Source organism: Chitinophaga sp. GbtcB8 (assembly GCF_019091455.1).
In the GTDB taxonomy this organism is placed as follows: domain Bacteria; phylum Bacteroidota; class Bacteroidia; order Chitinophagales; family Chitinophagaceae; genus Chitinophaga.
This window is the reverse complement of sequence record NZ_JAGXJN010000021.1, coordinates 1-57,671: the sequence shown is the minus strand read 5'-3', so window position 1 is coordinate 57,671 and position 57,671 is coordinate 1. Positions and strand designations below refer to the sequence as shown.

Here is a 57,671-nt window from a genome sequence, read left to right as displayed (position 1 = left end):
CCATTATTCTTTTTAGTCTGGTCGCCGGAGAGGTTGTTATAACAGGTTACAAATACTGCTTCGGGATTATTCACTTCTGAAAACCACATATTCTGGAAAGAAGAATTAAGACCATAACCGTTGGAAGAAAGCAGGTCTTTTGCAGCTTTGGCTGCAGTGTAAGCAGCCTGCCACCTGTCTGCCAGGTCAGAAGGATTAAATTCAGGGCTGGCCCAGTATAACAGCGCTCTTGCTTTCAATGCAGCAGCTGCGCCACTGGTAATGCGGCCCCAGTCATTTGTGTTGGCCCATCTGGCGGGCAGGGCAGCTATGGCTGCATCCAGGTCTTTTACAATTTGTGCAATACATTCGGAAGTTTTGTTGCGGGGTACATAGTCTTCCTGTTTAGCTTCATCGCCCACTGCACTTTGCGGTTCCAGGATAATGGGTACGCCACCGTATAATTTCACGAGCTCAAAATAACGCCAGGCGCGGAAAAATAATGCCTGGCTTTTTAAAGTTGTTTTCCAGGTAGTGGTTAAGGAACCGCCATCCACCTGTTGTATAAACAGGTTAATAGCACGGATCTTACCAAAGGCATTATTAGCATCCAGCTTGGTGCCAAAATCATTTACATCATTTGGCTGCAGGGTACCTTCAAAATATTTGCTTTCGCCATAAGATTCATCAGACAGGTTGCCGCTGGTGCCCCAGGTGCCGCCCCAGCCGGGCAGGTTCTGGTCATAGATATAATCAAGATAGGTACGTGCCAGCACGGAATCATTAAACACCAGGTCGGCCTGCAATGAGCCCAGGTCCCTTTTATCCAGCACCTTACTACAGCTTGCCATAGATAACAGCAAAACTGAAAATATAAATATGTGAATTCGTGTACGCATTGTCGTTGTTTTTTTCTTACTAATTACAGACCTACATTAATTCCAAACGCAAATGTTCTCAGGTTGGGATACACATCATATGATCCCAGTGCATTATCCCTGTAATCAAACGGATTGTAGAAGTTAAAGGGATTGGTAGCGCTGATATAAAGTTTCAGACCTTCCATGCCCATCTTCCTTGTCATAGACCTTGAGAAAGTATAGGAAAGGTTCAGTGTGCGCATCCGGAAATTAAAGGCGCTCTTGCTCCAGAAAGATGAAGCCAGGTCGTAGGTAGTATTATAATAAGGATCCGGATAAGCCGCATTGGTATTTTCCGGTGTCCAGTGGTCGGCCCAGAAAGCCGGGCGGGAAGAGGTAGCAGTAGCTAGTTTACGTGCGCCGCTTTCTATCTGTGCAACGCCGCCGAAGGAGCCTGCCATTACCATATCCAGCCGGAACCCTTTATAACCCGCGCCTATATTTATACCGAAGCTGTAGTGATTGTCGGCTTTATTGGTAATAAAGGTCTGGTCATTTTCATCGATCTTACCATCTGGTCCGGCATACTGATTAGTGAGCGGATCTTTTGCACCACGGATATCTTTATAGTATAACATACCGGGTGCAGGTTTTTTACCCATAATGGTATAGTCAGGATTCTTTGCCAGGAAATTATCTACATCGGCCTGTGTTCTGAACATACCTTCGTATTCATATCCTTTCAAACCCATATCCAGGGAGTGGCCATTAGGATCTTCCCAGGTACCGATGATACCGCGGTCCACATCTACTTTCACTGCTTTGGCATCACTCCAGGCCAGGAAGCCGCCTACATTAAAATCGATGTTCTTACCAATGCGGTCGTTCCATCCCAGTGACAGCTCATAACCGTATGCATTGATGGTATTATAGTTCTCCGCAGAAATAGCAGAACCTACTGTAAGCGGTACGGCTGCTGTTAAAGAGGTGAGCATGTTATAACGGTGATCATAAAATCCGTCCAGGGTAACTGATAAACGATTGTTTAATGCTTTGGCATCAATACCGGCATTAAATTTCAGGTCATCATCCCAACGGGCGGCCGGGTTAGGCATAGATTCCGGTTTGGTACCTACGTTCTTGGCACTGTTGCCGCCAAATACGGCGCCGCCGGTTTGGCTGGGCGTATAACGCTGTAAATAACCCCAGGCTTTGGTAGCATCGCCACCCAGGTGGCCGGCTGATGCACGCAGCTTCAGGAAATCAATTGCGTTCACATTCTGGCGGAAAAAGTTCTCTTCTGATATTACCCAACCTGCAGACACAGAGGGGAAAAAGCCCCAGCGGTAAGCCGGTGCAAAGTTGGTAGAGGCATCATAACGGAAAGCAAATTCCAGCAGGTACTTATCTGCATAACTATAATTCAAACGGCCTATGTAAGACAGGTTACCGGTTTCATTGGCTGTTTCATATACATTCATGGCGCCGAATGCAAAACGGGAAATATCCGGGGCGCTTTCAGTAGGATCTTCTGTATAAGCCTGCACATCGTCATAGCTGTATTCAGACTGTTCTGCTACTGCCAGTACTGAGATCTCATGCTTACCAAATTTGCGGTTATAGCTCAGGTAACCATCCAGCTGGTAACGGTCGCCATAGGAAGGTTTGAAGAATACCCGGGCGCCGTTCTTCATGCGGGTAGGCCCTACCACATCACCGCCTATAATATGCTTGTGCTCACCCAGGCCGGTAAAAGAGTACAGGTTGTAGTAAGTACCAAACTGTTTGGGAAATACATTGTCCATTATTTTAGCGTACTGCACTTTGGCGGTTAAGCCTTTAATAAAGGTGGGCTGGTATTCCAGGTTGGCTACTACATTCAGGCTGTTGGAACGGGTTTGGCTATAGTTGTCCAATGCCTGTACTGCAAAAAAGTGGAAGGCATCAATATTGTTGGCAGTGCTAAGCAGCACGGGCAAACCATCTACATAAGGCGGATTAAACTGCGGAGTATAGATCAGCCCTTTCAGGTCATTCTCTGCATTTTCTCCACCCTGTTTCAGCAGGAACATTTTAGTGTTAGACAGGTCGCCACTTACGGAAAGGGATGTTTTTAAACCGGTGGCCAGCTTTACATCTGTGCTGGCGCGGAATGTCCAGCGGTCGTTCTTGATCTTGTCCAGGTTACCATTCTGGTGAAAGTAGGTAGCGCCTGCAAAGAATGTGGCTCTTTCCGTACCACCGCTTATATTAAAGGTATGGCGGGTAGTAAGGGAAGTTTGCCAGGCCTGGCGCAGCCAGTCGTAATTATGATCTTTGAAATAAGCCAATTCATCAGGTGTATAAATAACCGGATCAGTGGCAGGCTTACCTGCGGTGGTATTCACATCGTTCAGGTAAGTGGCCAGGTCATAACCTGTCATCATGGTAGGCAGCCTGGTAGCCTGGCTAAAACCAACGGATGAATTGTAGTTGATAGCCAGCCTACCGGCTTTGCCTCTTTTGGTTTTTACGACAATGGCGCCCTGTGAGGAACGTGCCCCATACACCGCTGCCGCAGCATCTTTTAACACGGAAATACTTTCTACTTCCGTAGGATCCAGCAGGTTAAAATCATCCGGGGTACGGATCACATCATCAATAATATACAACGGCTGCAGGGTGCCGCCATCTTTAGCATAAATAACAGGATTGCGGATGGTAATGGTACCGGGAGTTCCGGGGCGGGCAGTGCCGCCACCTACGCTTACTCCCGGCAGCTTACCGGCGAGTGTTGCAGACAGGTTGCCCAAAGGCAGATCCTCAATTTCTTTTACGTTCACTGTGGCAACGGCGCCTGTTAAATGAATTTTTTTCTGGGAACCGTAACCTACTATTACTGTTTCAGAAAGGTCCGTAACCCCTCTTTTCATAGTTACATTTAGTGCAGAACGGTCATTTACCGCCTGTTCCAGCGGGGCCTGGCCGGTGTAGGTAAAAACCAGTACAGCTTTTCCATCCGGTACCTGTATGCTGTAGTTACCATCAATATCTGTTACGGTACCTTTTGATTGTCCTTTTAAACGGACGGTTACGCCGGGAACTTCGGAACCATCTTCAGATAATACCTTTCCTCTAACCGTGATAGGCGCCTGTTTTCCGGCAACGGTAACAGGCGTGTTGTTGTTTTGTGCATACGTGGTTGTGGTGTTGGCACATAAGTATAGTAGTATCAGCAATACAGTTCCCCCTGTGGTAAGTCGCTTACCAGAAAGTAAATGATTAATCATTGTTTTAATGATTTAAGAATAGGACTAAATAAGTTGATAGAATAGGACTAAGTAGTTTGGTGTCGGCTAGACAATTAAAATATAGCCCATAAAAAAAGAAGTATACTTTTCATAACTAATGGAATTTTAAGATGACGATCTTCCCCATAACAATCAAGGCTGCTGTTCCCCCCTGATAACTCCCTTCAGTAAGAGAGGTAATAATCTCAGGGGTCAAGCTACAGAAATAATTAGTTAAAAAAGGAGCACAGCGGCTTTTTTTTTACGCAATCGTTACCGGCAACGATGGCGTGCCCGCTTTAGCTAAAAAAGACTACCATAGTATAGTATAGATAAGGGAAATATGCTACCTTTAGAATTACGAATTATTTAATCACCCTGGTCTTTTTCAATCTCAATCCTGGCTGCTGTTCCGCGTTCTATTATAAAACCAGGTTATGAAGCATGTTATGTTCCTGTGCCGGCTTGGGGCCCTTGCCCTTTTGCTGGTAGTTTTTTCCTTTTCTGTTTCCTTTGCACAAAAAAATATTCTTTATAAACCTGACTGGAGCTCCCTTCAGCAACACACGGAAGTACCGGAATGGATCCGCGACGCCAAATTCGGTATCTACTGCCATTGGGGTGTATATACCGTGCCTGCCTATAATAATGAACATTATTACTCTCATATGCATGCGGACTCCGGGTACTCCAAACTGGGCACCTACCAGCGGCATGTGGCCCTGTACGGCCCTCTTAGCAAGTTCGGGTACCATGATTTTATACCGATGTTCAAAGGTGAACATTTTAATGCCGATACCTGGGCCGACCTGTTTGTAAAAAGCGGGGCGCGTTTTGCCGGACCGGTAGCTGAGCACCATGATGGTTTTGCCATGTGGGACAGCCAGCTGACACCTTTTAATGCCAAACAAATGGGGCCGCACCGCGATGTAGTGGGCGAGCTGGAAAAAGCCATCCGCAAAAGAGGACTGAAATTCTTTGTATCCCTGCACCATGAGCTGAATTACGGGTATGTAAAGCCCAAACCCGGATGGGCAGCGGCCAATCCCAAATACGCCAAATTATACGGCACGCCCATGCCGCACGAAGCCTGGCTGAAAATGTGGGAAGGCAAGTGCGAAGAAATAGTAGACAAATACCATCCTGATATTATATACCACGATTCCTGGCTGGAAAATATTCCCCCCACCTACATACAACATTATCTGGCGCATTACTTTAATGTGGCTGAACAACGCCACCAGGACGTAACCATGACCTACAAAGGCAATGATATACCGGATGGTATTGGTATGCTGGACCATGAGAACAGCAACCCCGATCATATTGTAGAAAAACCCTGGCTTTGCGATTATTCCATTGGTACCGGCTATGCCCTTTCCTGGGGGTATACGGACGGTATGGAGATACGTACCCCTAAAGAAATTATACATAAGATCATAGAAGTGGTGAGCAAGAACGGACAGCTGCTGCTGAACCTTTCTCCCCGCTCTGACGGCACTATCCCGGATAATCAGCAGGAAGTAATGTTCCGTGTGGGTAAATGGATGTGGGCTAATGGTGAATCAATTTACGGTACCCGCCCTTTCAGCGTGTTTGGTGAAACCACACCGGAAGGCCAGCGCGTACACTATACCCGCAAGGGTGATACACTCTATGCTATTTTCCTGGACTGGCCGGGAGATTCCTCCACCGTGCACCTGAAAGCGCTGAATAATAACAGCCTGGGAGGCAGCATTCAATCGCTGCAGATGCTGGGTTTAAAATCGCTGGAAACCATGCCGTTTAAGATGGATGAGCAGGGGCTGGCGCTTACTATCCCAAAGAAAACAAGGATCCCTTCAGACCTTGCTTATGTATTCAGGATCGTAGTTCAACATTCCATTCATAACGTGAACGAGAAGGGGAACCCTGCCACACCCCTGTTTGAGATCCTGGGCGGGCCGGATGCCCCGGTGATACAGGAAGGTATGCCCGGTACAAGCGGCATACAGGGCGGGTTTGAAGGCGGTACCTGTGTAAAGGTGAATGGTACTTACCACCTGTTCCCCACAGAGAGAGCAGGGGAAAAAGGTGTGGCAGCATATTACGACCAGGTAAAAACCCGCATTGGGCACTGGACCAGCACAGATGCCATTCACTGGAAACGGGAAAATACTTTATATGCATCCAGCGGGCAATATGCAGTGGCTGCAGATGATAACCCGGTGAATGACCGGCGCGCGGCCATCTGGTCTTTTATGCCGGTGTTTAACAACGCGCATAACCGCTGGTATGGTTATTACCTGGCTTATACCGTAGACAAAAATATTGCGCCCAATCATTCCTTTGGGCGCATCTGGCGGGCGGAATCTGTAAAGGAAGGGCCGGAAGGCATTGGCGGCCCTTATGAGGATAAGGGCATTGTAATGGAGCCGGGTGTAGATTCCCAGCTGTGGGAAGGCCGGCAGGGCGTGGCGTTCTTTTATCCTTACCCGGTAGGCAATGAATGGCTGGCCTTTTACGGCGGCGCATATCCTTACGCAAAATGGGCCGACTATCCAACCAAATCCGGCAAAGGCTGGTATGTTGGGTTAGCCAGGTCCGCCTCCATGGAAGGCCCCTGGACACGGATGGATACTACCGTGAACCCCGTGACCTCCATACATCCCTGGTTTGTGGAAAACCCTATTGTAAGCCGGTTGCCAAATGGTTTATATATTGCCGTATTTGATGGCGGACCGGAAGGATTTGGATTACATTTGCCTAACATGATGGGGTACACGCTTTCAAGGGACGGCGTGCACTGGACTGCCGCTCAGTACTTTCCCATTCATACCAAAGTGAAAAAGTGGTGGGATATTATGCGTACCCCGCTTTGCCTGATACCGGAGGGGGATGACCGTTATACCATCCTGTATGCGGCTATTAATAATACCCAGCGCTTCCACCCCATTGGAATGGTGCAGGTAAAGCTGAACCGGCAGGTGATGGACCAGGTAATGGATGAGCTGAAGTAAGATAATTGAAATTGATTTTTTTAATATTGGGGGATTGCGATTGAATGTTTGATTGATGTACGTTATGAAAATGGATGTATGAAGCGATTGTTTTGTATTTTATTGGTGAGCTGTTGCTGGCATTTCTGTTTTGCAGCAGGTGATAAAAATATAACGCTGGTAACAGCAGCACATGCCAATGCACGGGTACAATATGGAGCAGAGCACCTGCGCAAAGCCTTACAGGCTGCGGGTTACCAGGTAAAGCTGCTTACACAGGCCAATGCACCAGCAGGTGCAGCTATCGTGATAGGCCTCCTGGATGATGCGCTTACCCAAAAGGCTATACGTACTTATAAGTTATCTATTTCACAAACACCAGGCAAAGAAGGTTTTACTATTGCAGCAGCAAACAGCCATACCGTTATTGGCGGTACGGATGCCAGCGGCACTTTGTATGGCTGCCTGGAACTGGCTGCCCGCGTACGCGCGGCAGGCGCTTTACCCACACAGCTCTCCTTTACCGACCAGCCGGAAATGGTGCTGCGCGGCACCTGTGTAGGCATTCAGAAACCTACTTACCTGCCGGGCAGAATGGTGTATGAATATCCTTATACCCCGGAAGTATTTCCCTGGCTGTATGATAAGGCTTTATGGATCCGCTACCTGGATATGCTGGCGGAAAACCGTATGAACTCCCTGTACCTGTGGAACGGGCATCCCTTTGCATCGCTGGTGCGGTTAAAGGAATATCCTTACGCGGTGGAGGTGGACAGCGCAACTTTTAAAAAGAATGAGGATATGTACCGCTTCCTCACCAAAGAGGCAGACCGCCGCGGCATTTGGGTGATACAGATGTTCTACAACATTATTCTTTCCAAACCTTTTGCAGAAAAACACGGACTGGTAACCCAGGACCGCAAACGGCCCATTACCCCGCTGATAGCGGATTATACCCGTAAATCCATTGCCGCTTTTGTAGCCAAATATCCCAATGTAGGCCTGCTGGTAACGTTGGGAGAAGCTATGGAAGGCGATGACATGGATGTGAAATGGTTTACTGAAACTATTATTCCCGGGGTTAAGGACGGGCTGCAAACATTGGGAAAGAAAACACTGCCCCCTATTGTGCTACGCGGGCATGACAGCAATCCGCAGCTGTTGTTGAAAGCCGCCCTCCCACTCTATTCAAACCTGTATGTAGAAAATAAATATAACGGGGAAGCGCTTACCACCTATACCCCGCGCGGCCCCTGGGCCGCCATGCACCGCGAGATCAGCCGGCTGGCTGCTGCCGACATTGATAACGTGCATATACTGGCCAACCTGGAACCCTTCCGTTACGGCGCTACCAATTTTATTCAAAAATGCGTGCAGGCTATGCACACAGCCCATGGCGCCAATGGTTTACACCTATACCCACAGGCCTCATACTGGGACTGGCCTTATACCGCGGATAAAACCACACCCCGCCTGCTGCAAACAAACCGTGACTGGATCTGGTACCAGGCCTGGGCACGTTATGCCTGGAACTGCCACCGGGACCGGGCAGCTGAAGACCTCTACTGGAGCGGCCTTTTAGATAAAAAATACAGCACACAAACCGGTAAAGATATACTGGAAGCCTATGAACAAACCGGCGAAATAGCGCCCAAGCTGTTACGGCGTTTTGGTATTACTAACGGTAACCGGCAAACGCTTACGCTGGGCATGTTCATGAACCAGCTGATCAATCCTAAAAAATGGCGGGTATGGCCTGACCTGTATGATTCCGACGGGCCGGAAGGAGAAACCCTGCTGCAGTATGCAGATAAGGAATGGCAGCATGCGCCGCATACCGGCGAAACACCTGTGCAGGTAATTAAAGAAGTAGTACAACATGGAGAGCTGGCAGCAGCCGCCATTGACAAAGCTGCGGCCAGTGTACAGCAAAACCAGGCAGAATTTACCCGCCTGAAAAATGACGTATACTGCTACCGTGCGCTGGCCAGTTATTTTGCTGCCAAAGTGCAGGCCGCCTTGTGGGTGCTGCAATACCAGCACAGTCACCAGCTGAGCGATCTGCAAAAAGCGCTGCCCCTGCTGGAACAAAGCGTGCAACATTACCGGGAGCTGGCCGCCCTTACAAAAGATACTTACCTGTACGCTAACAGCATGCAAACCGCGCAAAGAAAAGTGCCTATTGGCGGAGACGATGGGAAGAATAAAACCTGGACCGAGCTGCTGCCCTATTATGAAGCAGAGCTTCAGTATTTTAAACAGCACCTGCAAACCTTGCAGGCAGCGTCATCCGGCACTTCCACACCGGCTAATACCTTGCATTTACAAGCGGCTGCCGTTACACTATTAAGCCCGGCTAAGGGCCGTTACCAGCCCCTAAGCGGGGCAACGGTATTTTCAGATAAAGACCTGCGCCTGGCAATGGTAGCCCCTGCGTTAAAAGACCTGCAGGGCATTACCTGCTCCATGCAGCAGCAGCAAACAGCCGGTACTACTTTACAATTCCGCAACCAGCAAGCAGTAAAAGTAGTGATAGGTTTTTTTGAAAGTAAGGACAAAAGCTTTTTACAGGAGCCTGACCTGGAAACAGACGCCGGCGCCGATAACTACGGGCAGGCAGCCATCCGCCTCCGGCATGCCATCAGCATACCTTCCCTGCCGCCGGTGAATGTGCATACCTATTACTTTGCAGCAGGTGAGCATACGCTTACGCTGGGTAAAGGAGCCTGTTTGGTATTGGGATTCACGGGAGGCAGCGCAGGAGATGCAGCAGAAGGGCTGGATTGGATGTTTGAGAAATAACTAAGAATTGATAATTTGTAATTCATACTTATGAAGTCTATTATCACAGTAGATCACAATTCAGGGGCGCCAAAGTATCAGCAGATCATACAATCTGTTATTAGCGCTATTGATAACAAACAGTTAAAGATCGGGGATAAAATACCTTCTGTAAATGAGGTGAGCGACAGCACCGGTATTGCCAAAAAGACCGTAGTACAGGCATTTGAGCAGCTAAAACAAACCGGTGTAATATCGGCCGTAAAGTATAAAGGTTATTTTGTAGCCAGCGCCAACACTCATTCCAAGCATAATATATTTGTGCTGTTTAACCACCTGACAGCGTATAAAGAGGATATTTACGAAGGCATAAAAAGCACGCTGGACGGAAAAGGCGTGGTGGATATTTTCTTCCATCATAACAATATGGAAGTGTTTAAAACACTGATCGCGCAAAGCGCAGGCAAGTACACGGAATACATTATTATGCCCATACCTGACAAGGGCATGAAACCCGCGCTCAAAAAATTACCGCAGGATAAAATATACATCCTGGATATGGGCTACCAGGACTGGGGCCAGGCCTACCCTTCTGTTTGCCAGCATTTTGAAGCAGATATTTACCAGATATTACAACAGGGCCTGCCTACCATCCGCCGTAAATACAACAAGCTGGTGCTGGTACTGGGCCCGCAATTTTATAACCTGAAACAGATCGAAAAAGGTTTCCGGCAATTCTGCCGTGAGTTTGAGCTGGACTTTTCCATTATTTCCCATGCAAAGAGCAAACGGCCGGCCCGCGGGGAGCTGTATGTGCTGGTAAATGACCAGGACCTGGTGCACCTAGTAAAAAAGATCACCACCTTTGGTTATAAGCTGGGTAAGGATGTGGGCATTATCTCTTACAATGATTTTCCTATGAAAGAGATTGTGGGTAATGGTATTACTACTATCTCCAGTGACTTTACAAGAATGGGAATGGATGTGATCAATATGATCTTAAAGAAGAAAAAAGCGCACCTGCAAAACCCCTGCAGGCTGGTAGAAAGATCATCTTTTTAAGCACATTTATACATAAGAACCGGGGAGCCGAATACTGACCGTAGTTCCCTTATCTACAGCGCTGGAGAGCTGCAGCTGCCCGTCGTTGATCCTTACCAGCTCTTTTACCACCAGCAGTCCCAAACCGGCTCCGTGCTCATTATCTGTACCCCGGCGCGTAAAATGCCGTTCCAGGTCAAACAGGCGGGCCTGGGTGGCAGTATCCATCCCTATACCGGTATCGGTTACACGAATATGTACGGTTTCTTTTTCGGTAGCAGCAGCGATGGTAATATTGCCGCCGCTATGTGTGAATTTAATAGCATTGGATAACACGTTACGCAGCAGGATGGCCAGGTGATCCGGGTCAGCATACACTAATGTATCCTTAGGTACCTGCTGGTGAAAGACCAGGGCTTTCTCATCCACCTGCGAACCCATTTTTTGCTGCAGTTGCAGGATAGCTTCCTGCACATCGCAGTATTGGGGGTACGCCATACTGCCTTTTAACTGTATATGCGACCAGCGCAGGGTATTATCTAAGCTCAGCAGCACATTATCCAAACTGTTACGTGCCCGGCCTGCAAACTCGTTGAACAGGGGCGCGGCCATATCTGCATCCAGGCTTAAGAGGGAACGCATGGCAGCCAGGGGTTCCCGCAGGTCATGTGAAAGAATGGAAAGTATTTTTTCCTTGGATTTGTTCAGGTTCTCCAAACGCACGGCTTTATCTTCATTCTGCCGGTTCAGTCCCTCCATCTGCAGCCGGTAACGCTGCTGCTCATACTTATTATATAACAGCACTACCATCATCATCACAAACAGAGATGTTACGCTAATGATATCGCGGGAAGGGGGTAAAGCCTCTATTAACGGCTCATGACGACTGTTATAAATATGGGTGAAGATAAATATGAACATATCCACCAACGCCATTACAATTATTAACCACCAGGAATCCAGCAGCATTATGATCACAGCTATATTTAATAACAGCAGCAGCTCTGTATTATTATGATAGGCCAGTGAAATAAAGCTGAAGAACAGGGCAATAGTTGTGATAGCTGTGAACCGGGCAGGCTGGAACAGCTGGTGTTGCTGTAGCAGGAAAATGCCCGCTATCACCAGCGATAACAACAGGTAGCAGCAGGCTAGCCACAAATGTGCCGTCAGTAGGTTCAGCACCAATAACACCGCTACTATTACAGAGCCCAGTAGCGCCCCTGCATTCAGGGACCTTATTTTCTTTTGCTCTTCGAACGGATGACCAGGCCTGATTCCAATATTAACTACGCTATGAATGAACGGATACATGGAAGATGCGAAACTATAGCATTTTGCCCGTATTTTCATTACGTTTAGCAGCACTAAACATGGGGCTGCTCTCCTACGCAGGCTGGACGAGCACCCCTCTTAAAAAAACTGAGGACGATTAACCAATGCTTAACAAATGGCAGGTTTCCACACTGTATCTTTAAAGTCAAGAATTTATTAGACATAGCAGGTATTCTTACCACGCTAATTTTTAAAAAGGACTCCTCTGGGCAAAGCGGAGTCCTTTTTTAATTTGTCCTGTTCATTTCTCAGTTCTCCCTCTGGCGGCAAATGATTAACTTTACAGCCATGGACGCTGACATCCATACCCGCTACCATTCCGACTTTTACCGTGTACTGGATTTTAAATGCCGGTGCACAGATTGCCGTACTTCCAAGCCGGAGTATGCGGAAAGCTTTTGTATCAGCTTTGTGCGCAAGGGTAATTTCCTGTACAATGTGTTCCGGCATTCCATGGACTCTTATACTGGCTGTGTGATCCTTACCAAACCGGGTTATGAACGTACTATTACACATACACATGCCATACCCGATGAATGTACCATCTTTGAATTTACACACAGCTTTCACCAGGAGCTGACTCAACGTTACGGGCATACGAAGTTCTTCCGGGATAATGACCTGCACTCTACCCTGCTGCGCACCAATACTGAAACTGAGTTCCTGCATTTTCATATCAGCCAGTTAGTGGGATTACGTTCCGGCAGCAAGCTGCAAATAGATCAGCTGGTACTTCAAATGACGGATAAGGTGTTAGGCTCCGTTACGGACTATGCACCGGATACCCGCATTAACAGCCGGCTAAAGACGAATCATCTTACCACCATAGAGCGGGCTAAGGAATACATTACCACGCATTTTACACAGGATATTTCCCTTTTTGAAATTGCGGCGTATTGTTATGTAAGCCCCTTTCACTTCAGCCGCATCTTTAAAACCTTTACTTCCTGCTCACCGCATCAATACCTGTTATCCATCCGTTTGCAGCATGCGGCCCTGCTGCTGCGCACTACCATGCAAACCGTGGCGGATGTGGCTTTTAGCTCCGGCTTTAACAGCATTGAGCATTTTACGGCCGCCTTCCGCCAGCAATATCAATCTCCTCCCGCGGCCTTCCGCACTGGTATCCCCAGCTTCCGTTAAAAGAGCAAGATTCCTTAAGTGTTTGCCTGATGCTCCCGGTAGCTTTGCTGCATAAAATCTATGTTTTATGAAAGCGCAATTATTAGCTACGCTGGAAAATTCAAAACAGTACACTTTAAACGTTGCCGGTAAAATGCCTGAACGCGGTTATTCCTTTAAACCTGTAGAAACGGTTTGGACCTTTGGCGAGCTGTTACACCATATTGCCTATGGCATACAATGGTGGCAGGAGAATTATATAAAAGGCAATGAAATTGCCTGGGCGCCACCGGCCGCTGTGGTAAAGAAAAAGGAGCTGCACAGCTACCTGGAGCAAGCGTATGCCGAGCTAAAAGCCACTGTGGATACCAGCGAATTAACGGAGGATGCTGTTAAAGGTTTTCATGCTACCCTGGATCATATTACCCACCACCGCGGGCAGGCAGTAACGTACTTGCGCTGCCAGGGAATTGAGCCACCGGAGTACGGGTATTGATGCTGAACGCGGAACGCTGAATGCTTAACGCTGGTACTGAACGTCAGAGGTTGAACGCAATTATGAGCTATCAGGACAATGTAATAATCTGCATTGGCATTACGCATTCAACATCCGGGCTTGGGCGTTAAGCATTCAGCGTTCGGCATTTCCGCATCTAATTCGTAATTTCCCACTATGCTGCGTTCCACGTTCACTGCCCTCATCTGCTGTTGTGCCCTTTCCTTATTTGGCCAGATAAGCATTAGCGATAACCACCGTTACCTGCTGCGCGATGGTAAACCTTTTTTCTGGCTGGGCGATACTGCCTGGGAGCTATTTCACCGCCTGAACCGGGAACAGGCCGACCAATACCTGCAACACCGCGCCAGCCAGGGCTTTACGGTGATACAGGCTGTTATACTTGCAGAATTTGACGGACTGCATACACCTAATGCTTACGGCAATCTGCCGCTGCAGAAAGATGATCCCACCAAACCGGATGAAGCCTATTTTAAACATGTGGACTACATCATTGACAAAGCCGCATCCAATGGCCTGGTAATAGGACTGCTGCCCACCTGGGGTGATAAGGTGTGGAAATCATCCTGGGGAAAGGGGCCGGAGATCTTTACCCCGCAAAATGCCAGGGCTTACGGAAAATGGTTAGGAAAACGGTACCGCACCCGAAAAAACATTGTCTGGATACTGGGCGGCGATCGTATACCACAAAATGACCTTCAACTCAGCATCTGGCGGCAAATGGCAGCCGGTATCCAGGAAGGGTTGGGCAAAAAGAATAAGGCGGTCATCACCTTTCATACCCAACCCAATGCATTAGGCTCTGCAGAATGGTTCCATAAAGATGCCTGGCTAAGCTTTAACATGTTCCAGAACGGCCACTGCCGCAATACACCTGTTTATGAAAAGATACAGGCTGCCTACAACCTGGTGCCTGTAAAACCTGTGCTAGACGGAGAGCCCATTTATGAAGACCACCCGGTATGCTTTAATGCAAAAGAGCTGGGTACTTCCAGCGCATATGATGTAAGGAGCTACGCCTACCTGGACCTTTTTGCCGGCGCCTTTGGGCATACCTACGGCTGCCATGATATCTGGCAGTTCTATTCTACCAGCTATGAAGCGGTAAACAACCCGCATGTATTATGGCAGCAGGCTATGGACCTGCCCGGAGCCAGCCAAATGCAGTTTGTGCGTAAGCTCATGGAAGCTAACCCCATGTTAGAGCGGGTACCGGATCAATCACTGATCCTGGAAAATAACCTCACGCCGGCTGAACGTGTACAGGCTACACGCGGTAAGGACTACCTGTACGTATATACGGTATCCGGACAGCCTTTTACAGTGGTGCTGGGAAAAATAAGCGGCGCCCAGCTGCAGGCTGGCTGGTACAATCCCCGTAATGGTGAGCTTAAACGTATTGGCCAGGTAGAAAACCAGGGACAGCAAAAGTTTACACCGCCCGGCGCCGGGTACGGACAGGATTGGGTCCTGATATTGCAGGATGCAGCCCGGGAATTAAAGCTCTGAGCTTCTATAAACGAATAGAAAATTAATAAGAATTGTCAGGCGCAACAGGATCAAATGATGGCGGCACCTCTGCGAGGACGGGTTTGCAGGATCAGATCTTAGTGCTGTGCGGGATAATACTACCGGTAAGCATTCTGCTTTAAAATTTGAAAGGCAGCGCTGTTACTCACCCATTGATCACAAACTGTGACATGGGCGGATAGTAAAGCATCCTTTTCCAGTCAATTGCGAAGATCTTTTCCAGCACATCTTTCAGATCTGCCAGGGAGGAAGGTTTCTTGGCATACAGGTTTGTGCCCTCACGGTAACAGAATTCAATGGTTTGCAGATCGCTCAGGGAAGAATATACGATAATAGGAAGCGAATCAAACTTCTTATTGGAACGGATCTCCCTGATACACTGATGCCCATCCTTACAGGGCATTAACAGGTCCAGGAATAACAGGTCCGGATGTTTTTCACCCAATAACCTCATCAGGATATCGCCATTTTCCGCTCTTGTTAATACCACCTTAACTGTTGTCAGGTCATTAATTGCCAAAGAAAAAATCAAGTAATCGTCGTCGTCATCCTCAGCCATTAAAACATGTGTCAGCTCTTGATTAACATTCGTCGTCATAATAATCTTTATCTTTTTGGAAGAAAAAAATCCCCTCTTTTTAACTGCAAATAAAGGAATTCTCAAATAACAATTAAAATAGATTTAGGTGCATTCGTTCCCGGCAGCACAGTACTTTTACATTGTTGTATCCTCTTAAATGGATGCCGTTCAAAAATCATACTAAAAACACCGCATTAAACATAATATTTATATTTTATTTGTTCGTAAAACCCATCCTGACAGGCCTCTCTTATAACGGCCATCGTGCTAAAGATAAGCCATCAACCAGATATGTATCCTCCTCTGGCTGCAATTTTCAGGCCCATTAAGCCGGGTTATTATATCATATATTCATAGGTGATATTGCGGAACTGCACTCAGCACTGCGTAATAAAATGCTCAATGTGATGCCCGGAGGAGCCTCAGGAAGATATGGAAGGCGCGGGATTTATAGCCGAAAATCCCTAATTTTATTACATGGAATTTAAACACTTCCTCCCATCCCCTGCTTTAAGGCCGTATATCCGGCATTACTATATCTTTGAATCCAATGCCAACATTGCATTCGACGATACGGTATTTCCCAGCGGTGATATGGAAGTGATCTTTAACCTGGGAGAAGGCGCCTGGGAGGCCGAAGTAGAAAATGAATTTTATAAAAACCCACCCATAGAGCTGTGGGGCCAGATCACCAAACCACTGGCCATCCGCTCAAAAGGCAGGCATACCATGCTGGGTATCCGCTTCCTGACCCACTCCGCCGCTTATTTTTTTGAGGATGAAATGGGCGTGTTCAACAACCGGGTTACTGACCTCAGCGACATTATAGGCAAACCCGCAAAGATCCTGCACGCACGGCTGCTGGAAGAAACCGCACAGGAAAAAAGGATCGCGCTGGTAGAGGATTTCTTAATAAAGAGATTATCCCGCAAGGAAAAAAGATCCTTCAGCATTGATAAAGTAGCGCACATTTTAACCAGCATAAAAAATAACGCAGCTGAAACCAACATCAGCAACATTGCCACCAAACATGGCATTACACCCCGTTACCTGCAAAAAATAATTTACCAGCATACCGGCCTGTCTCCAAAATCATTTAATAAAATATACCGGTTCCAGCACAGTCTTAAGCTGATCTCCAGAAATGATCAGCCCTTCACTTCTATTGCGTATGAATGTGGCTACTTTGACCAATCTCATTTTATAAGGGATTTTAAATCATTTACCGGCATTACCCCCTCTGCCTACCTGGAAAATAACTCCCCCATTGCCCAGGCTTTCGTACAATAAGTACGCTGTTCCGATTTGTACAATTTCAAAGCGCAGGACTACCCTAGTTTTGTTGAAAAATATCAGCAAAGCATAAAACTTAATTGTATGAGCGCATTTGAAACATTTTCACAGCTGCATCAAAATGCAACACCACTCCTGCTGGGCAATATCTGGAATGTGCATAGTGCCCGGGTATTTGAAGCCAGCGGGTATCAAGCCATCGGCACTTCCAGCATGGCGCTGGCGCAATCTTTCGGTTATGAAGATGGGGAGCAGCTCCCCTTTGATATACTGCTGCAGCTGGCTAAACGGGTAACGGAAACGGTACGCATACCATTCTCTGTTGACATAGAAGGCGGTTATAACCGCAGTGCAGCAGGCATTATTGATCATATACAACAGCTGCACGATGCCGGTGTGGTGGGCATTAACCTGGAAGATACCGTTGCCGGCAGCAGCCGTGTACTGCAGGAAGTAAGCGCCTTTCAAAAAACATTATCTGCAGTAGCAGACCACATCAGCCGCAATAATCTGCACATTTTCCTGAACATCCGTACAGATGGTTTTTTGCTGGGTATGCTCACTGCATTAAGCGAAACGCTTACCCGCATCAAACATTATGAAAGCGCCGGGGCCGACGGCATTTTTGTGCCCTGCATTACGCGCCCGGACGATATCCGGGAAGTGGTAAAAGCCACTACCCTGCCCATTAACGTGATGTGCATGCCGCAGCTGCCGGATTTTGAAGCGCTGGCATCGCTGGGTGTAAAAAGGATCAGCATGGGCAGCTTTTTGTTTGATAAAGTATACGGGCATGCAGGCACGCTTGCAAAAACCATAACCACAGAAGAAAATTTCTCCGCCTTATTCTAAACACCTAAATCAATAAAAAATGAACTTACCTAAAAGAGCAGAAGATACGCACGCCGCACTGGCAGCCGCTTTTAATACCGGCGATGTACATACCGTAATGAGCATGTACGATGTAAGCGGCTTTATTGTGCCCGAACCCGGCAAACCGGTATCCGGCGCAGAGAGATTTGAAGAAGCCATCAAAGGCATCTTATCCATTAAAGGCAAAATGGAAATTAAAACCGTGTATTGTTTGCAAACCGGCGACATAGCAGTAGGCCGGTCTGAATGGAGCATTACGGATGGTGATGAAGTAAAGATCAGCGCCAAAGGTATTGAAGTAATGATACAGCAGAACGATGGCACCTGGAAGATCCTGATAGATCATGCGTTTGGAGCAGAAGCCAGCCTGGTGGCTTAAAAGAGCTGAGCCCCCCAAAAGGTTGACACGTATAAATGACCGGGTATACCGGTCATTTATAATTTTATGATCTTGGTAAATTCCCCTTAATTATTTCCCGGTGCGTGCCGTGGATAAATTATATTAGCAGCTCATTATGGAAACATCAACGGACCCGGTAATTAATAAGACCATCACCATTCAGGCGCTTCCGGCAAAGGTTTGGGAAGCCATTACCCAGCCGGCATTAATACGGCAATGGATGTCTGAAACCCCTATTGAAATTATTACCAGCTGGGAAGTAGGGCAATCCATTACCATCCAGGGCGACTGGTACCACAGCCGTTTTGAAAATAAAGGAGTAGTGCTGCAATTTGAACCCGAGCGCGTATTGGAGTATAGCCATTTAAGCTCCCTGTCAAGATTAGCTGACCAGGTTGAAAACTATTCCGTGATCAAATTTGCCCTAAGCCCCCTGGAAGATGGGACGGAGCTAACCCTTACGCTCAGTAATTTTCCCACAGAAGTTATCTACAAACACCTGGCTTTTTACTGGAATGTGACCATCGTTCTGCTGAAAAAATTCATTGAGCAATAACGGTGTAGCTACTTCTTTTTCCGCTTTCCTTCTTTCTTTGCTTTTTCATGCTCGTCTATCAGCAGCTGCCAGTTCTCATTGGGTATGTCTTCAGAGAAGCTAATAGTCTGGCGGTAATCGTTCTTATCTATTTTCATTACCTGGATCTCTTTGCCCAGAAAAGATTGTATAGTATCCAGTATAGGTTTTTCTTCCGGGCTGCAAAAGGTAACGGCCTGGCCTTTTTGCACGCCGCGGCCGGTTCTGCCTACACGGTGCACATAGTTCTCCGGTTCGTCCGGCAGGTCGTAGTTCACTACATATTCTACGTTGGGAATATCAATACCACGGGCATTCACATCGGTAGTGATCAGTATTTTAATATCGCCCTGTTTAAATTCCTTCATTACGGTAAGGCGGTCGTCCTGCTCTTTGCCGCCATGCATGGTCAGGGTTTTAATGCCTACCCGCTCCATGGCAGCCGCCACACGTTCTGCCCGCACTTTGGTGCGTACAAATACAAGGATCTTATTTTCCGGGAATTCTTTTACCAGCCGTTCCAGGAAAAAGCGTTTATCATCCATTTCCACAAAGGCCACTGAATGACTTACGTTCTTGGATACCGGATCATCCGGCGAGATCTGGATACGGATGGGGTTGCGGACAATGGAATAAGCCAGGTCCTTGATCTCTTCATCAATGGTAGCAGAAAAGAACAAGGTCTGGTGGTTGCGGGGCAGGTGTTTGATCACATCGCGTATATCGCGGATGAAACCCAGGTCCAGCATATGATCCGCTTCATCCAGGATCAGGGTTTGCACATGGCTAAGATCCAGGTGGCCCTGGCTAATGAGATCAAACATACGGCCCGGCGTGGCAATTAAAATATCTACTCCTTTATCCAGCTTTTTGATCTGCGCCTCCTGCTCCACACCGCCAAAAAGGCCCATAATATCCACACGGGTATATTTACCCAGCTGCTTAAATACATCGGAGATCTGGATAGCCAGCTCACGGGTAGGCACCATTACCAGGCACTTTACTTCACCCCTGGTGCGGGAGCGGCTTTGCTGGTGCAGCAGCTGAATTACCGGGATGGCAAAAGCGGCGGTTTTACCGGTGCCGGTTTGTGCAATGGCCAGCACATCATCTCCCTTAAGAATAGATGGAATAGCCTTGTACTGTATATCTGTAGGGCGTTTGAAGCCCTGCTCTTCCAGGCTTCTTTTAATTTCTTCCGCAATGCGGTATTGTTCAAACTTCATGAGGGCACAAAGATAACTTATTTTCAGGGGGTTAACCTGAGCGCTGCGCAACAACGGGAAAATGCGCTTGCGCAAAAAGTAGTAGAAAAAAAGAGCTTGCCCGGATGCGCCAACAACAATTCTTCTTAATATAAGACCTGTAAAATGTTGGTTTATAATAAATTAAGAAATTATAAACCGGATCTTGATCCGATACACATTAACAATTTAATAGCATGTACATGTCAGCGGCCGTAATTATCCGGATAGTACCTTTATTGCAGATTAAGAATAACGACTATCCAATTATCCTATGAATATTTGCTTGTAAACTAATAACTATAAGTTTTTGGGGTTAACAAATAACATGAATATTGCCACTCTTTCCAGGGTGGCTTTTCTGCTTTTTATAGTTACGGTTTAATGCGCTTTTGTATCTGCAAGATCCAGGCTGATAACATTCATTTGTGGCTGCAGCCTTAATACCGCTCCGTTACCCGGTTTTGAGAAGGTACCTTTCACAGCAGGCAGCTTATAATTCATTCCATCAAAGCTGCAGGTTATTTGTGCAGGAACAATTTGCTGAAAAGGCAGCTTAGCGTCCGGGGCTGTGTTCAGGTCCAGGTACCAGTTACAGGGCTGCTTACTCAGCAGTTTTATAGTAAAGGTTTTCTCATCCAGGTCCATCACCAGCGAGCCGCTTACCGTGGTTAACGGCCATGAGATGTGCACTGCGCCCGTGCCCCTGTTGGTGAATACCGGATCTTTACCCCTTAACAGCACTTCCTTGCCATCAATCAACGCTTTCAGACGCAGGCCTGCAATCTGATCTGCCTTGCTCCATAGGTACCCATCCACCACCGGAAGGGTAAAAAACGTACACTCGTTAGTGGTAGCTACCTGGGTGGTGTATACATCGGGCAGCTCTTCATTAAACAAATGAATGTCGCGGATACGCAGGCCTTCCTTTTCCCAGAGCATATTGATCCTGTAAAACCGGCTGTTAAACCAAAGCGTTTTCAGGTTACTGCCTTCCAGGTCTTTAGTAACGGAGAAAGAAGTAGGCGGTGTTACCTTATAGTTCTTTTTAAACCAAAGGCCTGATTGTTCCAGGGTTTCCACACGCAGCTTACCGGCTTTCCACAGCTGCGCAATAAGCGGCATCTGGATCTCAAATCCTTTTGACATGCCATCCCAGGTAAAGGAATTTTCCTGCCCCGCTTGTGTATAGTTAAAACCTAATGCCGTATCTTCTGTAAAGGTCTTAAAGAACCAGCTCACCCAGGAGGCGCTGCCACCGCCAAATTCATACACCGGCTCCAGGGTAATAACGCCCTGCCGGTTTGAACCTATACCCTGATCATACTGCCGGATAGGATCGCTGCCCAGCATTCTGAAAATGGGAACCGGTATCTGGTGCTGCGCATTTTGCGCCGGCATATAAGAGTTGATCTTACTGGGATAATAGGCCTGGTTCCAGTCCCCGCCCCTTAAAGTATAACCATCTGTTCCATACTGGTCTTTACAATTAGCGGATGCTACGATGTGATACTTCTCATACATATAATTCAGGCTATGCGCATCTATAAACCAGGAGGCTGCTGACCGGGGATAATAACCAAAGATCTTTTTAAAATCAGCCATATAAACATCAATCAGCTTTTCCCGCTCTTCAGGCGTGTAGCCGGTTGAAAAACCAATATTGGCGTGCCAGTCCCAGGGATAACGGCCCCGCCATTTAAGACCGGCCTTTTCTACCAGCGGCTGGGGGATCTCCCACCAGGCGCCCACCTCAAATGATCCTTTGGGCAGCGCCGCTAACAGCTGCTGGTAGCGGGGATCCATTAATGCATCATATTGCAGTAAGAAAGTTCCCGGCAGCTTGTATTTCTTCATAATCTCCACCTGTTTTACAACCGTTTGGTATAACACATCTTCTGTGATCTTGGGATCTCTGGGTTCCAGTAAACGGATAAAGTTCACAATGTTCACAATCTTAGGACTGCCCTTGGTTTCCGCTGTTCTTTTGACTGATTGAAAAGCATAGGCAACTGAAGACAGCAGGCATAAAAATGTTAAACCTGCTATCATAAAAACCGATGATCTTATTCCTTTATTCATTTTTGATGATACGTATTTGTGTGCAATTATACCTTAATTATTACCAACCCGGGTTTTGTTCCAGCGTTTTTCCATTAGCGGAATAAAAAGCAATTTCCCGTGTGGGTAGTGGCTGCAGGTAATCCTTATTAGGATCAAATTTTCTGCTGGTTTCAGCTATCAGGAAACCATTTGCATCTACCTTGTTCTGGTAGCTTGGGTCACTGTAAGGCGCCCTGGTAGCCCATTCCGTGCCGGTTATTTTAATACCTTTCACATCCTGCGGCAATTCGGTTTCTGCTGTTTTCCAGCGCCGGATGTCATCGTACCGGAATCCTTCCAGCGTTAGCTCCACCGTTCTTTCCCGCCGGATCTCCGTGCGCATATTAAGACCATTAGCCGTAACAAAGGCATTGCTGAGGTGTGGCATATTTACCCGGTCCCGGAGCTTATTAATGGAAAGGGCCAGATCATTATCACTGATGGAACCATTCTTCTCATATACCGCTTCCGCATAGATCAGCAGCACTTCTGCATAACGGATCAGGTGCCGGTCATAATCAAACAGGCTGGCATCGCCCAGCTGGCCGGAGTTGTTAGCTACCGGGTCCTCAGACATGTATTTGTACAGGATATAACCGGTGTTAAAGTTACGCTGCGGCTTATCCGGCCAGTTAGCTATTTTGGTAACGGGGAAGAATACACGGTTGGTAAGCGTACCTGGTATGATCATGGTCATGGTCATACGCGGGTCCCGGTCCTGGAATTCGGAGCCGAAAGTATTATACCCATGAAAAACAGTACCGGCAGCTGTAATGGGTAATCCATTTTTATCCAGGTACAGGTCTGCCATTTTCCGTGTTGGGTTATAACCTGTTCCGTCATACTGGTAAGGCATATCATGGCCCAGGATGTTCCTTGCATACCTGCGGTCCAGTATGGTTTCGTGTGAATCATCGCCCGCTTCCAGGAACAGGTAACGGTAACTTTGCGCAGCACTGCCGGTATACAGCGTATAGGCGCCGCTGTTAATAACCGCCTGCGAGGCCGTAACAGCAGCATCCAGGTATTTGGATGCACCTGCCTCTCCCCTGAACTTTTCCCAGGTTCCTTCAAACAGGGCTACCCGTGCGGCTAATGCCAGGGCTGCGCCTTTGGTGATCCTTCCCATGTCGGCAGATGTGATGTCAGGCTGGGCGGGCAGGTCATGCTGCGCTTCATCCAGGTCCTTCAAAATAAGGTCTGCTGTTTCTCCCCGGCCTGACCGTGGTGTAAATAAAGCAGGATCATCAGCCGATAAAACTTTTGTGATCAGGGGCACACCGCCATAAATACGCAACAGCTTCCAGTAATACCAGGCCCGGAAAAATTTAGCTTCCGCCACATAACGCTTAATATCTGCATCCTCGATGGCAGCGCCCTTTTCCATGATGTTATTGGCGGATCGGATATAACCATAACTGTCGTTCCACTGACCGGATGTTTCTGCCGGCTGCAAGTTGCCGTTACTAACGGAGTTGGGGAAATTAAAAGCTATATCAGATTCCGTATCCTCAAACCCGAACCGGTCCAGCCCATTATAAAGATTATTTGCGGCCAGCTTAAAATCACTCGCTGTTTTCCAGAAGGTGGAATCGGTAATGCTGTCCTGTGATACCAGGTTCAGATCCCGCTTGCAGCTGCTGCCCATTACAGTGAATAACACCAGGCCCAGCATAATATACCTATATGTAAGTTTCATGATCTCTTCTTTTAAAATTTAGCATTTATGCCCAGTGAGTAAACTTTATTGAACGGGTAGGTGCCCTCATTACGATAGCCATCTTCCGGGTCAAAGTTGCCGCCCAGTGTTCCTTTTGATATGGTGAACAGGTCCTGCCCGCTAAAAAAGATCCTGGCTGATTTCATTTTAATGCGCATGGCCACAGCAGTGGGCAGGTTATACCCTACAGTGATCACTTTAAAACGCAGGTAAGCTACATTTTGCAGGGTTAATGCGGAGGCGCGGTAATCATAACTCCTGATATCATCATACCCAACGCTGCCGGGAAGATACCGGGGATATTTAGCATCCGGCCGTTCCGGGCTCCAGGTCTTATCCGCATAGTAAGCTAAAGAGGGCCAGAAGAAGGTATTGGGCGTGCTGATGGCGCCTTCATAGATCACATTCCTTTTGCCAACGCCTTGCAAGAATACCTGCAGATCAAACTGTTTATATCCCATCGTGATGTTGGATGAAAAAGTATAGCGGGGTATCAGGTTGCCCAGGTAAACCATATCGCCCGGCAGGCCTTTGGATTTATCGCCGAAAGCAGTCAGCTTTCCATCTCCGTCCACATCTTTATACATCACATCTCCCAATGAGATCCTGGACGGTACGCCCTGCAGCTGTTTATATTCATCCAGCTGTTTCTGGGTTTTAATGATGCCGTCATATACATATCCAAAATAAGAGTAGATGGGATAACCCTGCCTGGTATAGTTCAAACCTTCCTGGAAATTATCGCTGTTCTTCAGCTCCACCAGCTTGTTCCTGCTATCGCTTAGCTGCAGTGAAACGCTGTACCGGAAATCATTGATCTGATCTTTCCAGGTTGCTGACACCTCAAAACCTTTGGTCACTACCTTGCCCTGGTTGGTGCTGGGAGGTGTAGCGCCATAAGTAGCCGGTACTGCTATGTTCACCAGCATGTCATTATTGATCTTATTATAATAATCAAAGGAGAAACTAAGCCGGGAATTGAACACCGCGATGTCCATACCGATGTTCTTATTTTCGATGGTTTCCCAGGTCCTGTTGGCCGATGCGGGATTTGCGTTGGCCCCTGTGAGCCCGGCAGCGGGTGATCCTAAAGGATAGTTACCACTTACAGCTACCAATGGAATATAATCGTACAAACCTAAATTGGTTATTTCCTGGTTGCCCATTTTTCCATAGGATACTCTTAGCTTTAACAGGTCAAAGGCGCGCAGGGATCTGATAAACTTTTCTTCTGATAAATTATATGCCAGCGCCGCCGACGGGAATACTGCGCTCCAGCGTTTTTCCGGCGCAAATTTGGAGCTGCCGTCTGCACGCGCCGTTACATCCAGTATCAGCTTGTCTTTATAGGAATAACTTAACCTACCGAAATAAGAGGCCAGGGCCTGGTTATCCAGGTTGCCGGTGAAATTTGCATAAGCTGCTTTCGTACGGTCGGCCAGGTTAAGGGTAAATATATTATTGCCAACGAAATTGTAACCGGTGGTTGACTGTCCTTCCCGCCGGGTTTGTTCCAGTGATGCACCGCCAGTAATATTGATCTTATGATCCTGCCCAAACTGCCGGTTGTAATCCAGGTAAACCTGGTATAATTTATTCAGCAGCTTCTGGTTTGCATAATAAGCTGAATTTGGTGTGTTGCGGATATCCTGTACCCCGCCTACATAATTATAACGGGTAAAGGTGCGGGTATTCCCATTTTCGTTCGTGTAATCAAATCTTACGGCAGTTTGCCCGGTTAATTTCAAGCCGGGTACAATGCTGTAATCAATTTTCAGGTTGGTAGCAAACCTTGAAAAATTATTCTGCTGCCGTCCGCCCTCTTCCAGCGACTGGGCGGGGTTTTCATAACCCTGGTATCCATAGAACTGGCCTACGCTGTTATACACCGGCTGGTACGGGAACTGGCGGGGCACATTGCTAAGCGCATTATCGATCATGGTGGGTGTTACCGTGGCCTGGTTCTCAAAAATGCTACGGGTTTCCACACTTATTTTTTTACTGATCCGGAAGTCATAGTTAAGCCGGAGGTTGTACCGCTCAGACTTGTTCTCCCCGAACTTCAATGAACCTTCATCGCGGTTATAACCTACGGAGAGCAGGTAATTATTATTATCGGCGCCGCCTGAAACAGATAAGTTATGCAGCTGCTGTGTGGAGTTGCCGTAAATAATCTTATTCCAGTTTGTATACCCATAAAAGCCCGGATAGCTGGTAATACCATAATTCCATCCGCCGTCCAGCTCCGGTGGCGCGTTTGCCTTTATCTTATCAAATACTTCCTGTGAAAAACCATTGATGCCGGCATTGCGCAATCCTTCATCCATAAATTCTGCAAACTGTAAGGTGTTCTGGATCTTTCTCAGGTAGGTGGGTGTTTTTAAACCAATGTTGCCGCTGTACGTAACTTCCGGCGGACCCTTTTTCCCTCTTTTAGTGGTTACCAGTATTACGCCGTCGGCAGCGCGTGCACCGTAAATGGAGGCGGCTGCATCTTTCAGCACAGATACCTCTGCAATATCATTGGTATTGATGGTATTGATATCGCCCGGTATACCGTCTACCAGCACCAGTGGCAGGTTTCCGCTTATGGAGGAGTAACCGCGGATCTGTAGTCCGTAACTTTGTTTGCCGGGCTGCCCGCTGCCTTTGGTAATAGTTAATCCCGGTATGGTGCCCTGCAGGGCATCAAAGCTGTTGTTCAATGGCCGGTTCTCAAACACATCTGATTTAACGGTAGAGATAGCGCCCGTAACCGCACCTTTGGCACGCGTACCATAACCTACCACCACTATTTCATCCAGCTTGGTATCTATCCGTACCATGTTAACCTGCATATTGGTTTGCTCATTCACTGTTATGCGCTGGGTCAGGAAGCCAATGAATGAAAACACGAGAATGGAATTGGGGCCTGGCGCCTCCACTGAAAATTCTCCATTCCCGTTTGTGCTGGTGCCAATGGTGGTGCCTTCCACGCCAACGGTTACACCGGGCAAAGGATCACCATTGCTGCTGTCCCTGACCACGCCGGATATTCTCAGCGACTGTATATCATTTCCAGATCTTACAGGAATGCTGCTGTTCTTTTCCAGGATTAGTATGGTCTTGTTACGGATAACGTATTTAAAAGGCTGGTTTTCAAAACAAAGATCCAGCACTTTAACAAGATCCATATTCCTGGCCTGTACCGTAATGGGCCTGGCATTTTTCAGCGTAATGTTATTATACAGAAAATCATAGTCCGTTTGTTTTCTTATCTGGGCAATGACTTCTGTTAAGGTTGCTTTTTGTGCAACTACCGTGATCTTCTGCGCATAACTTGCTGCCTGTACCTGCAGGAACATGATGGTTAAGAAGATGAAGGTTAGCTTGGTTCTCAGGAAAAACGTGGAATGTACATAGGGATCCCTCCTGAGAAGTAATTCAATAACGTTCTTATACATTTGTTGATCAGATTTAATTTGGATCGATTAGTTTGCTTATTTTAATATGACCTGTTTTTGCATACAGTTACACGCCAGGGCGCATCAAAGGCGCCTGGTTGCTTGTGATAAAAGTTCGGGATTACTTTAGCTTATTGATCGGCCGATCGTTCCTGCTTTCTGCTGTTAATTAACGGATGAATTTCCTGATCCTGGTTGCACTTAATTTGTTACAATAACTTTGTTGGCCTGCATTTTGAAATGAACAGGTCCCACCTGTTCCAGGTTGTGTAAGATCTCCGACAGGTTGGCTGAACGGGAAAATGTTCCGCCAAACCGGTCCTGCCTGTTGTAATTGCTGTATTCGATATCTACATCGTACCACCGGCTCATAATTTTCATAACGCTGCTGATATCCTGGTTGTCGAACAGGAAGTACCCGTTCTTCCAGGAAATAGCATCTTCAGCATTCACTGTTTTGATGTGGATGGGCGCCTGGTTCTTAAAGATGCTGGCCTGCTGGCCCGGAACCAGTAAGCTGGATTGTCCGGATGTGAGGTTGCGGACCTTAATACTTCCGGAAAGCAGCGTGGTGCTGATGCCGGCATCATCTGCATATCCATTCACATTAAAGCGGGTACCCAATACCATTACTTCCTGGTTGCCCGTGGATACTTTAAAAGGTTTGTTCACATCAGGAGCTACTTCAAAATAAACCTCCCCGTTTACAACCACCTTTCTTTCATTATTTGCAAATGTTACCGGGTAGGTGATGGAAGATGCAGCGTTCATCCAAACCTGTGTACCATCTGAAAGGGTAATATGATACTGCCCTCCCCTGGGAGTGGCCAGGGTGTTGTAGATCATGTTAGCGGATGCATTGCCTGTACCGGCGCCATACACCAGCTGCCCATTGGCCGTCTTATTAACGGTTACAGATCCCTGGTCTGCCAGCTTACCATTTTTTACATCCGTGAGCACAATTTGCTGACCGTTTGCTAAGGTTAGCAAAGCCTTGTTACCGCCCGGTTTAAAATCATGAACAGGGCTTGCTGCCACCTGCTCTTGTTTAGATTGCTGTGTGGGCTGATGTAGTAAATAATAAGCGGATGCAGCGAATAATAACAACAGGGATGCTGCTGCAGCTATACGCGGCCATGACCGGGTTTTGATAACCCTTGCCGGCGGTTTAACTAACTGCCAAACATCTGCCTTTATAGCCTGTAATTCCTCCAGGGATATATCCTGGTTCTCAGGCTGCCATTGCAGGTACCAGGCTTCCAGCAAAGCCAGCTCCTCCGGGCTGATAGTGCCGGTCCTGTATTTTTCCAGTAAATGCTGTACGTCCGGGTTTTGCATGTAAACTCCTGTGTCTTATAATACATAGACAAGGAAGCCGGGGGTAAGGGGGGTAATGAATTTAAAATTATTTGTAAAAAATAAAGAAGAGGTATAACAGGATGCCCAGCCGCATGCGCAGTACTTTAAGCGCGTTCTTTACGTGGCTTCTTACAGATTGCTCGCTCAGGTTTAATTTTTCTGCAATTTCCTTATAGCTTAGGTTGGATTTGCGGCTCAGCTCAAACACCTCCCGCATTTTTGGTGGTAATGCCCGGATCTCCCTTTCTATGATGGCTGCCAGCTGCCGCTCCCGCACCCGGTGGTCTGTAAGCGCTTCCGTGCCGCTGATCCAGCCCGGTAAGGCCGCCCGGTACTTTTCTTCCACCTGTTTATGTGCAATGGTATTGAGCACCCGGTTCCGTACCCAGGTATACAGGTAGTTGGAAAAATTGGTCTTTGGCTCCAGCGTGCCGCGTTTAGACCATAGGTGTGAAAAGAGTTCCTGGACCAGGTCCTTCGCTTCATCCTTGTCCCTTAACCGGTTGTAAGCGTGTAAATAAAGCAGCTCAAAGTAACGTTCATATATTTCAGCAAACGCGTTCTGATCGCCGGTTCTCAGCAACTCCACCAATTCCAAATCGCTCAATGAATTGTATCGGAGCATTTCTCACATGAAATTTATATATTCAACAGCGGAATTATCGGTAAATATACTAATTGATAATTTAGTTGTACTTTTTGACACTTCCATCCTATGCTATCCTACTTTTAAAAAAAATTTCAGATCATTACATCTATCTGTTTACAACACCCGCAAATAAGATGTTTATAAAAAAATTCTGTATAGTATTCACCTGCCTTGCAGGTTTATTGCTGCCGGTGATCAGCCACGGCAGCCCACGTAAGGACTCAAATATGATCCGGATCAGCAGTCCCAAAATTACAATGACCATTGACTGCGATAACAAGGCAAGCATTACCTCGCTTATTATTAACGGCCAGGAGGTTGTTAGCAGCAAAGACGGGATCTATACTGCCGCAAAAGCAGCAGGTGCACGCTACTCCTCCATGCAGCTGAAAGAAAAGCCGGTAGTTAAACAAACCCCGAACAGTACTATCATCAATGGTATTAACTATGGTAATGAAAATATTACGATCCATGAAAGCTGGATCTTCACCAGGGTTGGTGAGGCTATTCAGTGGGAAATAAAAAGAACGCTGCCCAAGGCGGTAAAGGTGGAGGAAGCCGGTATGCCGGTCCTGAACTTTAATAGTATGGATACCTGGGAAGGCGCCTATCAGGGTTATGGCGGCTTAGCCTGGTTCTATCTTTTTAATGAAAAGGAATCCACTTATGGCGTACATACAAAGTCATCTAATTTCTGGAACAGTAAAAGCGGGAATGGATTAACGGTAACGGTGGATGCCCCGGGTAAGCAGGTAGCCATGAAATACAGCCGTACAAACGATAACAGGCTGGCGTATACCGTTACTGTTTCCAATAATGCAATGGTCCCTGTATCGGACAGCGGAACTAACAGGCGCTTATTTGTAAGGAACAGAACAGATGTGTGGGCGCCCTTCACCATGCCTGCCGGTGCCAGCACCCAGCGTATAACATTCCGCTATTTTGATTTTAATGAAAAATACGGCCGTGGGAAATTTGCCGGTATAAACGGAACAGCAGTAAGCGCTGTACTGAATACCATTGCCAGGATAGGCGTGATAGATTCCCTGCACTTTGGCGGCAACAGCTGGCATACCCCCTACGGGCCTATTTGCCTGCATGAACAATATATAGCGCAGATGGGCCTTGGCATTAATGATCCCGATTATTTAAACGGCTATCAAAGCTGCCTTGATTATTACCGGGACCATGCTATAAAACCTGACGGGCGGGTATATTCCCGCTGGGCTTATACCAACGAAGATGCCGTGCCGGGCGCATTTAACAAGGAAGGCTTTTATGAAGCGCAATGGGGTATCCTGATGGATTCAAACCCCGACTTTGTTACAAATGTGGCAGAGCTATACGATATGACAGGGAATAAAAGCTGGGTTAAAAGCCACCAGCGCAGCTGTGAAAAAGCATTGGACTGGATCCTGAAAAGAGATGTTAACAATAACGGGCTGGTGGAAATGATGACCGGGTCCCAGGAACAAAAACGTTCCAGCGACTGGATAGATATTATCTGGGCATCGTATGAAAATGCTTTTGTCAATGCCAAACTTTACCTGGCTTTAACCAAATGGGCCGCTATTGAGGGCCAGCTGGGTAATCCGGCAAAAGAGCAGCAGTATAAAGCTTTTGCAGCTAAGCTGAAAAACAGTTTTAATAAACCAATAAGCAATGGCGGTTTTTGGGATAATGACCATCAATGTTATATACACTGGCTGGATAAAGCGCAGCAGCCGCATGGGCGCAACATGGTAACCCCTGTTAACTTTATGGCCATTGCTTACGGGATCTGTGATGATACCAGCAGAGCCAGATTAATCCTGGATAATATTGAGCAGCAAATGGTGAAGGAGCAGCTTTTCTTCTGGCCTTTGGCAATGACATCCTATGCTGCCGGAGAAGGCCGGGAATCCCAGTATCCCTTTCCTGAATATGAGAACGGGGACCTGTTCTTATCCTGGGGCTCAGTTGCCATTAAAGCCTATGCAGCATATGATCCTGAAATTGCACTGAAGTATGTAAAAAATGTGCTGGAGCAATACAACAAAGACGGGCTTGCGTTTCAGCGTTACGGCCGCATTAAGCAGGATGGCCGGGGAGATGATATATTATCCGGCAATAGTCTTTCCATAGTAGGGTTGTACCAGGCTATTTATGGCATTAATCCGCTGTATAACCGTTTGCTGCTGGATCCGCATATTACACCCGCGCTGGCAGGCACAGAGCTTACGTATAACTACCAGCACCAGCGCCTGCTTATAAACCTTGACAGTAATAGTTATGCTGTATCCAATAAGGTGTTTAAAATAACCAGCCCTAAACGCTTTGGCTTTAACGCCACAAAAAACAATGTTTTTTATTTTGATGGGGATAACAGCAGCGCCGCGTTACAGGTTACCACCAATAACCCCTTAACCATTGATATAAAAAACTGGAGCGCTGACAACATGCGCTGGACACAAACCATTACAGCGCCCGCCCTTAGCCCGCTCACTTATAATATTCATGGGCTAAAACCCGGCGCTGACCACACTTTCAGTGTGGATGGAAAAGCGGTAAAAAAAGTGCGCAGTGATGGGAAGGGGAATTGCAGTATAACCTATACACCTGCTGCGCATTCAACCGTTATTACCATAAACAGGTAAACACAATTTTATTTATAAATACTAAAAATAAATGTTCGTGGGACAACTAAATGTTGCAACACCATTTGTTAACGGAACCGTTAACATTTGATAATACTAGAACATTCATTTTTAACTACTTATGGTTGATCAGACATTCATTTCTGTGAATATTTGATCACACATACATGTTAGCATAAATGTTCAATCCGACTATATCTTTGATTCAACGAAACAGTGAATATTTTTCAACTATCCTATGAAGAATTCTTTAAAGACATTTTTACTTTGGGGTTAACAAACAATTGGATACCAGAGCCGCTCTTTTTAGGGCGGCTCTCCTTTTTTATCGTTTACCTAAACTTATGAAAATGCCACACCACGTTAAGTTATTATTTGCTGTAATAGACAGGACCGGAGAAATGGAAATAGAATACCTGCAGGAGACAGCATCCACAAAAGAAATTGCCATCAGCAAAATTGAACATTACATTACAGCCACCTGGGGCACTTCGGGAGAGAATGGCCATTATGGTTTCCGGGTATTGAGCAGCCAGGAGAGCAACTAAATCCCCCCTGCGTAGCTTTCACGACAACAGCATCATAACAACGATTTTATATAAAACACAATGGGCATGGAGGCAAATGCTAACGGAATAATAACCGCAAAGATCCAGATGCCTGTGAACTGTACAATGGGCGTATATTTTTTATGTACCCAGCCTGCGGTTCTGAATGCGCTTTGAAAGCCGTGGTATAAATGATAGGAAACCGCTACCATCGCCACCAGGTACAACGTTACATACCATAAAAGGCTGAAGCTGTGCGCTACTATAACATACAGGTCTTTTACCCTCACGATCTCAATATTATTTTCTGTAGTAACCGCATATTCAAAATGAGGGGAAAGCGGTTTGTAAACTGTTGACGTTAATTCGCCGGTTAAAAGGTTCTTGTGGTATTCCCGGTAAGTTCCTTCTGTGAATTTATACCGGCCCCAGAAGTTGCTCATATGTACAATAAGGAATAGAAATATAATGCTGCCCAGCAGTCCCATATTCAGGGAAGCCCATTTAACAGGCGCTTTTGAAGCCACCGCATATTTAACCGGCCGGGCCCTCCGGTTCTGTATAGTAAGTATCAGTGCGTACAACGCATGCACCAGGATGGAGATATACAAAATGTAACTGATTATTTCCACTGGCGGAAAGTGCGTCATGAAATGTGCATAGATGTTAAAGTTGTAACCCTCATCGCCTGCAAATAAGGTAAGGTTCCCTCCCAGGTGTACGATCAGGAATAGACACATGAACAGGCCCGTCATGGACATGATCAGCTTTTTACCAAGGGATGAGTTAAAGAATTGCTTAAAGTTGCTCATGAATAGTTCTTTTAAAGTTGTGGATAAGCGCGCCCCTTTTCCGTTAAGGGGCGGGGATCAATCCCGGTTCTCCCGGTTCCCGGACCGGAAGATCATTCTTAATGCCTGGTCACGGGTGGTATAAGCCACTGCCCAGTTGTACAATGTTTTTATCCGGTTGTTATAATTAACCAGGGAAACAAGGTGAATAAAAAGCCAGCTCAGTAAACCCAGCAAACCGCCTAAATGCACTTTGTGTTTAAAAAGGTCGGCTACGGCAAACTGCCGGCCAATAATGGCCATATCACCGCGGTCAAAATATTTGAACGGTTTCAGCGGACGCCCCTTTGCCATACGCAATAAATTTTTAGCCAGCGACTTACCCTGCTGAATAGCCGGCTGGGCAAGCTGCGGGTGGCCATCAGGATAAGCGCTGTCTGTAAATTGTATGCTGATATCGCCAATGGCATACACATTTTCATAACCCTGCACCCGGTTAAAAGCGTCGGTGACCATTCTTCCGCCTTTGCCTACACTTTGCGCTGAAATGCCATCAAAGGTATTGGCAATTACCCCGGCTGCCCATATCAGGCTTTTGGCTTCAATCACTTCTCCGTCCGACAAATGAACCTGGTCATTTTCATAATTTTTAACCCGGGTGTTCAGTTTTACATGCACCCCTAATTTTTCCAGCTCTTTATGAGCTGCTTTATGCGTTTTATCGCTCATAGGCGCCAGCAGGTAGGGTGCACCATCCACCACATAGATCTCAGTCGGCGTATTTTTAAGCTCAGGATAATCGTGTTCCAGGATGTATTTTCTCATTTCAGCCAGCATACCTGCTACTTCCACGCCCGTTGGGCCTCCGCCTGCGATCACGATGGTTAGCAGCCGTTTCTTTTCTATGGGATCCTGCTCAATAACGGCCTTTTCCAGGGTTTTGATCAGCTCATTACGCATATAAAGCGCATCATCAATACCTTTCAGTGAAAAGGTACTGTGACGAAGACCATCGTTCCCAAAGAAATTCGTTTTGGAACCGGCAGCAAACACCAGCACATCATAATGCAGCTCACCGCCATCATTTAAATACACTTTGCTGGCAGCAGTATCTACCCGTACCAGCTCTGCCATCCTGAAAGAAATGTCCTTTTTCTTGAAAAGTTTCCTGAACGGGTAGCTGATGCTGGAAGGCTCCAGGAAGCTGGTAGCCACCTGGTATAAAAGCGGCGTGAAGTAATTGTAGTTGTTCTTGTCAACAACGGTTACAGCATAATATTTGTTATGGAACAGGTTTTTGACAAAATTCAGCCCTGAAAAACCACCCCCGATCACCACTACCTGTTTCCTTTCTGTATTATTAGTCTTTTCCATAGTATTAATATTTTATGGGCCAACGGCTCAATGTTTTGTAACACACTAATAACAACTGAAGTTTCATTATTGGACAAAAACCTGTAATTTTTTTGCTGTTGTGCCGGTTACAGAATGATATTGTTCTTTGGCTGCAGGTAGGGGGGCGTGTCGCGCTCACCGATCATTTCCCGGAGGTCTATTTCAATAGCCCGGCACATTTGCGAGATCGGAACGTCATTAGCGCTGCCTTCAAACGGGTTTTCCGTACTTTCCCCTACCTGCGCCAGGGAAGTGTACATCCAGGAGATAATAACACTGAAAGGAACTACCAGCCATACCATGCTGCCTTTCATGATCCCATCAATGCTGCCATTCAGCTTATCAAATTCCTGTAACATGCCAAAAGGCAGCAACAAGCAAAAAAGCCGGACGAAAAGGGTATTAATAACGGAATATTGCCTGGGATAGGGAGCATCTTTGATGGACTCACACTGTCCCTGTTGTACGTAGAAATTATTGAGCCCCCTTTGCATCTCAATAAACTGGGCCAGGGCAATCTCCTGGTTATCGTAAAGCTCCTTGATACATTTACTTTGCATACCCATGATCTGGGTTGCCTTATTCTTTGTGCTAAGAATGTAATTGAGCTCATTGTCAGACATATATTTTTCCAGCGCTGTTTCAAAAGTAGTTTCCCTTTCAGGTATCGTGTAATAACGCTGGTATTCTGCATTGTGGCTTTTATCCCTTACTTCCCAGATCCTGTCTTCCCGCATCTGGTAACGCAGAGCGGTAAGCCAGGCAAAATGGCGGTAGATGAGTATTTTTGTTTTTTCAGGATCATGCAGGTAATCCCTGCTCATAATGGCCCATGCCCTGCTGCTGTTTAAGATGTTTGTCCATACCTGCTGGGCATCCCGGGTACGGTAATAGGTTTGGGTATTTTTGAAACCCACAATAAAGGCAGTTGCTGTTCCCAAAAGCGCCACTACCGTCCAGGGTACGGCTAGCCATTTTATACCCATAACGTGATACAGGATCACCGGAATAATACCCAAAACGAGTAGCGTATATACGTTTCTCCTGGTCCAGATAAGGAATTCTGATAGTTTATATGATTTGCCTACATGCATGATCTTAGATAATTAAGTTTATTTTTTTCTGTTTAAACTGCCATGCGGATCTCTACCGTTCCTCCCAATTCCAGCACCGGCGCTCTTTGGGCAATGGCCACGGCATGGTCATAATCATTTGCTTTTATGATGATGATGCCGCGTATGGATTCTTTTACTTCCGCATAGGAACCATTGGCTACTGTGAGGTTTTGCCTTAATACCCTGCCTTCAGGGTCCCAGCGTTGTATTGGCATGGCTAGTTTACCTTCTGCTGCAAGACTGATGTACCAGTCGCGCCAATGTTTGAGGTGCTTGTTCATTTGTTCGGTTGTGGGCTGCAGCTCCTTTGTTCTATAATCTCTGCGGAATACCAGTAAGAACTCTTTCATTGTTTTCAATTTTAATGGTTAAAGGGTAATACTTTTAATCCTGCTCTTGTGGTTCATCTTCCAGGGTTACAAAATCATCCAGGAATTCACCGCCCTGGTTGGAATCTTTTTCATGCAAAGGTTCCAGGGCTGTTTGTACAAGCTCCGGCGATGGTTTTGTTTCTTTGCCAGGGAACATGTTGCGGAATAGAAAAGAGAGTGTTTTCATGTGTTATGATTTTGATGTTAAAGATGATCATTGAGAATGTGTCTATGAATTTGCAATGCGTATGCCATGCACATAATAACCTGGTTATTAAACAATTACATTGAAGCGAATGAAAATATTTTCACGATATTTCGTGAGTTGACGAATACGTTCACTGTATTTAGGGGATTTCAGGCAGGAAAACTAAGCGTGCGGTATTGCCCTTTGTATGTTGCCTCTGTGGGAAGAACATCAGAGGGGGATTGGGGGAAAAATATTTTTTTTATCTTAGCTATATGACAAGCATTCACATTAAAATAGCTGCTTTATTACTGGCAATGTCTTTTGCCGTCACAGCCCATTCGCAGAATACCATCAATAATTATAAATACGTTCTGGTACCCGAACGGTTCGATTTTCTTAAAACAGATGATCAATATGGGTTGAATATGCGGACAAAATTACTACTTCAACAAGTAGGGTTTACTGCTTTCATGACCAATGAAGCGTTGCCTGCGGAAGTTGCCGGTAATAATAAGTGCAATGCACTGAAAGCGGAAGTTGTAGAGAAGAAAAAATTCCTATCCACTGGTTTAACCCTGCTGTTAAAAGATTGTCAGGGTACGATCGTTTATAAAGGTGAGGAAGGAAAAAGCAGGGAGAAAGAGTGGCAGGCAGCCTATTCAGAAGCGCTGACAAATGCCTTCACTTCACTGAATGCCGCACAATATAAGTACGATGGCACTACGGCACCACAGGCATCACAACCAACGGAAAGTGCTCCACCTGCGCCTGCAGCTCCTGCCCAACCTGTTACGGTTAATGAAGGCCAGAATGTTTTATATGCTCAGGCTAATGGTAACGGCTATCAGCTGATAGATACCACTCCCAAAAAAGTAATGACCTTGCTGAAAACATCTGAGCAGGATCATTTTATAGCGAATGATGATGTATCGCAAGGTATTGTATTCAGGAAAAATGGCGAATGGCTGTTTGAATACTATAAAGATGATAAACTTGTTTCCCGGAAATTGAATATCAAGTTCTGACAGGCTTAGTTATTTTGCGGCAACAGATACCTGGACAGGTACCGATACTGTATTGATGCTAAAAAGCGCTGCACTTAGCAACAAGCTTCCTTATTACATTTTTCATGACAATCTACTGATTTAGAATAAATAAAGTATGCGTGTAATTTAAAGCAACAGCTGGTATTTACACCAGGCTGTTGCCGAGATCAAAGTGAACATGCTTATGACTAAAACGAGTTGGTAAGTATATCCGGTTATTTAATGTTATTGTTACAATGCAATTACAGGACCTCCCTATTTTAATAAGGACATTCCATATAAGTAAACCGGCAATAAGTGGATTTGTACTGTTCGAGGATAAATCTTTCTTTAAGCTCAAGTCTTATCAGATCACCGAAACCGGCCATTACCGGCAACCGTTGGTCATCCCCCGCTGAAACATAGATAACTGATTGTTATTCCTGACGACCGGCTTACCTTTTACCTTCCTGAGCCCCCGATGCTGAATCTACCATCGCCAGCTCCCCCTCCTCCCGGAGAATCCTAAGCGCATGGCACATTTTGTCCGCTTTAGCTTTTTGATGAGTTGCAAAGATTTATTTACATTGCATCATATAGTGATCTATGTGACATGAGCAATTGTGCTAAAGACAAGACAACACCAGGACAATCCCCAAAATGCGGGCGCAAGAAGCCAAAATAGCCAGTAAAAAATTTTGAGGATTTATTTTATTTCTGTTATCCGGAAAACAACCAATTGCCGTATTGCATAGTAGCGGAGAAAAAATTTGACCAGCGGGAAGATAGCAACCTGCTTTATATGGTCAGGTTTACGTTCCATCTTTTATTGTAACCGTTAAACCAGCGCCCTATCTGCCAAGGCTACGGGAATTCCATGCACTGCTATCGTGCATTATGATAAGCTTATGAAACTCTCAAAGCATATGAACGATCTATCCAACTTAGCAACCGAGGAGACACAAGAGATATCTATGCAATTGGTAATAGACAATTCAGAAGGCACGGTGTTAAATACCACAAAGATTCCGGCGCTATATAAATGGGCTACCCTGCCCATGCATGAAGCCGTCGTCCAGCAAGGGCTCCACGGTATACTCATCAAACAGGGGCTGGAAAAAGAACAATTTGCCATCTACGTCCACCACTCCGATTTCAGACACCCTACTGTGCTCATGTTAAACATCATAGAGCCCTGCACATGCTATTTCTTCTCTGTGATGGGTAGCCCGGTGTTTATGGGAATGGACCCGGGAAACTTGTCTGAAATAGTGCTGGAAGCCCGTTCCATCACCGAACTGAAATTCAACCTGGTAACCGACATTCACCGGATGATCTTTGGAGTGGGCACCTATATTTCCATTTGTGTGGTCGTAGCTGACGACTTTAAATACCTTCTGGAGGATGAACAATGGATATACAACCTGTTGATAGAATATGACAAAATGATCTATAAGCCCCCGACCCAGGGGTAGCAATAAAATATCCCGCATGAAAAATCCTCAAAATGCCTCTTATTACATTTTGCCCCGCTCCCACCAGGTCATCGTCCAATAGGCTCCTGTGCTGGAAGATCTACACAGGGAATATCCCGCTGATGGCTACCAGTCGATGTATCTTGCGACCAGATGTGGGGGGGGGATATTTCCCAGGTGTTCCATGATATCTATGATCAGCTAAAGCCTGAAGACTTTTTGATTCGTTAACCATATCTCTCAATAAAATGACCATGGTAATAAAACCTGTTCCAGCCAGGAGGATGAAGGTATCCTCCACGATAGAGCCTGCACTCCAATCTTATGAGGTCACGAACACGTTACCCGCTGCGACAGTAACAGATACTGCGACCGTCCTTGTGCAGCAACTTTCCCTTGATATCCTGGTAGTGCATTATATTCTCATCCATGTAGAGCGCACAACAGAGATTGACTGCTTTCTGGACGATGACACCTACCTGCTGAATTTCGTGCTGGGAAACCCCTTACTTTCCAGCGAGGCCGCCGGCGTAACGGATGATTACCGTGAGGGGCAGTACCAGCTGCTGCATATGCAACCGGGTAACTACCAGGTGTTTTACCCTCCTGGCCTGTATCGTTTCCTGCAGCTGGAGATCAGACGGGAATATGTCAATGACCTGATCACCGACAAACGCTTTTTTTATGACGAATACGGAGAAATGGCAGGTGTTGCAGTGCGCCGGTACAATAATCTTTCACTCAACATTCCGGTGGACCTGTGGGTGCTGGCAGAGAAAATCATCACCAATAAAGTACCGGGCATTAAAGGATCCGTGAAAATGGAAGCTGCAGCAAAGGAACTGCTGGTGAACGGGATCACACAGCTACTTGAACACCGGGAAGCAACGATCCCCATCCGTAAAACAGAAATGGAAAAGCTGGAGCAGATCAAAACGTACATACTAAAAAATCTGGATCGCAAACTTACTGTAAATGACCTTTGCAAAGAGTTCAATATCGGCCGAACATGGCTCTATCACGGCTTCACGCATCTGTATGGTAACAACGTACAGGAATATATCCACAAGCAAAAGATGGATCATGCGATGGATCTGTTAAAAAAAGGTTTGACAGTAAATGAAATAGCATTCATGATAGGATTTGCTGATCCGGACAACTTTTCACGTGCATTCAGGCAACGGGTTGGAATGACACCTACTGCGTTTAAAAAGCAGCATTCGTGAACAAACAGCCGGAATTTTATTAGTCAAAAAGAAAGAAGTCATAAAAATTATCCCTCGATATTTGTAATGTACACAGCAAGGAAAAAGTGATCGATAGCAAAAGGAAACCCTGTAATCCCATTCTAAGCCAATTTAGATTTATACTCAAAATATCCAATTAGCCCGGAGATGTATTGCATCACATCACATGAAACCATTTGACCTGCCGGAAGCTAATTATTACCGGTCCTGTAATTTGACAAACCATGACTCAAAGTAAAAGACACAAATCCGAATCCTCAGAACTACCGGCTGGCGCCGTATTGCTGGACGCTGGCCATATAACTCCTGAAATGTATACCGTTATTGATGAGATGAAAAACTTTCAGGGTACACCTGAACAGGCGGAAATACATTTCAAACAAAAGGTAGCATCGCTCTTTAGCATGGCTATCTGCCAGATGTACGAAGATAATGCACCATAATCCGGAAATCTTTCATTAGACGTTGACTTCCCTCACCTTACCGTCGGTATCGCCCATGTAACGATTGGTTATAACCGCGATATTTGACAGTTATTTTGAGGAAAATATATGTACTGCCTTTCAAGGCAGAACTACCCTGATATTTTGCCAATTTTTAACGTAAGTGATCCTGTATGAAAAACGATAACGCTACTCTTTAAGCTTTTAGCACTCTATACAACGGCGCTACAGCGCAGTCAACTATTTTTTGCCGTCCACCAAGGCTACCTCTCTCGTAATCCTCGAGGGAGGCGCCCGGGTGGTTTATTGGAAAAACTATGGAAAAAAGAGCCATCATTATAGGCGCCGGCCCTGCCGGCCTTACCGCCGCATATGAATTACTTAAGCGCACCGACATCAAGCCGGTGATCCTGGAGAAGTCCGGAGATATCGGAGGTATATCAAAGACAGTAAATTATAAAGGCAACCGAATAGATATTGGCGGGCACAGGTTCTTTTCAAAGTCAGATCGTGTAATGAACTGGTGGATGAACATCATGCCGGTGGAAGAAAGTCAGAAAAAAGCATTCAATATCACCTATCAAAATAAAAGTCGAAAAGTTGATCTCAGTAATGAGGCCAACAACGGAGCGGCTATCGCAGATCCTGACAAGGTTATGCTGGTAAGACCACGACTTTCCCGGATTTATTTCCTACGAAAATTTTTCACTTATCCGATACAGCTATCAATTGATACACTGCGCAAGCTTGGTCTATCCACAACAATATCAATCATGTTCTCTTACCTGAAAGCGCAGCTCTCACCGCGCCGGCCGGAAAAGAACCTGGAAGATTTTATGATCAACCGCTTTGGACAAGTTCTTTATAAGCTCTTTTTTAAGGATTATACGCAAAAGGTCTGGGGAGTGCCCTGTCAAGATATTCCGGCTGAATGGGGGGCACAACGGATCAAAGGCGTATCAATCGCCAAAGCCATCCAACATGCTATTCAATCTGCCACAAAGCGCAACGCAACAGGAGACATCTCGCAGAAAGCTACAGAAACCAGCTTGATCGAGCAATTCCTTTACCCAAAGTATGGCCCTGGTCAGCTGTGGGAAGAAGTCGCAAGGCAGGTTGAAAGCATGGGTGGTATCATACACATGAACCATGTTGTAGAGCATGTCTATAACAGCGCCGATTCTACGCGGGTAACGGCTATTGCAGCGGTGAATACACTCACCGGCGAAAGCCTGTACCTGGAAGGTGATTACTTCTTTTCAACCATGCCGGTAAAAGAATTGATCGCTGCCGTAGACGGTGCTGTTCCGGAAAATGTGAAAGAAATTGCGGCCGGCTTGCAGTACAGGGATTTCATTACCGTCGGAATATTGTTAAAGCAACTTTCTTCCCAAGATAAGGCCACCGGTGAATGGCAGCCCCGGGAGTTGAAGGATACCTGGATTTATATCCAGGAGAAGGAAGTAACCGTGGGGCGGCTGCAGATTTTCAACAACTGGAGCCCTTATATGGTCAATATCCTGGGAACAGTCTGGGTTGGAATGGAATTCTTCTGTAATGCCACGGATACATTTTGGAATATGGATGACCAGGATATAAAAGTACTTGCGATCCATGAACTGGAAAAGATAGGACTAGCCAACCCAGCCAATGTGATGGATGCTACGGTGCTGCGGATGGAGAAAACTTATCCAGCATATTTTGGTGCATACGAACGATTTAATGAAATCCGGGCATATACGGATAGTTTGGAAAACCTGTTCCTGGTAGGACGTAATGGCATGCATAAGTATAATAATTCCGACCATTCAATGTTGACGTCAATGGTTGGAGTAGATAACATAGTTGCGGGTGTTACCGATAAGGCCAATATCTGGGCGGTCAATACTGAGCAGCAGTATCATGAGGAGAAAGTAGAAGCCCCAATCACTGACAAAGTATTGGAAGGTATCACGGAGAGCGGCTCATTCAGAAATTATATACTAAATAAAAATTTGCTACCCTTGATGCTGATGGGAATTTGCTGGATAGTACAGTTTATTGTATTCAAAACACTGTTCCCCTATGTAAATTACATGCCTGACTCCTATTACTACCTGGAAGGCGCTTACGCCAATTACTCTATAAACATTTGGCCCATCGGATATTCTAAATTCTTACGGGTCTTCAGCTCCTTCTTTCAGTCAGATATCGCACTGGCCTTGGTCCAATACGTGATGCTCTTTACCGCCATTACTTATCTGGTATATACACTTTTCTATTTTCTGCGTCCGAATAAGGTGGTGAGATGGATTATACTGGTGTTCTTTTCTATAAATCCAATCTTCCTCCTTATAAGTAACTACGTAGCAGCCGACACGCTGTTTAATGCACTAACCCTGGTGTGGATTGCAGAATTGATCTGGATTACGTTTGATTACCGTTCCGTTCACCTATGGGTACAGGCTATTCTACTTGTTTTGCTACTAACTATTAGGTACAACGCTCTATATTTCCCGATGATAAGCGCATTGGTCATATTGATTACAAGGTTAGAATGGATGGTGAAAGCCAAAGGGATACTACTTGGAATGCTGTTGATAGGTGTTTTTGTATGGCATAATGGAAATAAATACGAACAAATTACTGGCACAAGGCAATTTTCAGGATTTGGAGGGTGGCAGCTGGCCACAAATGCACTTATCATGTATAGCAGAATGGACCCGTTACAAGTGGACGAGGTACCGACTAAATATCAACAGCTTCATAATATCGTTTTGAAACACCGGGATTCACTAAACAGTTTGAAAGTACGGCCGGATTCTGTACCCGGCATATATTACCTGTGGGACGAACATGCCCCGCTCAGGCAGTTTCTGGACATGCGGTACCGAAAGGACACATCAACTGCCTATTTCAAAAAATGGGCAACTTTGGCCCCATTCTATGGAGAATATGGAAAATACCTGATTATGCAACACCCTGTGGAGTTTATAAAGCTCTATATGTTACAAAACTCATCTGCCTTTTTTGCTCCACCAGCTGAATTCTTATATGTATACAATATGAAATCGGATAGCGTTGGAGATCTTGCAAAGACCTGGTTTGGCTATAAAAGCCTGCGCGTTAAATCCGCATCAAAGATTATCAAGGTTGCAAATGCATACCCATCGGTTGTTGCCTTATGCAATGGGCTGTACATCCTTGGATTTGTAGGCTTTATATCGTTCGGGGGATTTAAAAGAGCAACAAAAAAGTTGATGAGAATTGTATCTATTACTAGTGTATTGTGGCTCTGCAATTTTGGTTTCAGTGTCTTGGCTGCTCCTGTAGTCCTCAGATACCAATTACTATCTATACTATTATTTTTTTCCGTAGGGGTGGTACTTTTTAACTACGTGCTCCAAGTTGATAATAACCGGCATGACAAAACAATTATATGATGAAAAAGAACTGCTTATTTTCTATTGGCATATTGTTGCTCTTTGCATCCTGTATGAGTGGAGGACCGAAGTTACCTTCTTTTGACTTGCTACTCATCGATAGCACAACTGTGTTGAATACAAAAGATATACCTGGGGGTAAACCTATAATCTTGGTGTACTATAGTCCAGACTGCGAGCATTGCCAGCAGGAGACAGAAGATATTTTGAAGAAGATGGACTCGCTGAAGCGAGTGCAGTTTTACTTTATCACTACAGACCCTTTCGATAGAATGAAGGTCTTTAAACAATACTACAAACTTGACAAGTATAATAATATTACCCTTGGTCGGGATTATAAATCCTTTTTTCCAAGATATTATAAAGTGCTAGCGCCTCCTTTCTCAAATGTATACAACAGGCACAAGCGGCTTGTGGGCACCTTTGCCGGACAAGCAACTGCTGGAGATTTTATACGGCTCCTGGATAAAATTTGACGTACAATAAAAACTAAAATAATGCATAGCAATACGGCACCCGAAGATATTTCAACCGCACGCTCGACCCATGAGTTTGAAGAATATAGTAGAATTCTTGAACAATTTAAACTGGATATTAAGCAAGATGGGTATTATTTGCTGGTAGGTGAGCTTCAGCCGGTTCAGGGTTGGATGCTGAATATCTCTGTTGGTAGATTTCAGATTGCTAATTTGATTAATACAGTAGTCCCCTTACTCTTAAAGGAAGAGGTACCGTTTAAAATTGTCGCAAATAGCGATCTGGCTTTATACATGCTAGAAGGTAACCTTGGCTTACAGCTGCTGGGCAAGGTAATGGAGATCTACCCCCGGGATGACCAACATGCAGATAATCTTGCGAAAGAGCTTATTGAAATTACCAGGCAATTTGATGGTCCAGATATCCCTACCTGTGCGCATTTGGCAGGCTGTATCTACACCAGATATGGAGCTATTGCAGGGATAGCGGGAACGAATGATGCGGGTAGTGCAGTAGCCTGCATTTATGATCGCTACGGGCAGCTAATTGCGGACCCGGTTAAGGCGCCATTTGAAATTATGGACGGAGTACATTGGCCATACAACATTGAGCTTCGTTTAAAAGCAGCAGAGTCCTCTGTGCTGAATGGAAAGTATAAAATTGTTAATATCATTAATAATCGCGCTAAAGGCTACCTAGCCTATGCCAAGTATAAATCAGGAATATTCAGTGAAAAGGCTTGTATTATAAAACAAGGTAAGAGGAAAATGTTTGCTGACAGTATGGGGCGTGATGTTCAGGATCGTCTGAGATGGCAGTTTGCCATTTATGATATATTGAAGGGAAAGGTGCCTGTACCGCAGGTGTTGGATTTCTTCGAGGTAAACCAGGATTTGTATCTGGTGATGGAATTTATACAAGGAGTAACGTTGGATCAACACATCGCAAGGATATATAACGGCACTGCTTGGGCCGAATTAGCCGAAACTAAGAAAGTGCAATTGATTGAATGCTTGTTAGAAGTAATCGGTATTGTCAAGGCTTATCATGGATTAGGGCTTATTCATAGAGATTTAAGTCCTTCCAATCTGATGGTGAGTAAAAATGGAAAGATACATCTGATAGACCTGGAGCTTACTTATTCGTTGAGCAAAAACTACCCAGATCCCCCCTTTGCACTTGGAACAAGCGGTTTTATTTCTCCAGAGCAGTGGGAGAGCAAAAGCCCAACTGTTAAGGAGGATATATATGGGCTGGGTGCGTTGATGATCCTGTTTTTTACCGGTTTGTCACCTGTCAAGTTTACACTGGCCCCGGTTGGAGAATTGAATGCCAATTACCTGAATCTGCTTTCTGATGATAAAATTGCAAATTTGATTTACAGCTGTTTATCTGAGGATGCCGGATCGCGCCCTTCGCTTAACGAAATGGAAAATTTGCTCCGCGATTATAGAGAACGTGTCGGGAAGGAAAGGACTGCTAACCAGCAGATCAATGGCGCTGCCGGCGTACGAGAACTAAAAGCATTGCTAACTAAATCCTTAGCCGGACTGACAATTCCTCCGGTTGTAAACGACAACGGATTTTGGATATCAAGAACCAAAGAAATCGGTGCATCAAATATTAACGTTCTTAAGGGTACAACGATATATAGAGGTTTCCACACCGGCATTGGGGGAGTGCTTTATACAATCGCATTGGCAAAGGAGATTGGTTTTTCAACAGAGGAGACGGAATCACTTTTTAAAAGAAACCTAACAGTGCTTCTTCATTCATTTAAACATTCTAGGCGCGGGCCAGGATTTTTTGAAAATGATACGAGTTTGGCACTAATTATTGACAAGGCTATTACATGTGGTCTTATCCCTGAAGATACTGAGTATCTGGAGGTTATTGATGAATCTTTAAGTGCCATTCCAACAGCATTGGGCATGAGGTCGGGCATTGCAGGCTATTGCTACGTTATTATGCATCTTTCAGGGATGCGAAAAAAAAAGCATGAAGGAGAGCTGTTTAAAGGGATACAGTTTATAATAGAATCTCAAGCAACTAACGGTGAATGGCCTGGCCTCAGTGATAGTGACGGATTTTTGGGAATTGTTTATATGCTTTTGAAGTATTGTGAAACTTATAAGGATGCGGCAGCCAAGAAGGCAATCACCAAAGCGTTAGAATGGCTGGCAGGAAAAATACAGTTGATGACTACCAGTTCATTAAAAGACTTCTCCCTGGAATACGGTATTCCCGGCGTAGCAATGGTCTTTATAAAGGCCTACGAATCTTTCAATGATAAGGTTTGGAAGGACTATGCCATTGAATGCCTCTCGCATCTGCCCAGATACCCTGTAATCAATAGTTACTGCCTTGGTACCGGCCTATCCAGTATTGGTATGGTTTATCTAAAAGCAGCTGCTGTGTTTGAGGAGAGCTCCTTTCACAAGCAGGCTGATTGGATATTCTATCTATTAAACAGCACCTTCAGGCACAGGGATGAAAATCACGGCATCTGGATAACGAATGATACGGATGTTGTAACTGCAGATTTATTTGATGGTACAAGCGGTGTGATTTACTTTCTTTCAAACTACTATCAATATAAAACATTGATCGCAAAATAAGATAAAATTTAAATACGATGAAAAAGGAGATAATTCTTGATGTAATCATTGTTTTGCTTGCTTTACTGTTCTTCTATACCGGCCTTAGTAAAATAATTGACTGGGAAGAATTTGGGTCAAGGTTGAAAACAATTCCCGCCTTTGAACACATCTCGAACCTTATTTCGATTGGTGTACCTGCAGTCGAATTGACTGTAGCTATCTTGTTATTCATCCCTAAAACTCGCAGCTTGGCTTTAGTAAGTTCATTGGTTTTAATGATTGTATTTAGTGTTTATGTTATTATAATATTGACTGTAATGGATCATCCACCTTGCAATTGTGGTGGAGTTATCGAGAAAATGTCCTGGAAGCAACATCTTGTTTTCAATATAGGGTATACGATAGTTGCTTTAACAGGAGTTTTGCTAAATAACCGAAGTAAGATGGAACAAACAAGACTATCGGTATAAGATTGCGAAAGAATTTAGATGCTTAGGAATATCAGATGTAAGTTGGTCAAATATTTCAGTATTATTTATGGCATTAAAATCACAATATTATGTTGACAGGGTATCAGTTAGCTTACGTGTTTTTTTGCTCCATGATTGCCATGATCAATTAATCAAATTAGATTGAGCTTATTGTGCACAATACCTAAGCTGTAGTTTCTTAAACGAGATTACGGTGTTCAATAGGGGAAGCCGAAAACCTTCTAAAAGAGTAGGCATATTTATTACTAAAAAATCAGATTTTTATGAAACGTTCAAAGCTGTTTTTAGGTTTATCTACCGTTGCGCTCGCATTTGTAGGAATAGCTGCAACAAAAGCGACCACCATGATCACCCCTTACTACTATCAGAAAGGTTCATTGTGTGTACAAGTTACGCAAAATGCTAACTGCAAGCTCGCAGACGTTACACCTTGTACATATGTAACATCAGGCTCTACACATCGTGCAATTTTCCAGAATCGCACAGTGCAAAGCCCAACCCAATCAACCTGCAGCAATCAGCTGTTCGTAATTCCTCAGTAATTTCGAACAAGAATAATAACGGATGCTTAGATAAGCATCCGTTATTTTAACGTTGCAGCGCATTTTAACAGTACATTTCTAGTTATTACTAATAACTAATACCTTCATTTCTTTTTCCGATTTTTCCAATAGGAGACCCTTTTTTAGAAGACTTGACTTTACGTCATTAATGTCTGTAAATATACAGTTCAACTCAATATCTATATTGAAATCTACTCCGGTCTCATCTATGAATGGAGCGATGTTTGGTTCATTTTTAAATGCAATCTGTCCCAGAAGCGACGAGATAGGAATATTCTTACCTTTAAATTGCGCATGTGTTTGAGATACTGATTGAGGGCCTCGTTTGGCTCTTAATGAATCTTTGTATTCTTCTTTTAAAAAAGTTAGTCTCCAATAAGGCATTTTCTTTGTCTTTATTGTTACATTATAGCCGAAGCAACTCTGCAAATCCTTTTGTATCGTGCTGCGAACTGACAATTCTGTTGCATTCCCTTTGGGGAAAACTTGACTATAGCAAAATAGCTTTCTCCTTCCAGTATTTCTATCGGCTTCAAAATTAGACTTGTCTGTTACTTCGACAATCGGTTCTAAACAATAATTTCCATATAACGTGTCTTGCCACGGATAAGAAGGCGTAAAAGACCAATAGGTATCCCCAATATATGCGAGATTATAAAGCTTCTGCAATGAAATGCCGAGCTCTTCAAGCTTCCCGGTCTGTAAGCTAAGTTTGATCGGCATATTATAATATGGTGTGGATGTGGTCCAAACCGATATCAAAGAGCGATATAGAAAGACAGAATCCGGCGCACCATTGTTATTGACTAAAAACGGAATGCTCTCATCATACTTTTTTTCCTCAATACCATAAAGATTGACGGACTCGCCATGCATCAGCCTTCTTAAGCTTGTCGAATCTATCGAAGTTGTTAATGCGCGAACAATACCGTCTGGGTCAATCACAACAACAACGGGATTTGCATAATATTCCCATTGCTTCACCAAGCTGGAGTCGAATGAACATGGCAGGTCCAAATTCATTTTGCTTCTGAATTTTTCAAACAGCTGCTCAATTTCGTTTTCCTTATCCTGGCGGCCAACTAGTATGAAGTCCACACTGTCTTTGAACTGTTTCCTTAAACTATTTGTTTTAGGAAATGTTTTGACGCATACAACACAGTTTTTGTTCCAGAAGTCAAGTAGCAACCATTTCCCTTTAAAGTCCTTCAAGGAAGCTTCCTTCTTATGATAATACTTAATATTTTTAAGTGTGAATTGTGGACATGGCTTCCCTATTACCGGATTTTCGCCCTTGAATGCGAATGCCTGTTGTAGTAACAAAAAAAACACAATTGTTGAAGTAAGCAGATTCCGTGACAGTTTCATATTCGCGATTTTAAACTATTAATTTGCCGTTAGAGGCTCGGTTAGTATCCTAGATTCTGACTAAGATTGTGATTCTTGGAACGTTCGTTTTGCGGTATCGGATATAACAACCAATTAGATGACCAGGCACCGCCCTTCTCAGACGCTACCGCTGCCAAAATATTTTCCGGATCTCCAGTTCTCTTTAAATCCAACCAACGGTGGCCCAACTCAGAGAAGAGTTCTATCTGTCTTTCGTGTTGTATTTTTGCTATTATCTGTTCTTTAGAGCTAGATGTGAAATCGGGAAGCTCTGCTCTCTTACGGATGACGTTCAGATCACTAAGTGCCTTATTAAGATCTCCCATCTGTGCATAGGATTCGGCTCGGATAAGATGCTGTTCCGCTAATCGAAGTATCATTGTATACTCACTAACTGGAGACTCAAAATCGAATACTTTATATTTAAAGGGATAATGGTATGTCTGGCCATTATCTATTAGAGTGCCTACCCAACTGGAATATCTTTTGTCATTGCTTTCAAATGCATCCGTCAGCCGATTACTGAGTGATGACGAACTTGGTGTTGTTGTCAAAGTAAAGAACGGACCTTCCATAGTATTATATGGGGAGAGTGTTATTTGCCAGATAGCTTCTCTACTATTTTTCAGAAATACATGGTTTAGATCCTCTTCCAGGCTGAAAAGGTCTGATCTATTGATTAATGTCGAGGAATACTCAATAGCTTTCTCCCAATTTTTGGTATAGAGGTACATTCTCGATAGGAGAGCATTCGCAGCCCATATTGTTGGACGTAATCTCTCTGTACTTTCGCTTTTACCATTGACACCGACGAAATATGTTGCAAGCAATTTCTGCGCCTGCTGCAAATCAATTTCTATTTGCTTGTAAACTTCGGTAGTTGAAGAGCGAAAGACAGTTGCATTTATTTTATAGTTTGTGGTTATGACAAGTGGTATTTCACCATAGTAGTTTACTAGGTAGAAGTATAAATATGCTCTTGTAAAGTACGCTTCGCCCATCAACTGCTGCTTTACCCCAGCCGTGATATTTGGAGCTTTTGCCAATGATTCGATAATGTTATTAGCTTGGTAGATCTGGCTATAAAATTTTGTCCATAGTTCACCATTAATAGTGTTGTCAGCCGACAGGGAATTCGAATAAAACTGGATTGATGGTAGCTCTGGTGAATAGTTTATAAACTCGTCTGCTGATAATCCTGGGTATAATGACATATTGTACGTCAACATGTCAGAGCTCATTTGAGAAAATATAGAAAACATTGCTGAGGTTGCAGTAGCATCATCTGAGAATACAATATCACTGTTCAGTTGGGTATAAGGTGGCTGCACCTCTACGAGTTTACGACATGAACTGAATATGAGATCAAAGAGTATCACTAGCACCCATGAGTAACGGGTTAGAGTATTTGTTGCTTGACTTTGAATTATCTTCATTTTCGTAAATTTAGAATGTGATCTGACCGACTATCGTCAAGACCGCGATAGGCGGAAGGGTGCTTTTTGTTTCAGGATCCCACCCTTTGTATTTTGTAATTGTTACCAGATTCTGTCCCTGCACAGCGAGTCTCGCAGCTCTTACTTTTGTATTGTTTAGAATGTATTCAGGAATCTGGTATGAGAGTGCAAGATTCTTCAACCTTAAGAAAGAAGCCGTATTATAGTTTCCTACACTTAGTTTGAAATTGTTCAACGCCTTTGTTGCGTCAGAATTTGAACTGGTAAACTTTTGGTACATCGCATCATCACCAGGATTTTGCCATCTATCCAATATGTATATAGGCTGATTTGATCGTGTTCCTGGAGTTGAAAAACTTGATATAAAATTGGCCCCATTGTCTTGCTTAACGAACTGGAGAACGAGCATTAATGACCAATTTTTGTATCTTAGTTCGTTGATTATACCGCCATAAAAATCCTGCCCAGTAAAAACTACACCAGCGATATCTTCTGGAAACGTTATTCCCCCACTCTTGTCTATATCTGTAAATGTATATAGTCCAGTCTCTCTGTCAATACCGTTGTAAGCGAGTATTTTTCGACTCGATATTGAATTCCCAATAGTGTAAGTATTTGAATAGACTGAATTCTCCAAATTTGGATATTTCAGCAGTTTATTGCGTGGTATGGATAAATTAAGTGTTGTCGTCCATGTTATATTTTTGGACTTTAAAATCGCTGCGCTCATTTCTAATTCGAGACCGGAATTTTTTACCAATGCGGGCAAGTTTGCTGTCACCCCAGTACCTCCAGTATAAGACGGGAGGTCGAGAACAAGAAGTTGATTTGATGATCTATTAGTGTAATAACTTATATTTAGCAAATACCTGTCTTTAACAGCACCAAGTTCTAACCCAACTTCTAATTTCCTATTGACTTCCCAGGCATAATCTGTATTTGGAAGCCTCGTAGGGGATATAGTAGACAAGCCAAGGTAACGGTATGAGGAGTTAGTCGGACTGTAAGTACTATAAAATTGGTAATCGCCAATTTGATCATTACCCGTCGTTCCATAACTTCCTCTAATTTTCCCATAACTGAGGAATGCAATATTGTCTTTTATTACCTTTTCTTCGCTGAATATCCAACCGACTCCGACTGCACCAAAATTGGCAAATTGTCTTCCTGGCCCGAATCTACTGCTACCGTCTCTCCTGGCGGTTAAATTCAGTATATACTTTCCCTCCAAAGCATAATTTATTCTTGCAAATGCAGCAGCGTATTTATATAGCGAATATGTGTTGCCATTTTGTGTAATCATGTTCGCCGCATTTATGTTTTTTAACAGTGCATCGTTTGCATATCCAGATCCTGTTGCTGCAGTACTTTTTTGAGTTTGTTGAGAAATTGTTGTGCCGAATAATAGGTTTAGAATACCTTTTGATAGCTTACGGTTGTAAATTAGTTGTGGTTCTATATTCCAAATATTGGCTGTATTTGTACCAAATGTAGAACTAGCTTCCGACGTTGATAACAGAGGATTTAAAGACCTCATAGGCTTTAACAGTATTTGATCCATATTGCTGGATGTATAACCCATTGCTGTTTTGATGGTTAATCCAGGCAACAGTACATAGGAAAGATCCAAATTGCTCAGTAAATATTCAGTCGAGGATTCGTTGGTCTGATAAACATTACTGAAAGGGTTAGACCAAGTAGAGTTCTGCCAGTTTAGTCGTCCTACTGAATCATAAATCTCTGGTGCATTTGGGGAGAGCGTTATGAACTGTTTAAGATCAGAAATTGGCATTTCTGCTTCCCCCTTTGAATAAGATGCTGAAAATGTTGTTTTGAACTTTTGATTAGGAGATTGGTGGTTTAAGCTTGTGTGAAACGATACCCTTCTATCAAAAAAATCCCCTGGATACACTGTAGTTTCTTTATGATAGCCAGCGCCCATGAGATATTGAAGGTCTTCGCTTCCTCCAGATAAAGAAACTTGAGCATCATTATAATGTGAAGTCCCACCTATGAATACCTTTTGCCAATCGGTATATCGAGTACTGTCCCAAGTTCCATTTAAATCATATGCGCTAGCTGGCAGGTTTGTGACACCATCATTCTTATATGCCTCGCGTCTCATTTCGAGATACTGTTTTGTATTAAGTAACGGAACGTCTCTGGTAATTTTCCCTAATCCAGTAGTAAATCTCAAATCGACAGTGGGTTTCCCTATTTTACCCTTTCGTGTTGTGATAAGAATTACACCATTTGCAGCCCTGGATCCATAAATTGCTGTAGCATCTGCGTCCTTCAAAATTTCCACACTCTCAATGTCTGAAGGGTTTAAGGTGTTTAATGGACTTGTTGTCATTCCAGGGTTTACTGTAAAGTTTGGATTATCCATTGTCAATAGCGGAGTATTACTGGAATAAAACGGCACGCCATCTATAACAAATAATGGATTAGTTCCATTACCGATGCTATTTCGGCCTCGTATTTGGATATCAACTCTGCTTCCAGGCACACCAGATACTTGTGTGAGGGACAATCCGGGAACCCTTGCCTGCAAAGCATTAAGTATGTTTCCGACCGGTTGAGATTCGATTTCTTTTCTGGAAACTTGTGAAACATTCCCTGTCAACATTCTGCGGGTTGATGAGCCGTAGGCGATGACAACGGTTTCATCCAACTTGTTCACATCAATTGGAAGCTTTACAAGCAATGTCTTCCTTGCTGCAGGTATCTCCATTGTTTGAAAGCCAATCGAGCTTATTGTTATAATATCAGATTTTCTTACATTAGGTAGTGTAAAGTTGCCGGAATTATCCGATGTCGCTCCATCTCCTGTTCGCTTAACCCTAATCGTGGCTCCTGGTATAGGAGTGCCATCAGCGGCAGTAACTTTCCCAGTAACGGATATAGAAACGATAGTTGAATCTTTCTCCATTCCTCCTCCTACTATTATATTCTTTCTCGGCTTAACAGAAATAAATTTTTCGCGCTCGTATTGCCAGCTCATGCCGGTCCCTTCAAAAACTTTCTCCAGCACATCATCCAGTGTCTGATCCACAGCAGAAACTGTAATTTTCTCTTCCGTATTAAAAAGATTGGAGGCATAAAAAAAGATCATGCCAGTTTGTTTTTCCAGCAGGTGTAAAACTTCAGCCCGCCGTTTGTTGGAGACCTCTAAAGTGACTTTTATTTTCCCCTGGTTGGCAAATCCCGTTAGGGATAGGGATAATAAGATGACGCATAACGCAACACACCGTGTGAAAACGGAATAAAGTTGTCCCATAGATGAAGGATTTAGATAAATTTTAGCTTTCGTTATTACGCTGTAGGTATGCCGAGAAAAAAAGTCCATACCCGCAGGATCCTGAGACGCCTCCAGGACCTTCATATATCCATATTATAAAAGGCTTTTCTTAGGACGTAACATCCTTATTATAAATTCACATGACCTAAATATATGTCCAGTAGGACCTAGTTGTTTTTTGCTATAAAATGGGTGCTATATTAATAAACCGTTAAAAATTCATTTTGTACTGTTCTTTCTTAAAAAAAGTTGGGTTTTACCCCCAATAAAATTGGCACCAAGGGGTTATTGCCCAGCATTTACAACCTATTAACTTTAGGGCTGATTCTAACCAGTTATATTTGATTAAGATAAGGATCTGGTCAGTATTGTTTAAGGGAGCATTTTGATTTACGGGCCAATAATTATAATTTTACGAAGACAAGCTCAACCGTAAAAATTTACCAACAATAGATAAGTTACCACTATTCCATTCTATTATCTCCAAATTTAGTGGTAGCGTCGTTTTCTCAACAAGGCTTGGGGATTATGGATGAATTCAACGAAATAGAATCGGTCAGAAGGCTGATTGCAGGCAGTGAAGAAGCCTTCAATGAAATCTTTTACCACTACGAAGGTTATGTATTGCGCGAATCGCTAAAGCGACTGGGCCCAAACCGCCCGGACGCTGAAGACGTCGTGCAGGAGGTATTTATAAAGGTGTGGCACAACCGTGAAAAGCTGGAGCCCGGTGGAAAGGTATTCAATTATATATATACCATCATGCATAATGCATGTATCAATAAGATCGCTAAAAATAAGGTACGCCAAAAATACCTGGATGAAAAGCTGAGCGACCCGGATAACAAGATGATCACTCCTTCCGCTGAAAATAAAGAACTCGCAGAAATCCTCCATAATGCCATAGAGCATATTACCTCCCCTGTCAAAAGAAACATTATCAGACGCTACGTAGTAGATGGCGAAGACTACGAGAGCCTGGCCAGAGAAACCGGGATGAAAAACCAGACCCTCCGCAATTTTGTATCTGAAGGGTTGAAAACAATGAGAAAATTTTTAAAGAATCAGCTGTAAGAACAGTACAAAACGCATATTCGCAGGTTTATTTAGTTAGCATGGATCCAAAATTCCGCATAATAGATCAGTTGTCCGGCCTGAAAGCTGCTGGAATTATCTCTCCTGAACAGGACGAGCAGCTTAGTGAGCTGCTGGCGAGTGATCCGGAAGCCAGTGAATTTAATGACGCGCAGACGGCACTGGGTCAAAGTGCGGAGATCAACCAGATTATAGCTGAACATGATGCTCCTACCATGTTATATAAAGTATGGGAAGGCATTGATAAAGACAACCGGCGCCGCAAAGTCATAAAGATCCGTAAAACCCTGTCCATAGCTGCCGCCGCTGCTATCATATTCGGTATAGCCATCGGTGGGATCGCCATCCTCTTACCTAAGAAACAGGATATCAGCCATCTCTCTGCAGTTAAAGAAGCGAAGTCCAGAATCGAATTGCGGCTACCCAACGGACAGGTGGTTGACCTTTCTGCCCGGCAAGGACAGGTAAATACAGCCGGCGCCACCTTCAGCAACAACAATAAAACATTAACATACACCCCTACAGGCGCGGTTGCATCTGGTAATTCCACGTTATTGGTCCCCATCGGCAAAGACTATACTATAGCGCTTTCCGATGGGACAACCGTGCACCTGAATTCATCCACCTCTATAACATTCCCACTGTCATTTGCTGACCGCCGGGAAGTAACCATTAATGGCGAGGCCTATTTAGAAGTAGCACCGGATGCCAAAAAACCTTTCATCGTACACCTTCCCAATGCAAGCGTGCAGGTACTGGGTACAGCATTCAATGTCAATACCTATGACCCTGGTATCAGCTGTGTTGCCCTGGTCAGCGGTAAAGTAACCGTGAAAGACCCGTCTGCAAATACCGCTGACCCGGTGATGCTCAAACCTGGAGTACAGGCTGTTGCTACAAATAAAGAAGTGCTCGTGCAGCCTTTCGATCCTTCCTACACCCTCTCCTGGAGACAAGGCATTTTCCGTTTCCAGGACCTCTCGCTGTCAAAAATCTGTGAAGTACTGCCTCGTTGGTTCGGGATCTCTGCGGTCATGGACAATGACAGGATCGCCAATTTTAAATTCTCCGGTGGCCTTTCCCGTAACATGTCTTTAAAAGAACAGCTCTCCATGTTCCAGCTGGAAGGACAGGTAGAATATTACTGGGATAAGGACAGCACACTGCATTTTAAATAGCAAAATACAATCCTTACATTTTCTACTGAAATACAGTCATAGTGTACAGAACTTCTTTATTCATGTGTATATCAATACATCTGAACATGCTAGTCTGTTTATATAGGTTTCGGCCATGTATGGATAGATCCTGACATTCATACCTCGGCATGCAGCAGAAGAAGTTACTTAGAAATATTTATAGTGTAATAATTGGATTGATAGAAGTCTACTTTTTTCCCCTTTGAGATTATTTGCTGTTTTAATTGCTCAAAATCAGGATGATATTTTTTACTGTAGCAGCTTTTAATATATCTGTCGGAGTAATCGGTTTTTTCTTGAACTGTTCTGGCAAGTGATTCCTTGTTATCAGCTATTTCAACAAGTTCAGTTTTACTATCCTTCGTCTCCCTTCTCTTCACTCGCAGCAATGTATTAATTTTCTTAATACGGCAACTTGACTATTTACACAAAAGGTTAAATACAATCAATTTTTACACTCGACTACCTTCCTTTAGATAACTAAACTAGCAACTGAATGGCACAATTTTTCGATAAAGTCGACTACATCATCAACAATATTAGCAGATAAATCTGCTTTTAGTCCAGTGACAGGATCAATATCAGACTCATGCACAATTTGATTTCTTCTACTTACGATATTTTTTAGCTTAGTTCTAACGTCTCGCTCACTTATTCCTAAAGGGGCTGCAATATTTTGCCATTTATGACTTTCGTCCCAAATAAGGCTTAAAGTGTAAATTCCGGACAAAGTGAACCACCATTCCGGCGCAAAGTGAACCACCTATAAGGCGCTTTAAGTAGCGTTGTCA

General features: G+C 44.7%; 42 protein-coding genes (1 of these 42 running past the window's edge). 23 read left to right on the top strand and 19 right to left on the bottom strand.

Annotated features, from left to right (window positions below):
* Both KVT36_RS18430 and KVT36_RS18425 read right to left on the bottom strand, forming a co-directional pair.
* A protein-coding gene (locus tag KVT36_RS18430) for a RagB/SusD family nutrient uptake outer membrane protein (RefSeq protein ID WP_217604932.1) crosses the window boundary here: on the bottom strand, positions 1-830 show its 5' end (the start). 895 nt of this gene lie to the left of the window's left edge; only the first 830 of its 1,725 coding nucleotides appear in the window; it begins with the start codon at positions 828-830; its stop codon lies beyond the left edge, outside the window.
* A 71-nt stretch (positions 831-901) separates the two neighbouring features.
* The gene (locus KVT36_RS18425; protein ID WP_217604931.1) at positions 902-4,108 is read right to left on the bottom strand and encodes a TonB-dependent receptor; all 3,207 of its coding nucleotides are present in this window, start codon (positions 4,106-4,108) and stop codon (positions 902-904) included.
* 437 nt (positions 4,109-4,545) lie between these two features.
* Between KVT36_RS18425 and KVT36_RS18420 the strand changes: the two genes are divergently transcribed.
* The 3 genes from KVT36_RS18420 to KVT36_RS18410 all read left to right on the top strand — a co-directional run bounded on the left by KVT36_RS18420 (position 4,546) and on the right by KVT36_RS18410 (position 10,929).
* Positions 4,546-7,107 carry an alpha-L-fucosidase gene (locus KVT36_RS18420; RefSeq protein WP_217604930.1) on the top strand — a complete coding sequence of 854 codons (2,562 nt, stop codon included), beginning with the start codon at positions 4,546-4,548 and terminating at the stop codon, positions 7,105-7,107.
* 78 nt (positions 7,108-7,185) lie between these two features.
* The gene (locus tag KVT36_RS18415; RefSeq protein ID WP_217604929.1) at positions 7,186-9,888 is read left to right on the top strand and encodes a hypothetical protein; all 2,703 of its coding nucleotides are present in this window, start codon (positions 7,186-7,188) and stop codon (positions 9,886-9,888) included.
* A 30-nt stretch (positions 9,889-9,918) separates the two neighbouring features.
* On the top strand, positions 9,919-10,929 hold the full coding sequence (locus KVT36_RS18410) for a substrate-binding domain-containing protein (RefSeq protein WP_217604928.1): 1,011 nt from the start codon (positions 9,919-9,921) through the stop codon (positions 10,927-10,929).
* Between the two features lie 6 nt (positions 10,930-10,935).
* On the opposite strand, the gene KVT36_RS18405 is transcribed toward KVT36_RS18410, so the two are convergent.
* A complete protein-coding gene (locus tag KVT36_RS18405; RefSeq protein WP_217604927.1) occupies positions 10,936-12,222 on the bottom strand; it encodes a HAMP domain-containing sensor histidine kinase in 1,287 nt (428 codons plus the stop codon).
* Between the two features lie 309 nt (positions 12,223-12,531).
* On the opposite strand from KVT36_RS18405, the gene KVT36_RS18400 reads away from it, so the two are divergent.
* The 3 genes from KVT36_RS18400 to KVT36_RS18390 all read left to right on the top strand — a co-directional run bounded on the left by KVT36_RS18400 (position 12,532) and on the right by KVT36_RS18390 (position 15,391).
* The gene (locus KVT36_RS18400) at positions 12,532-13,386 is read left to right on the top strand and encodes an AraC family transcriptional regulator (protein WP_217604926.1); all 855 of its coding nucleotides are present in this window, start codon (positions 12,532-12,534) and stop codon (positions 13,384-13,386) included.
* 67 nt (positions 13,387-13,453) lie between these two features.
* Entirely contained in the window at positions 13,454-13,861 is a 408-nt protein-coding gene (locus KVT36_RS18395) for a DinB family protein (RefSeq protein WP_217604925.1), read from the top strand.
* Between the two features lie 177 nt (positions 13,862-14,038).
* Complete coding sequence (locus KVT36_RS18390) at positions 14,039-15,391, top strand: glycoside hydrolase family 140 protein (protein ID WP_217604924.1); 1,353 nt, start codon at positions 14,039-14,041, stop codon at positions 15,389-15,391.
* Positions 15,392-15,557: 166 nt separating this feature from the next.
* Here the strand turns inward: KVT36_RS18390 and KVT36_RS18385 are convergent, their stop codons facing one another.
* Positions 15,558-15,971 (bottom strand): response regulator, encoded by a 414-nt coding sequence (locus KVT36_RS18385; protein WP_217604923.1) that lies wholly within the window; start codon positions 15,969-15,971, stop codon positions 15,558-15,560.
* Between the two features lie 498 nt (positions 15,972-16,469).
* Between KVT36_RS18385 and KVT36_RS18380 the strand changes: the two genes are divergently transcribed.
* The 4 genes from KVT36_RS18380 to KVT36_RS18365 all read left to right on the top strand — a co-directional run bounded on the left by KVT36_RS18380 (position 16,470) and on the right by KVT36_RS18365 (position 19,114).
* Entirely contained in the window at positions 16,470-17,282 is an 813-nt protein-coding gene (locus tag KVT36_RS18380; protein WP_217604922.1) for an AraC family transcriptional regulator, read from the top strand.
* A gap of 87 nt (positions 17,283-17,369) precedes the next feature.
* Positions 17,370-18,137, top strand: a complete 768-nt coding sequence (locus tag KVT36_RS18375; protein ID WP_217604921.1) for an isocitrate lyase/phosphoenolpyruvate mutase family protein — start codon at positions 17,370-17,372, stop codon at positions 18,135-18,137.
* A 19-nt stretch (positions 18,138-18,156) separates the two neighbouring features.
* Complete coding sequence (locus KVT36_RS18370; RefSeq protein ID WP_217604920.1) at positions 18,157-18,537, top strand: DUF4440 domain-containing protein; 381 nt, start codon at positions 18,157-18,159, stop codon at positions 18,535-18,537.
* A gap of 136 nt (positions 18,538-18,673) precedes the next feature.
* Positions 18,674-19,114, top strand: a complete 441-nt coding sequence (locus tag KVT36_RS18365; protein ID WP_217604919.1) for an SRPBCC domain-containing protein — start codon at positions 18,674-18,676, stop codon at positions 19,112-19,114.
* A gap of 8 nt (positions 19,115-19,122) precedes the next feature.
* Here KVT36_RS18365 and KVT36_RS18360 read toward each other — a convergent pair whose 3' ends face one another.
* The 6 genes from KVT36_RS18360 to KVT36_RS18335 all read right to left on the bottom strand — a co-directional run bounded on the left by KVT36_RS18360 (position 19,123) and on the right by KVT36_RS18335 (position 29,626).
* Positions 19,123-20,358 (bottom strand): DEAD/DEAH box helicase, encoded by a 1,236-nt coding sequence (locus tag KVT36_RS18360; protein WP_217604918.1) that lies wholly within the window; start codon positions 20,356-20,358, stop codon positions 19,123-19,125.
* Between the two features lie 399 nt (positions 20,359-20,757).
* A complete protein-coding gene (locus tag KVT36_RS18355; RefSeq protein ID WP_217604917.1) occupies positions 20,758-22,458 on the bottom strand; it encodes a hypothetical protein in 1,701 nt (566 codons plus the stop codon).
* Between the two features lie 40 nt (positions 22,459-22,498).
* Positions 22,499-24,178, bottom strand: a complete 1,680-nt coding sequence (locus KVT36_RS18350; RefSeq protein WP_217604916.1) for a RagB/SusD family nutrient uptake outer membrane protein — start codon at positions 24,176-24,178, stop codon at positions 22,499-22,501.
* Positions 24,179-24,189: 11 nt separating this feature from the next.
* Positions 24,190-27,642, bottom strand: a complete 3,453-nt coding sequence (locus tag KVT36_RS18345) for a TonB-dependent receptor (protein ID WP_217604915.1) — start codon at positions 27,640-27,642, stop codon at positions 24,190-24,192.
* Between the two features lie 201 nt (positions 27,643-27,843).
* Complete coding sequence (locus tag KVT36_RS18340; RefSeq protein ID WP_217604914.1) at positions 27,844-28,980, bottom strand: FecR family protein; 1,137 nt, start codon at positions 28,978-28,980, stop codon at positions 27,844-27,846.
* A gap of 67 nt (positions 28,981-29,047) precedes the next feature.
* The gene (locus tag KVT36_RS18335; RefSeq protein WP_217604913.1) at positions 29,048-29,626 is read right to left on the bottom strand and encodes an RNA polymerase sigma factor; all 579 of its coding nucleotides are present in this window, start codon (positions 29,624-29,626) and stop codon (positions 29,048-29,050) included.
* 158 nt (positions 29,627-29,784) lie between these two features.
* On the opposite strand from KVT36_RS18335, the gene KVT36_RS18330 reads away from it, so the two are divergent.
* The gene (locus KVT36_RS18330; protein WP_217604912.1) at positions 29,785-32,286 is read left to right on the top strand and encodes a GH116 family glycosyl hydrolase; all 2,502 of its coding nucleotides are present in this window, start codon (positions 29,785-29,787) and stop codon (positions 32,284-32,286) included.
* Positions 32,287-32,636: 350 nt separating this feature from the next.
* Positions 32,637-32,834: a hypothetical protein gene (locus tag KVT36_RS18325; protein WP_217604911.1), complete on the top strand. Its 198-nt coding sequence runs from the start codon at positions 32,637-32,639 to the stop codon at positions 32,832-32,834.
* Positions 32,835-32,866: 32 nt separating this feature from the next.
* On the opposite strand, the gene KVT36_RS18320 is transcribed toward KVT36_RS18325, so the two are convergent.
* The 5 genes from KVT36_RS18320 to KVT36_RS18300 all read right to left on the bottom strand — a co-directional run bounded on the left by KVT36_RS18320 (position 32,867) and on the right by KVT36_RS18300 (position 36,693).
* Positions 32,867-33,646, bottom strand: a complete 780-nt coding sequence (locus KVT36_RS18320) for a succinate dehydrogenase cytochrome b subunit (RefSeq protein WP_217604910.1) — start codon at positions 33,644-33,646, stop codon at positions 32,867-32,869.
* A gap of 57 nt (positions 33,647-33,703) precedes the next feature.
* Positions 33,704-34,999, bottom strand: a complete 1,296-nt coding sequence (locus KVT36_RS18315) for an NAD(P)/FAD-dependent oxidoreductase (protein ID WP_217604909.1) — start codon at positions 34,997-34,999, stop codon at positions 33,704-33,706.
* A gap of 107 nt (positions 35,000-35,106) precedes the next feature.
* On the bottom strand, positions 35,107-36,114 hold the full coding sequence (locus KVT36_RS18310) for a bestrophin family protein (protein ID WP_256449971.1): 1,008 nt from the start codon (positions 36,112-36,114) through the stop codon (positions 35,107-35,109).
* 32 nt (positions 36,115-36,146) lie between these two features.
* Positions 36,147-36,485 (bottom strand): YciI family protein, encoded by a 339-nt coding sequence (locus KVT36_RS18305; protein WP_217604907.1) that lies wholly within the window; start codon positions 36,483-36,485, stop codon positions 36,147-36,149.
* Positions 36,486-36,519: 34 nt separating this feature from the next.
* Positions 36,520-36,693, bottom strand: a complete 174-nt coding sequence (locus tag KVT36_RS18300) for a hypothetical protein (RefSeq protein WP_217604906.1) — start codon at positions 36,691-36,693, stop codon at positions 36,520-36,522.
* Between the two features lie 275 nt (positions 36,694-36,968).
* On the opposite strand from KVT36_RS18300, the gene KVT36_RS18295 reads away from it, so the two are divergent.
* From KVT36_RS18295 to KVT36_RS18255, 9 genes are all read left to right on the top strand, one after another.
* Positions 36,969-37,721, top strand: a complete 753-nt coding sequence (locus KVT36_RS18295) for a hypothetical protein (RefSeq protein ID WP_254640077.1) — start codon at positions 36,969-36,971, stop codon at positions 37,719-37,721.
* A 926-nt stretch (positions 37,722-38,647) separates the two neighbouring features.
* On the top strand, positions 38,648-39,196 hold the full coding sequence (locus KVT36_RS18290; protein ID WP_217604905.1) for a hypothetical protein: 549 nt from the start codon (positions 38,648-38,650) through the stop codon (positions 39,194-39,196).
* 380 nt (positions 39,197-39,576) lie between these two features.
* Entirely contained in the window at positions 39,577-40,422 is an 846-nt protein-coding gene (locus tag KVT36_RS33230) for an AraC family transcriptional regulator (RefSeq protein WP_217604904.1), read from the top strand.
* Between the two features lie 245 nt (positions 40,423-40,667).
* Positions 40,668-40,886 (top strand): hypothetical protein, encoded by a 219-nt coding sequence (locus KVT36_RS18280; RefSeq protein WP_217604903.1) that lies wholly within the window; start codon positions 40,668-40,670, stop codon positions 40,884-40,886.
* 317 nt (positions 40,887-41,203) lie between these two features.
* Positions 41,204-44,308 carry an NAD(P)/FAD-dependent oxidoreductase gene (locus KVT36_RS18275; RefSeq protein WP_217604902.1) on the top strand — a complete coding sequence of 1,035 codons (3,105 nt, stop codon included), beginning with the start codon at positions 41,204-41,206 and terminating at the stop codon, positions 44,306-44,308.
* Positions 44,305-44,784 carry a redoxin domain-containing protein gene (locus tag KVT36_RS18270; RefSeq protein WP_217604901.1) on the top strand — a complete coding sequence of 160 codons (480 nt, stop codon included), beginning with the start codon at positions 44,305-44,307 and terminating at the stop codon, positions 44,782-44,784. Before KVT36_RS18275 ends, KVT36_RS18270 begins: the two co-directional genes overlap by 4 nt.
* A gap of 21 nt (positions 44,785-44,805) precedes the next feature.
* Complete coding sequence (locus tag KVT36_RS18265; RefSeq protein WP_217604900.1) at positions 44,806-47,403, top strand: lanthionine synthetase LanC family protein; 2,598 nt, start codon at positions 44,806-44,808, stop codon at positions 47,401-47,403.
* A gap of 17 nt (positions 47,404-47,420) precedes the next feature.
* Positions 47,421-47,855, top strand: a complete 435-nt coding sequence (locus KVT36_RS18260) for a MauE/DoxX family redox-associated membrane protein (RefSeq protein WP_217604899.1) — start codon at positions 47,421-47,423, stop codon at positions 47,853-47,855.
* A gap of 284 nt (positions 47,856-48,139) precedes the next feature.
* The gene (locus KVT36_RS18255) at positions 48,140-48,418 is read left to right on the top strand and encodes a hypothetical protein (protein WP_217604898.1); all 279 of its coding nucleotides are present in this window, start codon (positions 48,140-48,142) and stop codon (positions 48,416-48,418) included.
* Positions 48,419-48,496: 78 nt separating this feature from the next.
* On the opposite strand, the gene KVT36_RS18250 is transcribed toward KVT36_RS18255, so the two are convergent.
* The 3 genes from KVT36_RS18250 to KVT36_RS18240 are packed head-to-tail and all read right to left on the bottom strand — an operon-like array spanning position 48,497 to position 54,670.
* A complete protein-coding gene (locus KVT36_RS18250; protein ID WP_217604897.1) occupies positions 48,497-49,807 on the bottom strand; it encodes a TlpA disulfide reductase family protein in 1,311 nt (436 codons plus the stop codon).
* A 41-nt stretch (positions 49,808-49,848) separates the two neighbouring features.
* A complete protein-coding gene (locus KVT36_RS18245) occupies positions 49,849-51,264 on the bottom strand; it encodes a RagB/SusD family nutrient uptake outer membrane protein (protein WP_217604896.1) in 1,416 nt (471 codons plus the stop codon).
* A gap of 10 nt (positions 51,265-51,274) precedes the next feature.
* Positions 51,275-54,670, bottom strand: coding sequence for a SusC/RagA family TonB-linked outer membrane protein (locus KVT36_RS18240; protein ID WP_217604895.1), 3,396 nt, complete (start codon positions 54,668-54,670; stop codon positions 51,275-51,277).
* A 444-nt stretch (positions 54,671-55,114) separates the two neighbouring features.
* On the opposite strand from KVT36_RS18240, the gene KVT36_RS18235 reads away from it, so the two are divergent.
* Positions 55,115-55,660 (top strand): RNA polymerase sigma factor, encoded by a 546-nt coding sequence (locus KVT36_RS18235; RefSeq protein ID WP_217604894.1) that lies wholly within the window; start codon positions 55,115-55,117, stop codon positions 55,658-55,660.
* 41 nt (positions 55,661-55,701) lie between these two features.
* Entirely contained in the window at positions 55,702-56,859 is a 1,158-nt protein-coding gene (locus tag KVT36_RS18230; protein ID WP_217604893.1) for a FecR family protein, read from the top strand.
* Positions 56,860-57,352: 493 nt separating this feature from the next.
* Here the strand turns inward: KVT36_RS18230 and KVT36_RS18225 are convergent, their stop codons facing one another.
* Positions 57,353-57,643 (bottom strand): HEPN domain-containing protein, encoded by a 291-nt coding sequence (locus KVT36_RS18225; protein ID WP_217604892.1) that lies wholly within the window; start codon positions 57,641-57,643, stop codon positions 57,353-57,355.
* Positions 57,644-57,671 lie beyond the last annotated feature (28 nt).

Coding starts and splice junctions, on each gene's coding strand:
- KVT36_RS18380 (WP_217604922.1), top strand. CDS start 16,470: ATGGAATTTAAACACTTCCTCCCATCCCCTGCTTTAAGGCCGTATATC.
- KVT36_RS18245 (WP_217604896.1), bottom strand. CDS start 51,264: ATGAAGATAATTCAAAGTCAAGCAACAAATACTCTAACCCGTTACTCA.
- KVT36_RS18330 (WP_217604912.1), top strand. CDS start 29,785: ATGTTTATAAAAAAATTCTGTATAGTATTCACCTGCCTTGCAGGTTTA.
- KVT36_RS18265 (WP_217604900.1), top strand. CDS start 44,806: ATGCATAGCAATACGGCACCCGAAGATATTTCAACCGCACGCTCGACC.
- KVT36_RS18235 (WP_217604894.1), top strand. CDS start 55,115: ATGGATGAATTCAACGAAATAGAATCGGTCAGAAGGCTGATTGCAGGC.
- KVT36_RS18275 (WP_217604902.1), top strand. CDS start 41,204: ATGGAAAAAAGAGCCATCATTATAGGCGCCGGCCCTGCCGGCCTTACC.
- KVT36_RS18315 (WP_217604909.1), bottom strand. CDS start 34,999: ATGGAAAAGACTAATAATACAGAAAGGAAACAGGTAGTGGTGATCGGG.
- KVT36_RS18305 (WP_217604907.1), bottom strand. CDS start 36,485: ATGAAAGAGTTCTTACTGGTATTCCGCAGAGATTATAGAACAAAGGAG.
- KVT36_RS18365 (WP_217604919.1), top strand. CDS start 18,674: ATGGAAACATCAACGGACCCGGTAATTAATAAGACCATCACCATTCAG.
- KVT36_RS18250 (WP_217604897.1), bottom strand. CDS start 49,807: ATGAAACTGTCACGGAATCTGCTTACTTCAACAATTGTGTTTTTTTTG.
- KVT36_RS18270 (WP_217604901.1), top strand. CDS start 44,305: ATGATGAAAAAGAACTGCTTATTTTCTATTGGCATATTGTTGCTCTTT.
- KVT36_RS18230 (WP_217604893.1), top strand. CDS start 55,702: ATGGATCCAAAATTCCGCATAATAGATCAGTTGTCCGGCCTGAAAGCT.
- KVT36_RS18335 (WP_217604913.1), bottom strand. CDS start 29,626: ATGCTCCGATACAATTCATTGAGCGATTTGGAATTGGTGGAGTTGCTG.
- KVT36_RS18280 (WP_217604903.1), top strand. CDS start 40,668: ATGACTCAAAGTAAAAGACACAAATCCGAATCCTCAGAACTACCGGCT.
- KVT36_RS18400 (WP_217604926.1), top strand. CDS start 12,532: ATGGACGCTGACATCCATACCCGCTACCATTCCGACTTTTACCGTGTA.
- KVT36_RS18360 (WP_217604918.1), bottom strand. CDS start 20,358: ATGAAGTTTGAACAATACCGCATTGCGGAAGAAATTAAAAGAAGCCTG.
- KVT36_RS18325 (WP_217604911.1), top strand. CDS start 32,637: ATGCCACACCACGTTAAGTTATTATTTGCTGTAATAGACAGGACCGGA.
- KVT36_RS18300 (WP_217604906.1), bottom strand. CDS start 36,693: ATGAAAACACTCTCTTTTCTATTCCGCAACATGTTCCCTGGCAAAGAA.
- KVT36_RS18310 (WP_256449971.1), bottom strand. CDS start 36,114: ATGCATGTAGGCAAATCATATAAACTATCAGAATTCCTTATCTGGACC.
- KVT36_RS18240 (WP_217604895.1), bottom strand. CDS start 54,670: ATGAAGGTCCTGGAGGCGTCTCAGGATCCTGCGGGTATGGACTTTTTT.
- KVT36_RS18350 (WP_217604916.1), bottom strand. CDS start 24,178: ATGAAACTTACATATAGGTATATTATGCTGGGCCTGGTGTTATTCACT.
- KVT36_RS18260 (WP_217604899.1), top strand. CDS start 47,421: ATGAAAAAGGAGATAATTCTTGATGTAATCATTGTTTTGCTTGCTTTA.
- KVT36_RS18410 (WP_217604928.1), top strand. CDS start 9,919: ATGAAGTCTATTATCACAGTAGATCACAATTCAGGGGCGCCAAAGTAT.
- KVT36_RS18405 (WP_217604927.1), bottom strand. CDS start 12,222: ATGTATCCGTTCATTCATAGCGTAGTTAATATTGGAATCAGGCCTGGT.
- KVT36_RS18255 (WP_217604898.1), top strand. CDS start 48,140: ATGAAACGTTCAAAGCTGTTTTTAGGTTTATCTACCGTTGCGCTCGCA.
- KVT36_RS18295 (WP_254640077.1), top strand. CDS start 36,969: ATGACAAGCATTCACATTAAAATAGCTGCTTTATTACTGGCAATGTCT.
- KVT36_RS18425 (WP_217604931.1), bottom strand. CDS start 4,108: ATGATTAATCATTTACTTTCTGGTAAGCGACTTACCACAGGGGGAACT.
- KVT36_RS18355 (WP_217604917.1), bottom strand. CDS start 22,458: ATGAATAAAGGAATAAGATCATCGGTTTTTATGATAGCAGGTTTAACA.
- KVT36_RS18320 (WP_217604910.1), bottom strand. CDS start 33,646: ATGAGCAACTTTAAGCAATTCTTTAACTCATCCCTTGGTAAAAAGCTG.
- KVT36_RS18345 (WP_217604915.1), bottom strand. CDS start 27,642: ATGTATAAGAACGTTATTGAATTACTTCTCAGGAGGGATCCCTATGTA.
- KVT36_RS18390 (WP_217604924.1), top strand. CDS start 14,039: ATGCTGCGTTCCACGTTCACTGCCCTCATCTGCTGTTGTGCCCTTTCC.
- KVT36_RS18385 (WP_217604923.1), bottom strand. CDS start 15,971: ATGGCTGAGGATGACGACGACGATTACTTGATTTTTTCTTTGGCAATT.
- KVT36_RS18375 (WP_217604921.1), top strand. CDS start 17,370: ATGAGCGCATTTGAAACATTTTCACAGCTGCATCAAAATGCAACACCA.
- KVT36_RS18395 (WP_217604925.1), top strand. CDS start 13,454: ATGAAAGCGCAATTATTAGCTACGCTGGAAAATTCAAAACAGTACACT.
- KVT36_RS18415 (WP_217604929.1), top strand. CDS start 7,186: ATGAAGCGATTGTTTTGTATTTTATTGGTGAGCTGTTGCTGGCATTTC.
- KVT36_RS18420 (WP_217604930.1), top strand. CDS start 4,546: ATGAAGCATGTTATGTTCCTGTGCCGGCTTGGGGCCCTTGCCCTTTTG.
- KVT36_RS18290 (WP_217604905.1), top strand. CDS start 38,648: ATGAACGATCTATCCAACTTAGCAACCGAGGAGACACAAGAGATATCT.
- KVT36_RS18340 (WP_217604914.1), bottom strand. CDS start 28,980: ATGCAAAACCCGGACGTACAGCATTTACTGGAAAAATACAGGACCGGC.
- KVT36_RS18370 (WP_217604920.1), top strand. CDS start 18,157: ATGAACTTACCTAAAAGAGCAGAAGATACGCACGCCGCACTGGCAGCC.